Here is a 57671-nt window from a genome sequence, read left to right on the forward strand (position 1 = left end):
GAACAGGTCCATGGTCGCGTGCAGGCACCCGGGCTGCTCGGAAGCCACCTGAGTCTCGCGGGTCAGTTCCGTCGCGTTCAGCGGCCGCGCCTCCGGGGTGAAGAAGCGGAACGCGTCGAAGTGCGTGCAGGCGATGGGGTGCGCCTCGACCACGGCGTCCGTGCCCTCGCGCCCCAGTCGCAGTGGCAACGTGTGGCGGCGTTCGGGGTCGCCTGACTTGTAAACCATTGCCCACTCGTGCAGCCCAAAGCACCCCACATGCAGCGGCCGCTCGGCGGTGCGCTTCATGAGGTTCTCGACGAAGTCGACGGTGGTGCCACGCTTCGCCATGAAGGCCGCTGCGTCAAAAGTGGTCTCGAGAACCCCCGCGGCCGATGCCTGGGTTCGGTACCACTTCCAGCCCGCCTGGGCATCGGCGTCCCGGAGGACGATGCCGGGGCCGGGGTGCCAGCGCCGCAACTGGGAGGGCTTGGTCGAGTTGTATTCGTAGAGAAAGTCCTCGACGGCGTGGGACTCGCCGGCGTCGCGACGCTCGCGGTGGCCCGCGGTAGCGGCGTCGACCCGGGCGTGAAACAAGTCTTGCACCGGCGCCCACTCGGACCGGGACAGGACGCGCGGCGCATCGGACGCGACCGTGGCATCGGCGATGGCGGGGGAAGACATGCGCCTATTGTCTCGTGGCGCGCTGGCGATCTGGTCCTTCGGAGTTGTTGCCGACTACCGCATTTGCCGCGGCCATCGACGCGACCGACAGGAGTTTCTCTAGGGGCCCCTGGCCCACGAGCCACCGCCACAGCGACGCAAACAGGATTGCGCTCAGACACAGGACCGCATACGCCACGTTGGTCGCCTCGTAGACGACCTCGTCGCCCACAGCGGCGATCACGATGAGGTGTGCGACGTACAGCGTCAGCGCCATAGAGCCGGCGGCAATCAGCGGCCAGACCGCAGGCCGTGCGGCCTGGGCCGCCCACAGGCACACGGCTATGACCAGGCAGGCCGAGGCGAGGTTACCTGCCATCTCGAGCGGCGAGTAGCTGTGCGCCTCGGTGGACAGCCACAGGGAGTCATCGGTCCTCACCGCGCCACCCGCAACCACCTCGACCATCTTGACAATCAGCAGGCCGGCCACGCCCACGACACCGAGCAGGACCTGCGTGCGCCGGGCCGTCAGCGTCAGGCGGCCAATGGCCATTCCCGCAAGGATGTAGCCCATCCAGCTGATGGCGGGGTAGGTCTCGAACCACAGCTTGCCCACCACGGGAAGGTCATACAGGCCAACATTGCCGGCTCCGGTGGCTACCGTTCTGACAGCCAGCTGCCCCAGCACAAAGCACACCGCCGCCCCCACCCAGAGCCACCACACCTGCCATCTGAAGGCAATCACCGACAGCAGGAACATCACGCCCAGGTTGGTCAGAATCACGATCACGGGCGTGCCCAGCTCGGACAACACCAACCCGAGCACCATGAGGATGATTCCGCGTACGGCGACGCGCCAGCGCGTGTGGGTCACGGCTGACGCGGGGGCCAGGTCTCCCGTCACTCCGGCCTTGCGAGTGAGCATCAGGGAGATGGACACGCCGGCCAAGATGGCGAAGAGGGCAGACGGGCGGCCATGCGTGACTGTCAGCCACGCCCACCCATTCTCGCTTTGGTGGTCACCCACATGAGCGCCAAACATTCCAAGGATTGCGAGGGCGCGCGCGACGTCAAGTCCCTCGATGCGAGCTGGCCGTGGCATGACGACATCGTATGCGTGCGTGGTGCCCCACGCCGCGCCTCGTCCGACCGGTTACGCTGGGAGGCATGCGCATCGCCAGATTCACGACCGGAGAAGAACCCCGCTACGCCATGGTGGACGGTGATCCGGGCGCCGAGGAATTGGTAGTCCTCACCGGTGACCCCATGTACACGCCGGGCACAGTCACGGGGGAGCGGATCCCGCTCACCGACGACATTCGCCTGTTGGCGCCCGTGATTCCCCGCTCAAAGATTGTGTGCCTGGGCAAGAACTACGCGGCTCATGCCAAGGAGATCCCCGCCCGCGGCCCCGCCTCCGACGTGCCGATCCTGTTCCTCAAGCCCAACACCGCGGTGATTGGGCCGGACGACCCCATCGTGCTGCCCTCGTACAGCCAGGACGTGCAGATGGAGGCCGAGCTCGCGATCGTCATCGGCCGCGTCGCCAAAGAGGTCTCCGTAGAGAACGCCGAGCAGTACATTTACGGCTACACCTGCGCTAACGACGTCACCGCACGTGACCTGCAGCGCCAGGAAGACCAGTGGTTCCGTGCCAAGGCCTTCGACACCTCGCTGCCCTTGGGTCCGTGGATCGAGACCGACCTGGCGCACGACGACGTCGAGATCGCCTCGCGACTGAACGGCAACGTCTGCCAGAGCGGCAATTCGCGGGACATGATTCTCGACGTTGCGGGCGCCGTCTCCATGATCAGCGAGATCGTCACGCTGCTGCCCGGCGACATTATCCTGACCGGCACACCCTCCGGCGTGACCACGATGAACCACGGCGACGTGGTGGAGATCGAGATCGAGGACATCGGCGTGCTTCGTAACCCGGTCCTGCGCCGAAGTTAGTTCCCGGGCACCCCCCCCGCCAGACCCGCACAAGCGCCCCCCGCCGGCGCTTCCCAATGCCACTGTAGAAAGTCATAGAAGATAGCCATGAGCAACGTTCGAGTCCGATTTTGCCCGTCTCCCACCGGCGTCCCGCACGTCGGCCTCATCCGCACGGCGCTGTTTAACTGGGCTTACGCGCGCCACACAGGCGGCGACTTTGTGTTCCGCATTGAGGACACCGATGCCTCGCGCGACTCGCAGGAAAGCTACGAGCAGCTCCTCGACGCGCTGCGCTGGCTTGGGCTGAACTGGGACGAGGGCCCCGAGGTGGGCGGGGAGTACGGCCCCTACCGCCAGAGCGAGCGCCGCGATCTGCACATGGATGTCGCGCGCCAGTTGCTTGAGGGCGGCTACGCGTATGAGGCGTTCTCTACCGCGGAGGAGGTCGACGCTCGCCATGAGGCCGCCGGCACCCACAAGGCACTGGGCTACGACGGCTTTGACCGCGACCTGACCGAGGAGCAGAAGGCAGCGTACCGTGCGGAAGGTCGCGTGCCGGTCATCCGTATGCGCATGCCCGAGGAGGACATCACCTTCACGGACCTCATCCGCGGCGAGGTCACGTTCCCCGCCGGCTCCATCCCTGACTACGTCATTGTGCGCGGCACCGGCGACCCGCTGTACACGCTGGTCAACCCGGTGGACGATGCGCTCATGAAGATCACTCACGTGCTGCGCGGCGAGGATCTCCTCAGCTCAACCCCGCGTCAGATTGTTCTCTACCGCGCGATGGTCGAGCTCGGCATCGCTGACCTGGTCCCAGACTTCGCTCACATGCCCATGGTCACTGGCGAAGGCAATAAGAAGCTGTCCAAGCGCGCCCCTGAGTCCAACCTGTTCCTGCACCGCGAGCGCGGCTTCCTGCCCGAAGGCCTGCTGAACTACCTGTCGCTCTTGGGCTGGAGCATTGGCCCCGACCGTGACGTTTTCTCAGTGAAGGAGCTCATCGAGGCGTTCGACATCGCGGACGTGAACCCCAACCCGTCGCGGTTCGACCTGAAGAAGGCAGAGGCCATCAACGCGGAGCACATGCGACTGCTGCCCGTGAACGACTTTGTGGAACGTGTGGTGCCATACCTGCACGCCGAGGGCTTGGTGTCCTCGCCTGACGCCCACGCACTCACTCCGCACGAGGAGTCCACCCTTGCGGTCGCCGCGCCCCTTGGACAGACGCGTATGCGGCTGCTGGGGGAGGCGCCCGGCATGCTCGGCTTCCTCTTCATCGCGGACGATGCTGTGGTGGTCGAGGACGCTGCCCGCGCTAAGCTGCCGGAGAACTCGGCAGCCATCCTGGACCGCGCAATCGCGGAACTGGAGGCGCTCGCGGACTTCACCCCGGAGGCACAGCAGACGGCACTGACCGCGGCGTTGATTGACGAGATGGAGATCAAGCCACGACTCGCGTACGGGCCGCTGCGGGTTGCGATCACGGGCCGGCTCGTCTCGCCGCCGTTGTTCGAGTCCATGGAGATTCTTGGCCAGGAACAGTCGCTGACTCGGCTGCGCTCCCTGCGCGCGGCGCTGTAACGGAACTTGGTGGACGCCGGGTCGAACGACGCTGGTACTCCAGTGAGCCAAGCAGCAATCAATGCGGTGCTGTTTGACGTCGACGACACGCTCGTGGACACCAAGGGCGCGTTCCGGCACGCGCTCACGACGGTCGCGGCCGAGTACCTTGCGGCCGATGCGGAGCTTGCCGACGTCGCGGTCTTTTGGCGCGCGGACAGGCACGGGCATTACCGCGCCCACACCCGTGGCGAGATGGACCACCGCGAGCAGCGTATGAGGCGCGCGAACGACCTTCACGCGGAGTTCGGCGGGGTGCTCATGGGCGACGACGCGTACGACGCGTGGGACGTGGTTTTCGAGCAGGGCTTTCAGGATGGCTGGCGCGCATTCGACGACGCGCATGCATGCCTGGACGCGCTCGAGGAGGCCGGTATCCCGTACGGAGCGCTCAGCAACGCGCGCTTTGACTACCAGAACCTCAAGCTCGCGGCCGTGGGTCTGGAGCGCGTGCCCATGCTGGTGGGAGTCGACACCCTGGGCTTCGGCAAGCCGGATCCACGAGTGTTTGCGCTCGCGGCCGAGCGGCTTGGATCAGCGCCCGCCCAGACTGCCTACATCGGTGACGAGCTCGACATCGACGCCATTGCGGCCACGCGTGCCGGGCTCAGTGGCTATTGGCTAGACCGTTCTAGGGGGGCCGATGCCGGGACTGGCGAGGGCGGCAGCACGGACGATTCGGTGGTGACACAGGACGGATTGACGGTGCCACGGGTGGCAACTTTGCGCGAGTTTTCGGCGAGTATTGGCCCTCACTAGGCCACAGCATCGGCGCCGGTTTTGGATGGGGCGCAGAACAGGCTAAAGTAGTGCCTCGGTCCAGCCTTCGGGTGAGGCCATTGGGGTATGGTGTAATTGGCAGCACGAGTGATTCTGGTTCATTTAGTCTAGGTTCGAGTCCTGGTACCCCAGCCATCAAGACGGCCCGCTTCGGTGGGTCTTTTTGCTGGCCCGACGATTGGCGCGATGTGCCAGCCGTAGGGTAAAGTTTGTTTTCGCATTCACCGCGTAGTTGCGTGAATCGCTAGGGCCCCGTTGTGTAGCGGCCTAGCACGCCGCCCTCTCACGGCGGTAGCGCGGGTTCGAATCCCGTCGGGGCTACCAAAATTCTCCTCACCGCAGTAGCGGTGGGGAGTTTTTTTATTTCCCGGGTGTCCTGTCGCGGTTACGCGAGGTCGTCCAGTGTCGCGAGGCGCGACTTCCACAGCGTCACCAGTTCGCGCGGAGGGACTCCGCACGCAGGGTCCTCCGCATTGACGCGCGAGCGACGGGCAGCGACCGCATCGTAGACGCGGTCGCGCCAGGAACGAGGGACGATGCGCGCAAGAGTTGCCGCTCGCCACGGCCAGCCTAGGCCGCGCAGAATCGCGATGACCGCGTCGGACTTGGTGAGCACGTGGCCCGCGTTGCCTGGCACAGCACCCCCATCATTGCCAGCGGCGTTGTCTGGAGAGGAGCCGCTATCCCACAGGACAGTCGTCGAGGCCCCAATGTCCGCTGGCAGCCCGGCGCGCCGAATGGTCTCGCGGCCCACCTCGCCCGCAGAGCCCGCGAGCAGGAAGGCTCCACCGCGGTCGTGCCGGACCAGCCACGAGACAAATCCATTGCACAGCCCACATTCACCGTCAAAGACCACAATTCGTGCCATGCCTCAAGTCTAGGGTCGCGCAGCTAGTTCGCTAATGCCTGGTATTTCGCTAGGGTCGAAGTGATTCCAGCAACACCGAGGGGGAGTGCTATGCGCATGAAGCGTGAACGATCCAGTCCAGATGCCGATCGCTGCGTGGAACCCTCGAGCGCAGCACGGGAGAGGGTTGGCATTGTCGGGGCGATGGGCGTGGCGGTCGCGATCGTCTTGGCGGGGTGCGCGCCGACTGCGTCTGGGCCAGACCTCGCCCTCAGCCATACGGTAGGCGGCGAGGCGTCCGCTGGGGACTCGACGCCGCCTGTCGAGGCATCGACTGTGCGTCCCGAACCCCCCGCGAGCGAGCCGCCGGTTCCACACGCATCGGTCGACGCCCCACGGGCAATGGAGGTGGGCGACTGCCTCAACAAGGTGGCCGTAGATGAGCTGGGGTTGCCCATTCCTCAGTACATTGATTGCGATCAGCCCCACATGTTCGAGGTGACGGCGGTCGTTGACGCCGTGAGTGAGGTGTCGGCATTCAATTTCGAAGCGATTGATGACGCCCGCAAGGCACATTGCCGCAATGAGTACGAGTCGTACACCGGCCGGGACTCGCGCGACATGGGCAATGCCTTCGGTTGGGACCAGCTCTCTGAGCGGGCCTGGGATGCCGGTGAGACCAGTTATTCCTGCTATGCCACCGCGCCTGGGTTCGGGGACCTGACGGGCTCCGTCGCGTCGTAGCAGCGCGTATCCCACCTTGCCGTAACGTTTCGAAGGGATGTCCCTTTTGGGCGCATTGCGACGCGGTGAGACATGCGTCACATCGCTCTCATGGAATCTTTACGTCCTGGTGAACGCTCACTATTGTGGGTTTCGCGGGAACTGAGGGGTTCTCGCCAATCCGCGCGATCCACTGAGGCGAACACCGTCCGGGGACGTGCCAACGAAACCCACGCCAGTGACGGCAGACCTTTGTCTCCGACTTTGTTATGCGTGCCAACTTATAGATTGAGGAACTCTTATGACTACGCCCAACGACTCCGTTTCCCAGGCTCTCGCGATTGACGGCTGCCTCGCCGCAGCGCTGGTGGACTACGACTCCGGCATGACCCTCGCCACGGCAGGCGCTGGCATTGACTTGGAGCTCGCCGCAGCAGGTAACACCGAGGTGGTTCGTGCCAAGATGCGCGTGATGGACTCGCTCGGCCTTGACGACAAGATCGAGGACATCCTCATCACGCTTGGCAAGCAGTTCCACCTGATCCGCCTTGTCAGTTCCGTGTCGGGTCAGGGGCTCTTCTTCTACGTCGTCCTCGACAAGACGCGCGCGAATCTCGCGATGGCGCGTCGCCAGCTGCAGACCGTCGAGCAGTCGATTCAGATTTAGGTTGAACGGGTGGCCCGCCCGCGTGTGGGCCACCCGACCACACCATGGAACCTCAGACCTTCAAAGTAGTCGTCGCCGGGCCGTTCGCGTCCGGGAAGACGACGTTTATTGCCTCGGCTGCCGATGGCGACATCATCGGTAGCGAGAACGCGATATCGGACTCCACCAAGGCTCTCAAGCAGACCACGACGACAGCGATGGATCACGCCACAATTGAACTCGCTGGCTCCGGCGATCACGTGGGGCTCTTCGGCACTCCCGGTCAAGAGCGGTTCAGTTTCATGTGGCCCGTACTCGCGCAGGGGATGCATGGCTACCTCATTTTGATTGACGCTAGCCGGCTGCAGGCTCGGGCACAGTCGCGCAGCATTGTGCGCGCATTCGCTTCCTTCGCCCCACAGGCGCCCATGCTCATCGCAGCTAATCGGTGGGACCCGGAGGCGCTGCCACGCGCTGAGCTCGCGGAGTTCATCGGCATTGACCCCTCATTAATAGTGAGTTGCGATCCTCGAGACAAGGACCAATGCCACGAGACGGTGGAGAACCTACTTCGTTCGATTCGGGTGGGGGAGTCGGCATGATCATTCCTAAGCAGGGTCTGCTTGCCTCAGCCCGACTCCGGCGCGCAGTGCCAGGGGTGCACCGTGTTTTGATTGCGCGCACCGAGGGTCTTCCGGTCTACGACGATGTGCCGTTGGCGCAACGCGACGCGGGTGCGGCGATGACCGCCACGTTGGTAGGACTCGCAAACAGTGTTGCGATGACCCTCACCGCCAGTTCTTTGCGTTCAGCCGTGGTGAACACCGAATCCGACAGCCTCCTCGTAGTGCCGATTGACGCCGGGCACTTAATTGCTGCGCTCGCAAGTCAAGGTACGGACCTGACCCTCCTGACGCGTGAGGCTGAGCTCGTGGCTCAGCAACTTGGTGGTCGCTGGCGTCAGGCGGCGGTGGGCGCATGATTACCCGTGACACGGTGGCACCTATCGCGCAGGAGTTGCGGGAATTGCCAGGTGTGACTCGAGTGCTCCTCGCAGGGCGAGACGGCGTGCCCTTTTACGATGATCTACCCCTCGCTGCCCGAGACCATGCCGCAGCTGCCACCGCATCCGCGTTGGGTGTGGGCGCCCTCATCTGTGATGGGGTGAAGCTCGGTGCGATGGAGGGTGGAGCGGTCTTTGGCAGTCATGGAGTGCTTGTCTACCGTCCACTTGAGTGCAGTTATGTACTGGCAGTGATCGCTAGGAGCACTGTCGATCTTGCTGATCTGTACCGAAGAATGCGCAAAGAAGCGCGAATTCTGGATCAGGCCGCGCTCAAGGAGTGACTTCCTCGCGGGGCCAGGTAAATGCTGGGGATTCGCGGAGGTTTGCCGCACGACAGAAAATTTCTAGCGACATCCCTCCGCTCGTGCTGGTCCCGCTCGCGGTCGAGGAGGAGTTTTGCCTCTTCTGGCCCATGAATCTGAGCGTGAATGCTGCCAGCGCGGTGGCCCGCGGGGAATCGATGTGCAAGCTTCCTTTGCGGGTATCGGTGGGTGACCTCTCGCGTTTCGTGCCGAGGCGTTACGAGCGCTTCACTCTGCGAGTGCGCTACAGCGGCCGCTAGTTTGTGGCTTTCGTAAGGCGACCCTGCGCCAGCACAAATGCGACTCCGCCGCTGGCCATCACCAGCGAGATGAGGAGGGCGATCCACATGCTGGGGCCCTCCTCCTCGATCAGTGCGCCGGAGGTCTCCGTTCCCCCAGCATCGGTGCCAGCGGCGGCCGTCGCCGCCCCGGCATCGGCTCCTTGGTCCGCGGCGAACGATGCCACCCAACTAAGCGCCGAGTTCCAATTGATAGTGATCTCATTGGTCGCGAACGATCCGATGTCGTCCACGTAGCAGAACTGCGGCGCACAACCAGTGGAGAACAACCCCGATGCGATGGGGTCCCAGGTGCCCTGGCTGGCGTTGGGGCCACCCGCGACAGAGCCATGGGGTGGGTGCGGGAGCTCGGGGTTCAGTTGGTTTGCAAACCAGCGCGAGTGTTGATTCTGTGCGTACTCGGTGCCGTAGCCGGTCACGTAGGACACATTCAGGGCGTTACGGCCCAAGAGATAGTCAAGGCTTTCGAGTGCGCCGTCGCGGTACTTCCCGTCGCCGCTGAGGTCGTACGCGGTGCCCAACACCACGATGTTGTTGAGGATCTGGCTATTGGAGCCCCACACATACTGATTGGCGGGCAACACCTGACCGAATGGCTGCCGATCCTGCTCAGCGAGCATGCCATCGGCGCCCGCCAGAACTGAGGCGACCACGGCATCGTGCCCCGGAAGTTCGCTGGGGACGGTGGCCAGATCCATGCGAGCGAGCGCGGCGACGCTACCCCAGCTAAAGCCCCCCGTGGAGAAGACGTTGCGCTCGTTCAGTGGGGACTCGATCACGTAGTCCTGGTATTCCTGTTCGCCGGTGGTGAGGTAGAGCTCCGCCGCGGCCCAGTAGAACTCGTCGGAGACGTCCTGGTCTGGATACGCGCCGCCCCCATTGTTGCCGTCGGTGGCGGGAGCAAACATGTCCGGGTGGGCGAGGGCGGCTGCCCAGGCGGTCCGAGCCGATTCAAGTAGCTGGCCGGCGTAGTCCGGGTTGATCGGCTCGAACAGGCGCGCGCCCTGAGCCGCAGTTGCGGCGAGGTTCAAGGTGGCTGCCGTTGAGGGGCGGTGGAGGTAACGGGTCTGCGGATCGTCGACCGGGAGCATCGGCAGACCTGTCCAGCCGTAGTCGTGCATCTTGTGATGCGCCATGCCGGCCAGCTCCTGACCCTGCGGCACCATCATCGACATCATGAAGTCGAGTTCCCACTTAGCCTCGTCGAGCACATCAGGGATGCCGTTGGCGGATTCGGGAATAGTGAGGGAACCATCGCCCAGGGCGCCCTGCTGGGCCGATGGTGCGGTGAGGCTGCGTTCGTAGGTCGACAGCAGTTGCGCGGTGGCGATGCCGCCGTTGACGACGTACTTTCCATGGTCGCCGGCGTCGTACCAGCCACCCACGACGTCGAGGGTGTAGTCGCACGTCCAGGGCTCGCCGTAGATTGGTTTGGGGTTGTCGCCGCCAGTGTTGTCGTCGGCGGGTTGGCACGCCACAGCGTTGTCGCCCTGATTGGTCTCGGTGCCGCCGGCGGTGCTCACGTGGCCAGGCGCGCGGGCGTACTCCTCGCCCACGAGGGCAGGATCGATGTCAGTGCCCGAACGCGCGAGGTAGAAGTACTGCAACGAGTCCTTGCGGAGTTGGGCGTAAGCCTCGGTGCCGATGGTGAACTCGTAGGACGTGGCTCCGTCAGCGCTAAGGGTGTAGGTGCCTGGCGTGGTGACGTCCGAGAAGTCGATGGTCTGCGTGGCAAGCAGCGTGGACGGATCCGCATTCGCCGGGGTGGCGGTTCCCGATGCCACGGTTTCGGTTTCATTGTCCAGCGTCCAGTCGACGGGGGAGGCCTGGTCGGTGACAATCGTGGCGTGCTTGGGGCCGTCCGGGAGGTAGCCCACCTGGTTGACGCGCACGCGAGGTCCGGTTTCCGGGGCATAGGGAGGCAGTACCTTGCCCGCCACGAGCACAACGTTGTCGATGCAGAAGGTCCACGCCTGCGACGCACCTCCAAACTGGAACGCCATCTGGCGATCCTCGAAATCCTGGTCGAGCGCGAATCCCACGTCGTAGTGCTGCGTGTCTGCGCCCGCCTGCACTGTCTTATCCAAGACGGTCGCATACGTCTCCGGGTCTTGCATCAGCGCGCGCACGCCCACCGGTTGACCGTCGGCAGTGTCCGCGCTGATGTCGAAGGACAGCACATAGTCGTCCATGGGCAAGGTAAACCCGTCCTGGCCCACGATGGCGTCCCAGGGATTCACGGTGGCGCCGGGAACGTCGACGCAGAGCGCTCCCGAGGCGGTATCGATTGATTCGATCAGGTTCTCGGTTGACCACCAGCTAGTGTCGCCGTCGTCGAAGGTGCCGTTGACAACAAACAAGGCGTCGTCCTCGGCGGCCGATGCTGGGGTGGCACCGAGCAGGGGAGCGGACCACGCGAGCAGTCCGGTCAGCACCAGTGCCGCTGTGCGGGTGGGCGCCGCCCAGCCGTATGGGCCGCGGTGGTGCAGTGTCGTCTTTGGCACGTGGTCCTCCATCAAACTTCCCCCGCCGGGTTGCCCCGGACGCGCTTCTTCGCACGTCTTGGCACCCTACACGAAACGTTTCGTTTTTCTCCAGGCCCGTCGTTGATCGAGCTGTTTCTGTGACCTGACTGTGATTCGCTGGCGCGAAGACCTGTGATCTACATGCGTGGCGGCGCAGGTCGGCGTGTGCCGGCCTGCGCCGCTCTAGTGACAGGGGCATCGGCCGCGATGCATGTAGTGGCCGACGCCTACTTCATTACAGAGGCGCCCTTTTCTACCTTCTGGTCCTTCGTGTTCTTGCCGTCGCTCTTGCCGTCGCTCTTGCCGACGGTGGAACACGGCTCCCCGTTGAGCCAGAACTGCACGGGCTGAGCGTCTGCCAGTGTGTGAGTTGACGTGAGGAAGCCGATTGTCGTCTTGGCGCCCGGCTTGATCTTGGCGTTCCACGACAGGCTGGATGCCGTCACGGTGGCCCCAGATTGCGAGTAGTTCGCGCTCCAGGCCTGTGACGTAACCTCGTCGTCGCCCGGGTACGCCCAGGTGAGATCCCAGCCCTCAATCAAGGCGGATCCGGTGTTCTTGATCCACACCTGGTTGTTGGTCGCCCCGGGCCAGGTGCCGTGGGTGATGTACTGGACTTCGCAATGAGCCACCGCGGCGGCCGCGCCTTCCGTTTGATCCGCGAGGAACGATGCCACCCAGCTCAACGCCGAGTTCCAGTTCACCGTGATCTCGTTGGTTGCCCACGACTGAATCTCGTCGACATAGCAGAACTGCGGAGCGCAATCCTGATTCGGATACAAGGCTGCGAACGTGGGGTCCCAGGTGCCGACGTCGGCGTTAGGGCCACCCGAGACCGAGCCGGACGGCGGGTGCGGAAGGCTGGGGCTCAGTTGCGCGGAGAACCACCGTGAGTGCTGATTTTCCGAGTACACGTCGCCGTAGCCGGTGATGTACGAATTGTTGAGCGCGTTGCGACCCAGCAGATAGTCGGCACTCTCCACCGCCGCGTCACGGTACTTTGCCGCACCGCTAAGGTCGTACGCGGTGCCGAGCACCACCAAGTTGTTGAGCACCTGGCTGTTGGATCCCCAGACAAACTGATCCGCGCCGAGTGCCTGCCCGAAGGGCTGTGCCTGCTGAACCGAGCGAATGGCGTCGGCGCCGTCCAGGACCGACTCAACTATGGCGTGGTGCCCCGGTAGTGAGTTCGGCACAGTTGCCAGGTCCATGCGTCCTAGCGCTGCGACAGAGCCCCAGTTAAATCCGCCGGTGTCGAATACGTTGGCGGTGTGCAGCGGTGATGCGAGCACATAGTCCTTGAACTCCTTGGCGCCAGTAGTGATGTACAACTCTGCCGCCGCCCAGTAGAACTCGTCGGTGACGTCGTCGTCGTCGTACGCGCCGCCGCCATTGTTGCCATCGGAGACAGGGGCGTAGATGTCCGGGTGAGCCAGTGCGGCCGACCAGGCGGTCCTGGCCGAGTCCAGCAACTGCTGCGAGTAGTTCGCGTCGTAGGGGGCGAACAGTCGAGCGCCCTGCGCGGCGGTGGCGGCGAGGTTGAGCGTTGCCGCGGTAGACGGACGGTGCAGGTATCGAGTCTGAGCATCGTTCGCCGGCAGGAGCGGGAGCCCGGTCCAGCCATAGTCGTGAACCTTGTGGTGCACCATGCCGGCCAGGTCCTCGCCTTGGGGGACCATCATCGACATCATGAAGTCGAGTTCCCACTTGGCCTCGTCCAGCACGTCCGGCACGCCGTTGTCGGTTTCCGGAATGGCAAGAGTGCTGTCGCCCAGTGCGGAGGCATCGGCCGAGGGCGCATTCTTGGTGCGCTCAAACGTTGCGAGCAGTTGCGCGGTGGCGATGCCGCCATTGACCACATACTTGCCGTGGTCGCCGGCGTCGTACCACCCTCCCACGACGTCGAGCGTGTAGTCGCAGGTCCACGGCACGCCGTAGATTGCGGCAGAGTCTTCGGCCGGCTGGCACGCGACATTGTCGTCTCCTTGATTAGTGTCGCCGCCACCCGCTGTGCTTACATGCCCGGCGGCGCGTGCGTAATCCTCGCCCACAATGTCGCCGTCGATCTCGGTGCCTGAACGTGCCAAGTAGAAGTAGTTCAGGGAGTCCGTGCGGAGCGTGTTGTAGGCGTCAGTGCCGATCTCGAATGCGTACGACGTGTCGCCATCCGCCGTCAGGGTGTACGTGCCAGGGGCGGTGACCGACGAGAAGTCGATGGTGTGAACATTGAGGCCAGACGATGCGTCCAGGCCTTGAGGTGCGCTATCACCTGAGGCGACCACCGCATCGGCCGCGCTGTGAACTTCCCACGCCGCGGGATCGGTCGAATCGGTCACCAACGTTGCGCGCTTGGGGGCATCGGTGATGTAGCCCACCTGGTTGACGCGCACCCGTGGTCCTGTGTCGGGCTCGTACTGCGGAAGCGCCGCGCCCCCTAGCACTGACACATTGTCGACGCAGAAGGTCCAGTCCTCGGTGGAGGTGCCGATTTGGAAGGCGACCTGCACGCCGGTGGTCTCCTCGTCGAGCGAGAAGCCCACCTGGTTGGACTCGAGCGAATCCCCCGGGGTGGTGTTGGCCTCGGCGTAGACGTCGTAAGGGGCCGCGGCCATGCCAACGATGGCGCGAACGGGCTTGCCTCCGGACACGTCGTACGAGAACACGTAGTCCCCCGCGGGGAGGGTGAGATCGTTGAGGCCCACAATGCGGCTCCACGGATCCCCGCCGCCGACCTGGCCGGTCACGGGGGTGCACAGCGCGCCGTCAACGATCGTGCCAGCGTCGGCCGGGGTGAACCAGGAGCCCAGCCCGGTGTCAAAGCCCCCGTCGGGAACAAACTCCGCGCCTGCCATCGCCACGGAGATGTTGTCGGCGCAGAAGGTCCAGTCCTCCGCGGCTCCTCCTACTTGGAAGGCGACTTGAGGATCGATCGCTGCGTCAGCCAGGGAGAAACCCACGTCGTAATGGGTCATGTCTTCAGAGTGCGCAGGCAGCGATTCTGCGTAGGTGGCATACGCGCCGCCATTTTGGGCGACGATCGCGCGGATAGGACCCTCGCCGGACACATCGAAACTGAAGACGTAGTCGCCAGCGGGCAGGTCGAGGTCATTCTGGCCGAAGCCGACGTCGTAGACATTGGTGGTACCGCCGGGAACGGTGCCGCAGAATTGCCCGCCTTCGAAGCTGGTAGATCCGCCTACAAATCCGTAGGAGAACCACGCGTCGGTGTTGGCGCCCTCGAGATCTCCGTTAATGACGTCAGCGTTGGCGGCAGTGGCGCCGCTGGCTAGTAGGATCGCGGCCGCGCCGATGGCGGCCATAGTGGTGCGTGTTGACTTCTTTGTAAACACTGGGATTCCTCTTCTAATGGAGTCATGCCCCTCAGCATGTGGGCATCCTTACCCACGCGTGGAAACGTAGCACGAAACGATTCGACTCGCGATGGCAACGTTCACTTTTTCTACCGACTGGTAGGGGAATTTCTGGTCCGGAGAGGGTCTGGCCGGCAGTAGTGGAGCGGAATCGGACCAATGGGGCGCCGAGGTGGGTGAGGAAGTGGTGGGGCGGGGGATCGAGGCCGCGGGGTATGCGGGGGCCGTGGCGGTGGGCTAGTGCTCGGTACGGCGAAGGACGTCGCTGAGTTGGCGCGCCGCGTCCATGACGGACTCCGCGTGCTCGCCTGCTGGATGTGCGGTGAGGCGCTCGATCGGTCCGGATATTGAGACGGCAGCGATCACTGTGCCGGCCGTTCCCCACACCGGCGCGGACACTGAGCTGACTCCGGTCTCGCGCTCGCCGGCGGATTCGGCGTAGCCGTATGCTCGCACGTGGTCCAAGTCCTTGGCGGTGAAGCGCGCGCCTGCGAGGCCGCGGTGCATGCGAGTGGGTTCCTGCCAGGCGAGCAGCACCTGCGCTGCGGAGCCTGCGGTCATGGTCATGGTGGTGCCCACCGGGATCGAGTCGCGAAGTCCCACGGGGCGGTCAGCGGCCGCGATGCAGATGCGCTGATCGCCGTGGGGGCGATACAACTGCGCGGACTCACCTGTGCGGTCGCGCAGCACCGTCAGCACCGGCTGCGCGGCGCTGACCAGACGGTCCTCGCCCACGGACGCGGCGAGCTGCGCGAACCGACTACCCAGGACAAACGCTCCGTTGGAGTCGCGGCCCACCAGGTGGTGGTGTTCCAGGGCCAACGCCAGGCGGTGCACGGTGGGGCGTGCCAGGTGAGTGGTCGCCACTAGCTCCGCCAAGGTCGACGGCCCCTGCTCCAGCGCGCCGAGTATTGCGGCCGCCTTGTCAATGACGCCAACTCCGCTATGATTGTCCATAGAGCGATACTAGCGTCTCGTATTGTGAGATGTCTAGGTCAAGGAAGAATATCGCTACACGGATCTGACACCCCCGTAGGGTGCCGACACTGGAGGAAAAATGGGAACCACACTGGCTGAAAAGCTGTGGGAGAGCCACCTGGTGCGTAAGGGCACCGACGGCGCCCCCGACCTGATCTACATCGACCTGCACATGTGCCACGAGGTCACGAGTGCACAGGCGTTCGAAGGCCTCCGCATCGCCGGTCGCACCGTGCGCCGCCCGGACCTCACCATTGCGACCGAGGACCACAACACCCCCACACTGGACATCGACCAGCCGATCGCTGACGAGACCAGCCGCATCCAGATTCAGACCCTGCGCGACAACGCCAAGGAGTTCGGTGTCCGCATTCACTCGCTGGGTGACGCCGATCAGGGCGTTGTTCACGTGGTGGGCCCGCAGCTCGGCCTGACCATGCCCGGCATGACCGTGGTCTGCGGCGACTCGCACACCTCAACTCACGGCGCCTTCGGCGCGCTCGCGTTCGGCATCGGTACCTCCGAGGTCGAGCACGTGCTCGCGACGCAGACGCTTCCGCTCGCACCCTTCAAGACCATGGCGATCAACGTCGATGGAGACCTGCCCGAGGGCACCACGGCCAAGGACATCATCCTGGCCGTCATTACCAAGATCGGCACCGGCGGGGGACAGGGCTATGTGCTCGAGTACCGTGGCGCCGCGATCCGTGCGCTCTCGCAGGAGGCGCGCATGACGGTATGCAACATGTCGATCGAGGCGGGCGCCCGCGCCGGCCTCATCGCCCCCGACGAGACCACGTTTGAATACGTCAAGGGACGTCCTCACGCCCCTGAGGGTGCCGACTGGGACGCAGCCGTCGCAGACTGGAAGCAGCTCGTCACCGACGAGGACGCGACCTTCGACGCCGAGGTCAATCTCAACGCCGCCGACCTGGAGCCGTTCATCACCTGGGGTACCAACCCCGGTCAGGGTGCTCCGTTGAGCGCCTCGGTGCCCGACCCCGAGGACTTCGCCGACGCCGACCAGCGCGAGGCCGCCGCGAACGCCCTCAAGTACATGGGGCTCACGCCCGGCACCCCGTTCCGAGAGGTCGCCATTGACACGGTCTTTCTTGGCTCGTGCACCAACGGCCGCATCGAGGACCTGCGCGCAGCCGCAGACATCATCGCGGGCCGCGAGAAGGCGCCGAACACACGCTTCCTTGTCGTCCCCGGGTCGGCCCGCGTTCGTCTCCAGGCAGAGGCCGAGGGTCTCGACAAGGTGTTCCTGGACTTCGGCGCAGAATGGCGCAATGCCGGTTGCTCCATGTGCCTCGGAATGAACCCCGACCAGCTCGCCCCGCAGGAGCGCAGCGCCTCCACCTCGAACCGCAACTTCGAGGGTCGCCAGGGCAAGGGTGGGCGCACGCACCTCGTGTCCCCGCTCGTTGCCGCCGCTACCGCGGTCCGTGGCACGCTATCCAGCCCCGCCGACCTCGAGCCCGCCGCAGCGCTGGCGTAAGGGAGATACTCATGGAAAAGTTCACCACCCACACCGGCATCGGCGTTCCGCTGCGTCGCTCCAACGTCGACACGGACCAGATCATCCCGGCCGTGTACCTCAAGCGCGTCACGCGCACCGGCTTCGAGGACGCGCTCTTCGCCGCTTGGCGCGGAGACGAAAACTTCATCCTCAACCAGCCCGCGTACAAGGCCGGATCGGTCCTCGTGGCCGGCCCTGACTTTGGCACGGGTTCGTCGCGTGAGCACGCCGTTTGGGCGCTCAAGGACTACGGCTTCAAGGTCGTTATTGCGAGCCGCTTTGCCGACATCTTCCGCGGTAACTCCGGCAAGCAGGGTCTGCTCGCCGCGATCGTCGAGCAGAGCGACATCGAACTGCTGTGGAAGGCCCTCGAGGCCGAGCCCGGCAAGGAACTGACCGTGTCGCTCGAGGACCGCACCGTGTCCTGTGGTGACATCACTGTCCAGTTCGAGATCGACGACTACGTGCGCTGGCGCCTGATGGAGGGCCTGGACGACATCGGCCTGAGCCTCCAGCACGAGGAGGACATCACCGCGTTCGAGAAGACGCGCGCCGCCTGGCGTCCCAAGACGTTGCCGGAGAAGACTGAGCCTAAGCAGGAGATCGTCGCCGCTCGCCCGGTCAAGTAGCCCGCAAGATTGAAACACAGAAGCCGCCGTCCCTATTGGGGCGGCGGCTTCTGGCATGCTCGGGGGCATGAAGACGCCCAACACCGTCACTCCGACCGATGCCGTGCCGGGCCTGTCGCCTGGCCAGGGGCACGATGATGTGGCCGGCTCGTCATCGGTCCTGCCGCCGATGCCGCGGCTGGGTTGGGATGGCCAGTCGGCCGCCCGACTGCTCGCCGCCGCGATGGTCTGCGGTGCTGCGATTCTGCTCTTCGCAGTGCATGTTCGGCCATGGGGCTACATCCCGCTCATTCTTGGCTTGGCGCTGGCCTTCGCAGTTGACCGCCGCCTAGCCCGTGACCTGGGGCTCATCGCGCTCGCGCAGGTGATCATTTCCACGATCTCGCTGCACGCGGACCTTTCGGACGCCGGCATGGCGCGTTTCACTGTGGTGTTGTCGTTGGCCGTGCTGGTGCCGTGGGCAATCTCGCGCTTCGTCTTCGGCGACCGCAGCATCGTCTTCCCCGTGGGAACCGGCAAACGTTGGACGCGACCGCAGTGGCTGTACCTCGGCATTGTCGTCGTGTTCGGGTATTTAGTCTTGCCGCTCTACTTCATTGGCTCGGGTGCGTATCAGAACTGGCCGGACCTAGGCGGGAGCGGGGACATTGGCCGACTGTTCGTTGGCGTGAATGCAGTGGGATTGTGGGACGAGTTGTTCTTCATCTGCGTGGTATTCGCTCTGCTGCGTTCTCACTTCCCCATGTGGGTCGCAAACGTGCTGCAGTCGCTGGTGTTCGTGTCGTTCCTGTGGGAGTTGGGATACCGCGAATGGGGGCCACTCCTGACGATTCCGTTCGCGTTGGTGCAGGGGTGGATCTTCTCCTGGACCAAGTCGCTGCCGTACGTGGTCACGGTGCACTTGCTGTTTGATGCGGTGGTATTCGCGGTGCTAGTGCATGCTCATCATCCCGAGTTGTTCGACATCTTTGTGACCGCACCAGCGGTAGGTGCGTAGCTCCGCCGCTCGACCGGAGAAATGCAAGCGGCCCGCGCCTCCTTCGAGGCACGGGCCGCTCGCTCGTGATCAGCTGACGGGGGCGGTGTTGCCGTCCTCGTAGTACTCGGTCACGTTCGTTCCTCCCACCAGGGGCGTCACGTGGTCGAGGCCCACGAACTCGCCGTTGGAGTCCTGCCACAGCGCCGGGTCAAGCAGCGTGAGCTTCTCCTGATCCCAGGTAGTCCAGTCGTCGAGCAGTAGCCCGCCGGTGTCGCCCGAGTTCGGGTTGATGGTCCAGAAGGTGTGACTGATCTTCTTCTCCGAGATCAGATTGCGGAGGTATACCAGCCAGTCGTCTTGGCGCTGGTCCTCTCCCACTCGGCCACCCCACTCGCCAATGAGCAGCGGGTACTGGTCGTTGTCGTGCAGGTAGAGCCAATTGGGGCCCCACACGTCCTCCGTCAGGCTTTCTTGCGAGAACCCGCCCTTGAACCATTCCTGCTCAAATACAAGCGGCCCGTAGTCGTGTGGCGAGTAGACCAATTGATTCTGGTGGGAGCCGAGGTCGAGGTCGTGATCGGCCACGCCGCGAAGGTTACCTCCCCACCAGTTGGTGTAATAGTCGTCCTCGTTTGTTGAATTCCACGACGCGCCATCCTTCGGGTACGTCTCAATTCCCTCGACCAGGATCAATGCATTCGGGTTGATGGCGAGAATCTTGTTGCCTGCCGTCTCCGCGACGTGCTTCCAATTGTCGGGATCGGTTGAGCCATCCCACTTGGCACGCGGCGTGGCCTTATACGTCCCATGCGGTTCGTTTTCCAGGTCGTAACCGATGATCGTGTCGTCGTTCTTGTAGCGGTCGGCGACCCACTCCCAGGTGTCGTAGAAATCGGCAGTGGTGATTGATCCCGCGTACCACATCGGCTCGAAGTGGCCCGAGTTGTCCGCCTTTGCCGAGTGAACGTCAAGGATGACCTTGACCCCCGCTTCCTTGGAGGCGTCAAGGAAAGCGTCGAACACTCCTAGTGTCGTCAGGCCCTCCAACTCTGGATTGGCGTAGGTGTTCACGCCAGACGGGACTGCGGCCTGGCCGTTCTTCCACTCCATCAAGAGCTCGGTAGAGATCGGAACACGCAAGACGTTGAAGCCATGCGCGCTGATTTGGTCGATCGTGTCGTAGAGATTGACCGACCATAGGCCGTGGAACACGCGTTCCGTGGTGTTGAATCCGAACCAATTCGCGCCGGTCAACCACACCGGATTGCCTTGCGCGTCGAGGATGGTGTTGCCATCAATGTGCAACCAGTCGTCGTTGCCGGCGCCAGGGTCACCCGGATCGGGTGTGACGCTTGGCTCAGGCGTGGGACTCGGATCGGGCGTCACGCTCGGATCGGGCGTGGGACTCGGATCGGGCGTCACGCTCGGATCGGGAGACGGGTCTGGGTTGGTGACTGATCCGTTGCACGCGATCGCTCCGCTGGAAGGTATGGTTCCGGAACCTTGGAACCCCCACTCCGCTGATTGACCGCTCGCTAGCGTCGAATTCCATCCCACGTCTGACGCGGCGGCCTCACCCGTCGCCCCTATCGCAAGTGTTGAGTTCCAAGCATTGACAACAGTCGAACTGCCGAGTCCGACCGCAACCGTCCAACCGTCGACGCCCCCCGCGCCCCCGGTTACCTTGACAGATCCCTGGTAGCCCCCAGGCCAGGAATTTGCAATGACTAGTTCGGCACTACATGACTCTGCCGCAGAGGCACTCGTGGCCACCAGTGTGGCGCCTGCGAGCAAAACTGCGGTTGTTGCAGTTGCTGCTACAACCCGGGCACGCTTGCTGCCTCGAGATAAATGCTGTTGATCGTTGTGGTGTTGCATTGAGATCTTTCCTCCGGCTTCGTTGGCGGAACGGGAGTGAGGGGCACTCCCGTAGCCGACACTAGCCCGACTCGAAACGTTTCGCCACAGATAAGTTGTGGCCGTGGTCTCCGGGAGTCGGCGCTAAGGCCGGACTCACGCGGAGATTCAGGGACGGGCACGCCACCATTGAGATCGGTACGCGGACGCTCGCCGGGGGAGGGCTACGGGGTGGCGTGACCAGGGCGGCTACATAGGGGAAGATAGTCACATGAGCGACTCCATTCGAATTCACGGCGGCAAGCCGCTCGAGGGTGAGATCTCCGTACGTGGCGCCAAGAACTTCGTCTCCAAGGCGATGGTTGCAGCGCTACTCGGCTCGACTCCTTCGATGCTGCGCAACGTTCCCGACATCCGCGACGTAGGGGTGGTGTCTGGGCTGCTTCGCCTCCACGGCGTCGACCTCGAGTACGACGTCGAGGCTGGCACCGTGTCGATGGACACCACTAGCCTGAACCCCGCCGAGGCAATTGACATCGCTGCGCATGCGGGCTCCTCGCGCATCCCCATCCTGCTGTGCGGCCCGCTACTTCACCGGCTGGGAGAGGCCGTCATCCCCGATCTCGGAGGCTGCCTCATTGGCGACCGCCCCATCGACTTCCACCTGGAGATTCTGAAGAAGTTCGGTGCCACCGTGGAGGAGTCAGGAGACGGCCTCCACCTGACTGCGCCCCACGGGCTCAAGGGCATCCGACACGAGTTGTCCTATCCCTCCGTGGGTGCCACAGAGCAGTTGCTCCTCACTGCCGTCATGGCGGAGGGCATCACGCTACTTGAGAACGCCGCGGTCGAACCGGAGATCAAGGACCTGATCGACACTCTGCAGAAGATGGGCGCGATCATCTCGGTCGACACCGACCGCACCATTCAGATTGAGGGCGTCAAGGAGATGCGCGGATACGACCACACTGCACTGTGTGATCGCATCGAGGTAGCCTCGTGGGCGAGCGCAGCTCTTGCGACCAAGGGCAACATTCTGGTTCACGGTGCACAGCAGCGGTCCATGGGCACGTTCCTGAACGTCTTCCGCAAGGTAGGTGGCGAATTCGACGTCGTCGAGGGTGGCATCCGGTTCTACCACCCCGGTGGCGAACTGCACTCAATCGCGCTACAGACGGACGTGCACCCCGGGTTTATGACTGATTGGCAGCAGCCGCTGGTGGTCGCGCTGACCCAGGCGACGGGCCTCAGCATTGTTCACGAGACGGTGTATGAGCAGCGTTTTGGGTTCACCAAGGCCCTCAACGCGATGGGCGCGCAGGTGCAACTGTTCAATGAGTGCTTGGGGGATCGCACGTGCCGTTTTGGCCAGCGCAACTTTAAACACTCCGCTGTGATCTCCGGCCCTACGCCTCTCACCGGTGCTGACATTGTGGTGCCCGACCTGCGTGGCGGCTTCTCCCATCTCATCGCAGCCCTTGCCGCAACGGGCACGTCCAACGTGTCCGGCATCGGCATCATCGACCGTGGTTATGAGAACTTCCGCGCCAAGCTGGTGGCGCTCGGCGCCAGCATCGAGTAGCCGCGGATGGCGACCGGAATCACCCGGTGCTACCGCGCGGTGGCGTGCGTGCTGCGCCCCATCGTGTCCGCAATGACTCGCAAGGACTGGCACGGCAAGGAGAATTTGCCGCGAGACACTGGCTTCATCGCGGTGTCTAACCACGTGTCTTACGCGGACCCCATTACGTTCGCGCACTTCCTTTACAACAACGGCCATCCGCCAAGGTTTCTCGCCAAGTCGAGCCTCTTCGACATTCCCATTGCCGGCAGACTCCTACGCAACCTTGACCAGATACCTGTGTATCGCGGAACCAAGCGCGCTCGAGATGCCCTCGACATGGGCGCCACGGTGCTCGATCGGGGCGACATGATCGCGGTTTTCCCCGAGGGCACACTCACCAAGGACCCTCAGATGTGGCCCATGGTGGCCCGCACGGGAGCTGCACGAATGGCGCTTGAGCAGAACGTGCCGGTGATTCCGGTGGCGCAGTGGGGTGCCGACAAGCTACTGAGCCCGTACTCCAAGACGCTCAAGCCGTTCCCGCGCAAGACAATCACCGTGATTGCGGGTCCACCTGTCGACCTCGACGAATTCCGTGGCCAGCCCATCGACTCGGTTTTGCTGCGCGCGGCGACTAACAAGATCATGGCGACACTCACCTCTATGCTTGAGGACATTCGCGGCGAGAGTGCTCCCGCCGAGCCATTCAACATGCGAGACAGGAAGCGAGATCAATGACCAAGGCTGCTGTTCTGGGTGCGGGCGCGTGGGGAACCACCTTCGCGGCGGTGTTGGCCGATGCCGGCACCGAGGTCTCGCTGTGGGGCCGTGACGCCGCAGTAGTCTCCGGAATCAATGTTGACCGCCGCCACGAGCGCGCGTTGCAGGGACTTGAGCTGCCGCCGGGCATCGAGGCTACAACGGTCATGGACGACGCCCTCGCCGGTGCGGACATTGTTGCCGTGGCGCTGCCGTCGCAGCACGTGCGTGCCATCCTCGCGGGCCACGAAACGGCGTTGCCGGAAAGTGCCATCGTGACCTCTTTGATGAAGGGAATCGAACTCGGCACGCACGAGCGCATGAGTGAGGTTTTGGCTGACGTCTGGTCCTTGCCCAACGAGCGCCTGACCGTAGTTTCTGGACCCAACCTGGCGCGCGAGATCGCCGCCAAGCAGCCCACGGCCACCGTGGTCGCCGGTTACGACGCCGACGCTGCCATTCTGTTGTCGGAAGCCACCGCATCGTCGTACTTCCGTCCGTATACGAATACCGATGTCGTGGGCGTTGAGCTCTGCGGCGCGTATAAGAACATCATCGCCGTTGCCGTGGGTGTGGCTGCGGGGCTTGGCTTTGGACACAACACCACCGCCACCGTTATTACCCGGGGTCTCGCGGAGATTACGCGCTTGGGCCTGGCGCTTGGTGCAACCCCCGAGACGTTCTCTGGGCTGGCTGGGATGGGCGACCTCATCGCTACCTGCGCGTCGCCGCTGTCGCGCAACCACACCCTCGGCGCGCACATCGGTCGCGGCGCAAGCCTCGACAATGCCATCGCCCTGACCGGCGGTACGGCGGAGGGCGTGAAGACCTCGCTGTCAGTTCGCGAACTCGCGGCGACAGTGAATGTTGACATCCCCATATGCGACGCCGTCGTCGCCATGCTTCACGAAGGCAAGCCCAAGGAATCCGTGCTGCAGGCGCTGCTCGCGCGGCCCCGCAAGGCAGAGGGCGTCTAGGCCCATGACCAAGCCCACTGTCGCAGTCGCGTTTGGCGGTCGCTCATCAGAGCACGGAGTCTCGTGCGTGACCGCCGGGGGGGTACTCGGTGCCATAGATCGTGAGAAGTGGAACGTGGTTGCCCTTGGCATTACGTCCGAAGGTCGCTGGACAGTCGCGAGTGACGACCCCGGTGCGTGGGCCATCGTGGACGGAGCGCTGCCGACTGTTGCAGACGACGGGGAGACGGTGTTGCTCCCAGTGAGCGCGGGAAATCGGTCCTGGCGCGTAGAGGGACACGATGGGAGCATCCGCCACCTTGCGGACATTGACGTGGTGTTCCCCGTGTTGCACGGGCCCTTCGGGGAGGACGGAACGCTCCAGGGGGCACTCGAACTTCTTGATATCCGGTACGTCGGGGCGGGGGTGCTCGCCTCCGCCGTCGGCATGGACAAGCAGTTCATGAAGACCGCGTTCAAGGATGCGGGCTTGCCAGTTACGCCGGACGTGGTGCTCTACCCGGGGGAACACCCCGAGGGCCATATCGCAGACATCGAGGCGCTTGGTCTGCCGCTGTTCGTGAAGCCTGCTCGTGCAGGTTCCTCGATGGGGATCTCTCGTGTCGACGACCTCGCCGAACTCGAAGCGGCGGTTGCTGAGGCTGTGACACATGACCCCAAGGTATTGATCGAGCGCGGGGTGAGCGGACGCGAGATCGAGACCGCAGTGCTCGCCACCGAGACCGAAGTCAGGGTTTCGCCGGCAGGGGAGATCGTCACCGGCGGCGACTACGACTTCTACGACTTCGAGGCAAAGTACTTGGACGACGGCGATGTGAGGCTGCTGTGTCCCACCACGCTGCCGGCCGGGGTCGCCGATGTTGTGGCTGACTACGCGCGTCGTGCCTTCCGGGCGGTGGGAGCTGAGGGGCTTGCACGCGTGGACGTCTTTGTGAGCGAGGATGGGGTCGTCACCGTCAATGAGATCAACACGATGCCGGGGTTCACGCCGTCGAGCATGTACCCGCGTATGTGGGCGTCGGCAGGAGTCGAGTATCCCGAACTGGTACAAGTCCTGCTCGAGACGGCGCTCGAACGCCGCATCGGGCTCCGTTAAACACTCGCGGCGAGCGTCACCGGACCGCTAAAAAACCGCGGCTGCGGCAGACGTACATTTTGGGACCGCCACGGGGTGAGTGGGTGTGTCCGTGAGTCAGCGGCACTCGAGGCCGTTGGTCGGTGCCAGCGCGGCTGCGTCGGACACCTCCGCCAGGACGTCGGCCACTGCAGCATCGGCCCGGACCTTGGGCACGCGCATCTCGAGCGCGGGGGAGTGCCCGAAGGTGACTGCGAGCCAGTCATCACCGTCCTCCTCGATGAGCCAACCCATCGTCACTGACGGCGTCTTGACTTCGGTGCAGGACTCGGACGTGGGGCCGGGCGGCTCCACGCCGCAGCGCGCGACGATCGGGTAGTCGTCACCCCACGAGCTCGTCGCCTGAGATGACGTCGCGTGGACGTCGAGTCCGCCGAGCGTGTCCGGGACAGACAGCATCACGTCCGCGCAGTCGGGGTCCGCCGCGTAGAGCGCCGGAGCAACGATCAGCGGCTGGGTGCATCCGGCAAGTGCGATGGCGGACAGGACGGCCAAGGCGGCGAATCGAGCGCGAAGCATGACTCAAGCCTACGGCCGCCGCGAGTGTGGCTGGCACGCCCCGCCTCTACCGGTAGCGTCAGAGCGTGATCACCGTGCGCCAGCTTGTCTCAGACCTGCCGCACAAGCGCGCCTTTGCGCTGGCGTGGCCCGCGATCCTGTCCAATATTTCCGTGCCGCTCGTGGGCCTCGTGGACACTGCGATGCTGGGTCACTTCTCCGACGAGCTCAACCTGGGCGCAGTCGCCCTCGGCGCCACGGTGCTGGGTGCCGTGTTCTGGCTCATGTCATTCCTGCGTACCGGCACCACGTCGCTCGTCGGCAGGGCGCTGGGGGCGGGCCGCACTGATGCGGCGCTGACTCACGCTCAGCGCGCCGCCTTGCTCGCGATGGTCATGGGCGCCGTGGTGCTGCTGATTCAGGCGCCGCTGGTGCCGTGGATCATGGACTTCCTGACCCCAGACGGCGCCATCAGTTCCGTCGCGTCTCAGTACACGTCTATCCGCCTCGCGTCGGCGCCCGCGGTGCTGCTCACGCTAGTCGTGACTGGGTGGTTCATCGGCGCGGGGGATACCAAGCGTCCCCTCGCCACCGTGGCCGTGGTGGCCACCATCAACATCACGCTCGACGCCACCTTTGTAGCGGGTCTGGGCTGGGGCGCCCAAGGCGCGGCGGCCGCAACGGTGATTGCCGAGTGGGCCGGGCTCGCCGTGGCGCTGTGGCTGTGGCGGCGGATGGCCGGCCCGGCACTGCGCGCGGGCGTCACCAAACTGCGCGGTCGTGGGCTGCGCCGCGGCTGGACGGCCCTCATGGGCATGAACCGCGACATCTTCCTGCGCACGCTGATCCTCTACGCAGTGATCACCTTCGTCACCGCGTACGGCTCGCACATTTCCCCCACGGTGCTGGCCGCGAACGCAATCCTTATGCAGCTGATGTACCTGGCGTCCTACGGACAGGATGGGTATGCGGCGGCAGCCGAGTCGATGGCCGCGCGCGAGATTGGGGAGGGGGACGTCCCCGGACTGCATCGCGCCGTCGCGGCCGCCACGCTGCCCGCGTTCGCCATTGGGGGGGTGTTCACGCTCGCTTACTTGCTCGCGGGGCCGGCGTTTATTGCGGTGCTCACCTCGCTTCCCGACGTCACCGATGCCGCGCTCGCGGCGCTGCCCTGGGTGGCAGTCCTGCCGCTTGCCTCCGCGGGGGCGTACCTCTTCGACGGTGTCTTCCTTGGTAGCGGCAAAGTGGGATGGATGGTGCTGGGTATGGCTGTCTCTGCGGCGATCTTCGCGCTTGCCTGGTGGCTCGGTTCGACCACCGATGACCCGAATGGCAACCTGTGGCGCGCCTTCGCGATCTTCAACTTTGCCCGCGGCGCTACGTTGGGACTCGCGTATTGGCGCCAGAGTGTGGCCGGCACCTGGCTGACGGGTACACGCGCCCATTAGTTTGACCCATGAGAACGACAATCGCCCGTAGGCTCGTACCCATGACAGATATCGGTCCCAGCATCACCATCGGCGAGATCGACGAGGATGCCCTCATCGCACTCTTCACACCCCGGCTGCCACGCTCCGACGCCGAGATTCTAGGCCCGGGCGACGACGCGGCGGTGCTGTCCGTGGATGGAGACCTGGTGGTTTCTACGGACGTGCTGATCGAGAACCGGCACTTTCGCACCGAGTGGTCCACCGGCGCCGACGTGGGCTGGCGAGCGGCGATGCAGAACCTCGCGGACATCGACGCGATGGGCGCGGTCCCGACCGCGTTACAGGTGACCCTCGCGGCCCCCGCGCACACGCTCGTGCAATGGGTGCTTGACTTTGCCGACGGGCTGCGCGCGGCATGCGAGCCGCATGGCGTGGGCGTCGTGGGTGGCGACCTCAGCGGCGCGAGCGAGATCTGCATCTCCGTGACCGCAATGGGCGAGACTCATGGCACGGAGCCCATCACTCGCGCCGATGCCGTGGACGGGCAGATCGTCGCAGTCGCCGGGCCGCTAGGCGGGGCCAGGGCGGGGCTCGAGCAGCTTACGCGCGGCGAACGCGTCGATGAGGAAAGCATCGGCCTGTTCCTGCGGCCCCACCCGCGCATCGGCGCCGGTCTCGAGGCCGCGCTGCACGGTGCCACCGCCATGATGGATTTGTCCGACGGGCTGGTGCGCGACGCTCATCGCATCGCACGAGCCTCCGAGGTCGGAATCGATATTGAGTCAGCCTTGCTGCCCGTGCACGACGGCGCCCGCAAGGTTGCGGTCGCGCTCCAGTTGGATCCGCGCCCGTGGGCGCTGGCCGGGGGAGAGGACCACCACATGCTGGCCGTCTTCCAGCGCGAATCCGCGGTGCCCGAGGGGTGGACCGTCATCGGCGTGACCTCGGACGCGTTCAGCGGCGTGCGTGTGGACGGCGAGGAGCCCACGGTGCGCGGCTGGGACCACTTTGGTGGCTAGCGCAGTAGTCCTGCTGCACGGCTGGCCCGGACTACCGTCAGACTACGATGGCGTCCGCGAGGCCCTTGGAGACGTGCGTGTGGTGGTTCCCGACCTGCTGGGGTTCGGTCACGGCTACGACGGACCATTCGCGGAGGGCGATGCGACTGCGGACGCCCACGCCCGGCGTGTGCTGGCCCAGCTCGACGACGACGGGGTGCGCGCGGGCGCGGTAATTGGCGGATACGACATCGGCAGCCGCATCGCACAGGCCGCGCTACGTCTCGATCCCCTGCGGTTCTCCGGCGCGGTTCTTACCCCCGGGTACCCCGGCATCGGCGACCGCGCCGGCGCCCCCGAACTCGCGGCCACCTTTTGGTATCAGCACTTCCTGCGCGACCCCATCGCCACGCGGCTGATTGACGGAAATCGTGATGCAGTGCACGACTACCTCGGTCATATCTGGGAGATATGGAGTAGTCCCGGCTCCTTGAGCGTGGCCCCAAATGAGAGACGACTAGTCGACGCCTACGCCCGTCCAGGTGCGTTCGCGGCGAGTGTCCAGTGGTACCGCGCGAATCGCGGGTACGCGGGCGACTATGCCGCTATCCAGACGCCGACCACGATGCTGTGGCCCACGGCGGACCCGCTGTTTCCCCTTGAGTGGGCTGATCGGGTAGGGGAGTACTTCACGAACGCGACCGTACTTCCCGTGGAGGGCGTGGGGCACTTCGTGCCAATCGAGGCGTCACGAGAGTTCGCCAACGCCATCCGAGAGTTCGCATGCGATGAGATGCGGCGAGCGCCTCAGCCTCGCAAGCATCGGCCGCGAGGGCATGAAAAAAGCGGACGCTCCCAAGTGGAACGTCCGCCTTCCGCGGAGAGACCGCGTTAGATGTTGCGGGTCACCTTGCCGGCCTTGAGGCACGACGTGCACACGTTGAGGCGCTTAGGGGTACCGGAAACAATCGCGCGGACGCGCTGGATGTTCGGGTTCCAGCGACGCGAGGTGCGGCGGTGAGAGTGCGAAATAGAGTTACCGAAGGACGGCTTCTTGCCGCAGACTTCGCAGTTGGCAGCCACGATAGATCTCCTAAAATAATGCGCGATTCACTAGTGAAATGTCGCGCCACGATGTTCTGCCCGGTACTCGGGCAACCGCACAAGAGTATCTGACGAATGCCCTTCACGCCAAACCTGACATGACATTGCCTCGTAAATGCGCGCCAAGTCGGTGTGTCGTGCCACCATTGTGCTCAACAAGTCCGCGTTGCGCGGACCGGATCGAGCGTAAAAGTCGACGACGGAGGGTGAACGCGTGAGCGAAACCGCGAACCTGCGCCACTGGCTTGAGTCGGGTGCCAAGGCTATCAAGGGTGCACGCACCAAGCTTGACGCCATCAACGTTTTTCCCGTGCCGGACTCCGACACGGGCACCAACATGTACCTCACCCTGCAAGAGGGCAACCGGGCGGTGTCGAGGCTGCCTGCCACGGCCTCTCACCGCGAGGTAGTCGCAGCATTCGTGCGCGGTGCGCTGATGGGCGCACGCGGCAACTCAGGGGTGATTGTCAGCCAGTATCTCAGCGCCTTCCTCACTGGGCTCGACGAGCGCGGCGGCCTGGACAAGGTAGGAGCGCAAGGTATTGCCGAGGCGCTAGACGAGGCTGCCGATGCCGCCTATGGCGCTGTACTCGACCCAGTCGAGGGCACCATCTTGTCTGTCGCACGCGCGGCGGCGAAGGGGGCGGCGGACACTTTGCCCTCGGAGCCCGACCGCTCCACGGCCATCGTCGCGGCTGTGCTGGCTGCCCGAACTGCTCTCGCGCAGACTCATGAGGATCTTCCAAGCGCCAAGGCCGCCGGTGTGGTCGACGCGGGCGCGGCCGGCCTTGTGCTGCAGCTGGAATCCCTCGCCGAGAACATTGCCGGTGCCGACGCCCTTGACGCGCTCGACGAGGTCGACTGGGAGATCCGCGGTGGGCGCGAGCGCATCGGCAAGGACCAACTCGCGCACACCGGCCATGCGGCGGGTGGTGCATACGAGGTCATGTTTGTGGTCGCGCATGACACGGGGGCCGGTGCCACGCTGCGCGATCAGCTTGGCAAGATTGGTGACTCCGTGGCGGTCACCGGATCACACGGGCTCTGGCAGGCACACGTACACACCGATGCCCCGCACCTCGCGGTCGAGGTGGCGCACGCGCACAAGTCGCACCAGATGCTCGTGAGGAATGTCGCGCTCAGCCACATTGGGGACCGGGCCTCCACCGGAGTAGTGGCGCTCACCACGTGCCCCGGGCTCGCCGAGCCGCTCGCCGATGCGGGCGCCGTGGTCCTGGTGGTGCCGGATCCCGCCGCACTCAAGCCCCGTGCGTTGGTCCGCGCCGTCAAGGACGCCTCGGGTCGCGCCGCCGTGGTCGCGGCGGGCCATCCCGCGCTGCGCGCCGCCGCGCTCAAGCTCGCCGACAAGCGCAGCAAGCCCGCGCTGACCGTGCTGCGGTGTACGCACGAGGCGCAGGTAGTGGCTGCCGTCGCCGCGAGCGCCCTCATCACCCCCGGCCAGGACATTGGCGAGCAAATGGCCGATGCCGTGGCAGCGACTTCGGTCGGTTCCAGCACAGGAGATTCGCTCGACGACGACGTGGACCGATTGTTGAGTCGCTCGACTGAGGTGGTGACGCTTGTGCTCGCAGATGGCATCAACCCCGGCGTCGCGGATGCAGTTCGCCTGTCGGCTCGCACTACTGCGCCTGAGGCGGACATTAATGTCTACCTGGGGGGCCACGCGGAGCCCGCGGTGCTGATCGGCGTCGAGAACCCGCCTGCCCACTAGCGATGAGCGCAGCGTCATTGGGTTCGGAAGCGACGGCGTCCGCAGGGTCTGACGTAGGCGCCGGGGCCGCTCGGCAGAATCTTGAGCGCCAACGCGAGCCACTGACCAAGGTGCTTGGTGCACGGACCGCGAAGCAATTGGGCAAGTTGTCGCTCGAGACAGTGGAGGACCTGCTCCGCCACTACCCTCGCCGCTACGGCGACCCCGGCCAGCTCACCGACATCTCGCAACTCAAGGTGGGCGAGCACGTCACCGTGATGGCGCAGGTGAGGACCGCGACTATCCGCACCATGCGCTCCCGCGGTGGTGCGATGCTTCAGGCCACCGTGACCGACGGGACCCACGCTCTGCAGCTCACGTTCTTTGCCAAGCGTGCTGGCGTGCTACGCATGCACGAGGACAAGCTTCGCCCGGGCCGCACCGGATTGTTCACGGGCACCGTAGGGGAGTATCGCGGTAGCCGGCAGCTCACGCATCCCGACTACCTGATCGTGGGGGTGGACGCCGCTGACGAGGATGAGGCGGTGCTCGAGGCCTCCCGGCCCATCCCGTTCTATCCGGCCGCCGCGAGCGTGCCGACGTGGCGCATCGGCCGCTCTGTTCGTACCGTGCTCGACCCGCTGCCTGACGACTATTTTGTCGACCCCATCCCGGAGTTCCTGCTGGATCGGCATGGTCATCTCCCGCTGGTCCCGAGTCTGCGGGATGTACACGTCCCGGACGACTCCGCTGCCTGGAAGCGTGGTCTCGCGCGATTTGTGTACGAGGAGGCGCTGATTCTCCAGTCGGCCCTCGCTCGCCGGCGAGCCGCCCACGAGGCGCTCACTTCGGTGGCGCGCCCACGACGGGATGACGCGATGGCGTCGGCGTTCGATGCACGCCTGCCGTTTCCTCTCACCCAGGGGCAGAGGGACGTGGGCGAGCAGATCGCCACCGATCTCGAGCGGGACACCCCCATGATGCGGCTCCTGCAGGGTGACGTGGGTGCGGGAAAGACCGTCGTGGCGCTGCGAGCGATGCTGCAGGTGGTGGACGCGGGCGGCCAGGCGGCGTTGCTGGCGCCCACGGAGGTACTCGCCGCTCAGCACTTGGTGACGCTACGCGCGCTGATGGGTCCGCTCGCCGAGGGTGGGATGCTGACTGGCGCGGATGATGCCACGCGTGTCACGTTGCTGACCGGCTCGCAGGGTTCCAAGGCGCGGCGTGCCGCCCTGGCCGAGGCGGCATCCGGAGCTGCGGGCATTGTGGTGGGAACCCACGCGCTGCTCAGCGAGACCGTGCAGTTCGCGGATCTTGGGCTGGTGGTGGTGGACGAGCAACACCGGTTTGGCGTCGAGCAGCGGGACGAGTTGCGCGCCCGCGGGGACCGCCCGCCGCACATGCTCGTGATGACGGCGACGCCGATTCCCCGCACAGTCGCCATGACGGTTTTTGGGGACCTCGAGACGTCGGTGTTGGCGGAGAAGCCGGCGGGTCGCGCTCAGATCGCGACGCACGTCGTGCCAGCGGACAACCAGGCGTGGCTGACGCGCGCGTGGGGCCGCATCCGCGAGGAGGTGGACGCCGGGCGCCGAGCGTACGTGGTGTGCGCGCGGATCGAGGGTGACGCCGCGACGGAGGGCGATGGCGACGCCGACGTAGACCCGGACCTTGATGGTGCTGACGACCAACTCCTGGCCGCCGACGGCGGGATCGACCTGGGTGCCGCGAAGCCGGTGGCCGCTCCCAAGGCCCCGCTCGCGTCGGTGAGCGATACCGCCGCGATGCTTGGCGCCCGCCCAGAGCTCGCCGGCATTGGCATTGGCGTCATGCATGGCCGGCTGTCCGCGGACGCTAAGGCTGAGGCGATGGACCGGTTCGCGTCCGGAGCGACTCCCGTGCTGGTGTCGACGACGGTGATTGAGGTGGGAGTGGACGTCCCGCAGGCCACCGTCATGGTGGTGCTGGACGCGGACAATTTTGGTATTTCGCAGTTGCACCAGTTGCGCGGGCGTGTGGGGCGCGCCGGACACGCCTCCCTGTGCCTGCTGATCTCGCGTGCCGACGAGGGGACCGTCGCCCACGAGCGCCTTCAGGCGCTCGCGGCCACCACGGACGGGTTCGCGCTCGCTGAAACTGACTTGGAGCTTAGGCGGGAGGGCGACGTGCTGGGGGCGGCGCAGTCCGGCGGGCGCAACTCGTTGCGCTTGCTGCGGGTGGTGCGAGACGCCAAGGTGATCGATGCCGCTCGCGTCGATGCTCGCGAGCTCGTGAACGACGATCCCGACTTCACCCAGCATCCGGCATTGGCGCAGGCAATCGAGTCCTGGCTTGAGCCCGCGCGCGAGGACTACCTGGAACGGTCCTGAGGCTCGCGCGCTCTAGGCTTGGGGCATGACGCGCATCATCGCAGGCACCTTTGGCGGCCGCCGCATTGCAGTGCCCCCCAAGGGCACCCGGCCCACGTCGGACCGCGTGCGCGAGGCACTCTTCAGCCGCCTCGACCACTCCAACGTGCTGCGCGGCGCCCACGTGCTCGACCTATTCGCCGGTTCGGGAGGGCTGGGACTCGAGGCGCTCAGCCGTGGAGCCGCGGAGGCCACGTTCGTCGAGGCAAGTAGCAGCGCCGCGCGCGTTCTGCAGGCCAACATCCGCGAGCTGGGGGTGGGGACAAGTGCGACGCTCGTGCGCGAGCGCGTGCAGCCGTATCTGCAGCGCGGCGGTCCCTCCGCTAAGGCCGACTTGGTCTTCGCGGACCCGCCCTACGACATCCCTCGCGGCGAGATGGCCGACATGCTTGCGGCGCTCGAGCCAGCCCTGGCATCGGCCGCCGTGGTTGTGGTCGAGTGGTCCACCCGCGCCCCGCTGCCCGACTGGCCCCACTTTCTCGTGCCCGTGGCGCGCAAGGAGTACGGCGAGACGGTGCTGCACTATGCCGAATTTGAGCCGCCTGCGACATCCGGTGAACGGGCCGAACCAGATGAGCCCGCGGAGCACCGCACTTACTAGGCCACTCACGACAGCGTGCGGTAGCGTCGAGACATGACAATCGCCGTATTTCCTGGCACGTTCGACCCCATCACGCTGGGTCACGTCGACATCGCCGTGCGTGCGCGCAAACTGTTTGACGAGGTGATCATCGGCGTCGCGCACAACTCATCCAAGTCGCCGCTACTGGACGCGGCTGCGAGGCTCGACATCGCATCGGCCGTGGTCGCACCCATAGACGGCGTGCGGGTGGAGATCGTGGACGGTCTGCTCGCCCAGTTCTGTGAGGAGCGCGGCGTGGATGTCATCGTCAAGGGTCTGCGCGGGGGAGCGGACTACGACGCCGAACTGCCGATGGCACTCATGAACCGCTCGCTTACCGGAATCGAGAGCATCTTCATTGTGGGCGACAGTTCGCTCAGCCACGTAGCATCGTCGCTGGTTCGTGACGTTGCCAGGCATGGCGGGGACATCTCGGGATACGTTCCCGACGGTGTGGTACCGGTGGTTGCCCAGGCGCTCTTGCCCCTATAGCGGCACATTGGCTGCCGCGACACGGCACAGAGGTTGAGCAACTGCCCATCTTCCCGTAAAGTAAGTCGCTGGTCCTGCCTGTCATGGCGGGCCAAGGTCCACGAGGACTAAGGATTAGTGGGAGGCGCGTGTGACACACTCGCACCGCCCTGCCACCTCGCCGTTGACATTCTCCTTGCGGGATATGTCGCGGCGCCCAGGTGCGCAGCGGTTGGAAAATCTCACCTTCCCGGCCCCCGTGGTGCTTGGCACCGATGTGATCGGGGTGCCGGTCGGTGGCGACGTGGAGCTCGAGTTGAGTTTCGAGTCGGTATCGGACGGCATTTGGGTTTCTGGTTCCGTCAAGGCGCAAGCCGAGGGGGAATGCGTACGTTGCTTGGATAAGGTTCGACTTGACGTCGATGCCCCGGTCCAGGGAATGTTCATGTTCCCCGACTCGCAGCGCGAGGCGGACGAGGATGAGTCAGAGGATGTGTTCGAGTTCGACGGCGAGACCATCGAACTCGAGGAAGTAGTGCGGGATGCGGTGGCGACAAGCCTGCCGTACACCCCGCTGTGTTCGCCGGATTGCCCCGGATTGTGCGACCAATGTGGCGCGCGACTCGCGGATGATCCGGATCACGAACACGAGGTGATCGACCCGCGGTGGTCGGCACTGCAAAATTTGCGAGACAATGAGGGCTGAACCAATACTGGTTTGACCGATACACGGGGATTTTTCCCAAGACAGAGATGAGTTAATCGTGGCAGTTCCGAAGCGCAAGATGTCGCGCAGCAACACCCGTGCGCGCCGTTCGCAGTGGAAGACCACCCCGTCGAACACCGCAACGTGCCCCTCGTGCAAGGCTCTCAAGCTGACGCACGTCGCATGCCCCTCGTGTGGCGCCTACAACGGCCGCCAGTACGCCGAGGCGCTGCGCACCGAGCACGAAGGCTAAAGGTTGCGCCGTGAGGCGCAGGGTGAGTCAATGAGTATCCCAGGGCAGGCTGCGGCCGATGCTTTGGTGAAGCGGTTGGGTGTATCAATCGACCCCGATTTGCTCGTTTTGGCGTTGACGCATCGTTCTTTCGCTTACGAGGCCGGCGGACTGCCCACTAACGAACGCCTGGAGTTTCTGGGCGACTCGGTACTGGGCATCGTTGTTACCAACAAGCTTTACCGCTCGCATCCCGATCTTCCCGAGGGCGACCTCGCGAAGATGCGGGCCGCGAGCGTGTCGCAGAAGGCTCTGTCGGTGGTCGCCCGCGAGGTTGGCCTGGGCCCGTGCATCCTGCTGGGCAAAGGCGAACGGGCCACCGGCGGCGCGGACAAGGACTCGATCCTCTGCGACGGCCTCGAGGCAATCTTCGGAGCCATCTACTTGACGCACGGCATTGAGGTCGCTACCGACGCAATCTTGCGCATGGTGGGACCCACGCTCGACGCCGCCGCGAACTCAGGCGTCGCGCTCGACTGGAAGACGTCGCTCCAGGAGGCCAGCGCCGAGCGCGGCCTGGGTAGCCCCGTCTACGAGGTCGTGGGCAGTGGCCCCGACCACGAACGAAGCTTCATCGCCACGGTACTGATTGCCGGCGAGGCGCGCGGCACCGGCAGGGGCAGTGCCAAGAAGCACGCCGAACAGGATGCCGCAGCAGCCGCATACGCCGCGCTCATTGCGGCCGATGCTGCCGCCTCCGCCTCCGCCTCCGCCTCCGCGCCCGCGGCCGATGCTGCGGCCGGCGACGTTCCACCCTCACCCGCGCAGTAACGAGGCAGGCTGACTGTGCCCGAGCTTCCCGAAGTCGAGACTGTTCGGGCTGGACTTGAGGCGCTGATCGTTGGCGCGGTGATCGCGGACGTCGACATTCGTCGCGACTCTTGCGTGCGGCTGCTCCCCGGTGGATCCGACGAGTTCCGTGCGGCGGTGATGGGGCAGCGCATCGACGAGGCCGCGCGCCGTGGCAAGTTCATGTGGCTCACACTGGTGCCGGCGGACGCACAGCGGCCCGGCGGTAGGTCGACGTTGCCGCCTCGGGAGGCGCTTTCCGTTCACTTGGGCATGTCCGGACAGTTCCGGGTGCACGAGGGTTTCTGGGCGGACGCACCCGAGCCACACTCGCACTGCCGTGCGCGGCTCTCGCTGCGGCGCGACGACGGCACTCAGCTGACGGCGGACTTCCTCGATCAGCGGACGTTCGGCTACCTGCACGTGGAGCCCCTAGTTCCAGCTCCTGGCACCGACCTCGACGCCGCCGGATCCCACGGGGCAAGCTCTGCCGGGACAGTGCCGGCCGGGGCGGGAACAGATTGGCCGCTGTTGCCGGCATCGGTGGCGCATATCGGCCGCGACGCGCTGGACCCGCACCTGGATGCCGCGGCCGCACTGAAGCGGTGGCGACGTGGGTCGCGAGGAGTCAAGCAGGTGCTGCTCGACCAGACGCTGGTCAGTGGTATCGGCAACATATACGCGGACGAGGCGCTGTGGGCCGCGCGAGTCCACCCGGAGTGGCCGGCCCACGCGATGACGCGAGCCAAAAGTCAGGAACTGCTGAAGGCGGCTCGTCATGTGATGGCCAGCGCCCTCGCTCAGGGCGGCACTAGCTTTGATGCCCTGTATGTCAACGTCAACGGCGAGTCCGGATACTTCTCGCGCTCCCTCGAGGCGTACGGGCGCGTAGGCGAGCCGTGTAGCCGGTGCGGCACGACGCTGCGCCGCCAAAGCATCGGCGGCAGAGCGACCCACTGGTGCCCACGATGTCAACGTCGGCCCGCCCGCCGCTGAGCGCGGTAGCATCGAGCCATGGCTGACGTTACTGTGATGGTCCTGGACGACCACGAGGTTGTACGCCGCGGAATTTGCGACATCCTGGAGCGTGCGGACGGCATCGAAGTCGTGGCCGAGGCCGCGACCGTAGCTCAAGCCATCAGGCGTGCTGATGCCGTCAAGCCGCAGGTCATCCTGTCAGACCTGCGCCTTCCCGATGGCACCGGGCTCGACGTCGTCGAGCACGTGCGCATGTCACTGCCGGACACCCACATCGTGGTGCTCACGAGCTACGACGACGATGGTGCTAAGGCCGCCGCTCGCGCCGCTGGTGTCGATGTGTTCCTTGCCAAGACGGCATCGTCCGCACAAATGCTTCAGGCGGTGCGCGACGCTGCGTCGGGACGCGAGCACGGCCAGCACATCTCAGTTCATGAGGACGCCGACGTTGCGTCGTTGACTCCCATGGAGAGGCGCGTGCTTGACAAGGTGGGGGAGGGGCACTCCAACCGCGAGATTGCTGAGGCCCTCGGTGTCGCAGAAAAGACCGTCAAGAATCACGTTACTGCCGTCCTTGCCAAGATGGGACTGCAGCGTCGGACTCAGGTAGTCGCGTGGGCGACGGCCAAGCGCAGCCAGGCTTTCGACGGCTAGCAAAACGCCCCCAGTCAGGCGAGGTCCGCGAGAGTTGTCGCGCGCGTAAGCGGCCCAGATGCCGCCTCGTGAGAGTGCCGTGAGCCCTCCCGTGGCAGGCATCAAGCCGCAGGCCGCCATGGTCGCGGATTGTTACGTCGGCATTCGTCATAAGTCGCTCGTGACGGCGTGTTGCCGGTTACGATATCGTTTTCCACGGCATCACTTGGCGGACGACAGATAGCAATGTTTACCTGGTGCGATGCCGATTTTCTCGCAATAGGTTCGCGGTCACATATCACGGGAATCACTTTTGCGCTTGAGTTCACAATCTGAAGCATAACGATATTTGGTTTGTGTTGACACAAAACATATCTATACGTAGCGTGACGGCCAATGACTTGGCACGAGTTGTGCCCAAGTCATATCCGATGCAGTTGACGCGGTGCCGCAATGATGCGGCACTCGAGAGGAAGATCTTCCGTGTACAAAGTCGTACAACGTCCTAGTCTCCGGTTAACATCCGGCCTTCTCAGCGGAGCACTCGTGCTCCCTCTCGCTGTACTCGCTACAGCACCCGCACAGGCAGCGACCATTCCCGCGTCCGGCCTCGACGCTGCGGCGCTTGAGTTCGGTGCAGTGGCGCCGCTCGCCGTAGGTGAAGAGGAGTCAGAGTTCAAGGCTCTGGTCTTTTCCAAGACTGCTGGTTACACGCATACGTCGATTCCCACGGCGATTGCGGCGATCGAGCAGATGGGGGAGGACGAGGGGTTTGAGGTGGACTCCACCGATGACGCCGGCGCCTTCACTGCCGAAAACCTCGAACAGTACGACGTTGTGGTCTGGGTATCGACCACAGGGGACGTGCTCGACGCAACTCAGCAGGAAGCGTTCGAAGGCTACATTCAGGGCGGTGGCGGTTACGCGGGAATCCACGCAGCGTCCGACACCGAGTACGACTGGCCCTGGTACGGCGACCTGGTAGGCGCTTACTTCAAGGGGCACCCTGCACAGCAGAACGCCGATGTCATCGTTGAGGACCACGCTCACCCGTCCACGGAACACCTCCCCGAGGTTTGGACACGTTTTGATGAGTGGTATTCCTTCCAGGACAACCCCCGCAGCGACGTGCATGTGTTGGCGTCGGTGGACGAGTCCTCGTACACCGGCGGCACGATGGGTGACGACCACCCCATCGCGTGGTGCCACAACTACGATGGTGGCCGATCCTGGTACACGGGCGGCGGGCACACCGATGCCTCGTACAGCGATCCTGCGTTCGCGACCCATTTGCTGCAGGGTATTCGTACCGCTGCTGGCGTGGAGAAGGCGGGCTGCAACGTCACCCAGAGCGACAGCTACGAGCTCGTCACGCTGGACGGCGACACCGGAAACCCGATGTCCCTCAACGTGGCCGACGACGGCACGGTCTTCTACCTCGAGCGCAGGGGCACGGTGCGTCGCATTGACGCAGACACTCAGCAGCGTACTGACGCACTGGCACTCTCCGTGGCGCTGAGCGGTGAGGACGGCTTGCTCGGCATGGTCCTCGACCCCGAGTTCGAGACCAACAACTGGGCGTATATCTACTACGCGCCGTTGACGCCAACGGCGGAGGATGGGCCTCACAACCGCATCTCGCGGTTCACCTATGATCCCGCAACGGGGACCTTCGATGCGGAGTCGGAGATCGCCATGCTGAAGATCACGACTCAGCGTGACGAGTGCTGCCACGCTGGTGGAGACATGGTCTTCGACCTCGACGGAAACCTCATTCTCGCCACGGGGGACAACACCAACCCCTTTAGCTCGAGCGGCTATGCGCCGATCGACGAGCGGGCCGGACGTTCCGCCTGGGACGCGCAGGGTACCTCAGGTAACACCAACGACCTGCGTGGAAAGATCGTTCGCATCACCCCGCAGGCGGACGGTTCGTACACGATCCCCGCAGGCAACCTGTTCGACGAGAGCGATGACGCAGACGACAAGACGCGGCCCGAGGTGTACGCCATGGGCTTCCGCAATCCATTCCGTATTGGATTGGACCCGTACTCAGGTAGCGTGCTCGTGGCCGACTATGGCCCCGACGCCGGGAACCGCAATGCAAACCGCGGCCCGGCAGCTACCACCGAGTGGAACATCGTGTCCGAGGCTGGCAACTACGGCTGGCCCTTCTGCACTGGGATTACCTGCTACAACGACTTTAACTTTGAGAATAATCAGTCGGGCGCGGTGTTCAACCCTGCGGCCATCACCAACGACAGCCCCAACAACACTGGGTTGACGACTCTTCCCCCGGTCATCACTCCCGAGTACTACGGCGAGAAGAACCGCAGCGATAACCCGTGGCCCCAGGTAGGCAACGGCTCCGGCTACACCGGCGCACCCATGGGCGGTCCCGTGTACCAGTATGACGAGGAGCTCGATGTCGACACCAAGTTCCCCGAGTACTGGGACGGTAAGGCGTTCTTTGGTGACTGGAACACCGGCGAGGCGTTCTCGATCCAGATGAACCGTGAAGGCGCGCAGCCTGGAACCGAGATCATGAAGATGGTTCCGATGCTGCCAGGTGTCATCGGCGACGAGTCTGGCTTCAACAGGGTCATGGACGCGGAGTGGGGTCCCGACGGCTCGCTCTACGTGATCGACTGGGGCTCCGGCTTCGGTGGTAACAACGGCAACTCAGGTGTCTTCCGCATCGACTACGTCGAGGGAAACCCGTCACCGATTGCTCGCGCAGCCGCTGACGTCACGCACACCGCAGACGAGTCGCTCGAGGTCAATTTCTCCTCGGAGGGTACGCGTCACCCCGCAGCGCTTCCGCTCGATTTTGAGTGGGACTTCGGTGATGGATCCGCAACCTCGAGTGAACTGAACCCGACTCACACCTACAACGGTGTGGGCGAGTACACCGCTCAGCTGACGGTGACCGACCCCGATGGCCGTTTTGCCATCGCGACCGTGAACCTAGTGGTTGGCAACGCGCTCCCCACAGTGAGCATCGTCTTCCCCGAACAGGGTGGATTCTTCTCCTGGGGTGACGAGGTCTCCTACAAGGTAATCGTGGACGACCCCGACGCCTCCGGAGCAATCGACTGTGCAAATGTGCAGGTGCTTCCGGCGCTGGGTCACGACTCGCACCAGCACCCGATGAGCGAGCTCAATGGTTGCGAGGGCAAGATTCCCACGCAGCGTGACAGCGGACACGGTCTGACGGCCAACATTTTCTGGGTCGTGGACGTGCGCTACACGGATGACGGCGGCGCCGCCGACGTCCCGCTGACGGCATACGGCACCAACGTTCTCAACTCGAAGCACTTCGAAGCCGAGTACTTCGACGAGACTGGCGGAGACTCTGAGGGCGTGCGCACCGAGAACACTGGCGACGAGGGCGGCGGACTGAACCTGTCGTACGTCGGCGCCGGCGACTGGTGGTCATACGAGCCCGTTAACTTCAAGGGCATCACCGGCATCGAGATGCGTGGAGCATCGCCGAACAAGCCGGGAACCATTACGATGCGCTGGAATGCGCCCGATGGCGACGTTCTAGGGACCTTCAACTACACCAACACCGGTGGATGGCAGAAGTACCAGGACTTCGGCACCGAGCTGACTGACCTGCCGACCGAAACCGGAACGCTCTACTTCGTCAACTCCGGCGGAGAGGTCAACATCAACTACTTCGAATGGACCGGGGTAGGTGTCGACAGCAATCAGCTGCCCGTCATCGACCTGGACGTTCCAGTCGTGTCCGGTGACGCGCCGCTGACGGTGGATGCCACCGCGACGGCAACTGACCCCGAAGGTACCGACGTCACGCTGACGTGGAACCAGGGCACTGGCGCAGGGTTCGTTGCAGGAGATGCCACCGAGCAGTTCGTGTACGACACCCCCGGCCAGTACCTGCTCCAGGTGCGTGCCACCGACGAGGAAGGCGCATACGGTGAGGAAGAGGTCACGATCAACGTGGACCAGGCAGGCGGAAACACGGGCACGCACATGTGCTTCAGTGGCCGCTCGGATGACTTCCTCGGCGAAAACCTTGATACCGAGCGGTGGGACGGCATCGTGCGCCCCACGCAGGACGCCCGCATCGAGGACGGCAGCCTGATCATTCCGGCAACCAAGACCGACCTCTACAAGACCGCGAATAACGTCGAGAACATCGTCTTGCAGGATCTTCCTGCTGGAGCATGGACCGCCACCACAAAGGTGACGTTCCCCGCCAGGAGCAAGTACCAGCAGGCGGGTCTCGTGATCTACGGTGATGACGACAACTACGCCAAGATGGTGCTGCAGGCACGCCAGACAGACTCGGCTGCCGACCGCATCTTCCAGTTCGTGAGGGAAGAGGCAGGTGCCCCTAACGAGGTCACTGCGTCTAACTCTGCGAACCTAGGTGCGGAGTTCCCTGACACGTACTACGTACGGTTTACAAGCGACGGGACCAGCCTTAACGCGTGGTACTCGGCGGACGGCGTGGACTTCACGATGATGTCCGAGACCAAGCTGCTTGCGGGTATGGACAACCCCCGCATCGGCGTGGCCGCTTGGGCCAACTCTGCGGCTCCCGCCACCCTGGTGGAAGCCGAGTTCGACTGGTTCCACATCACTCCCGATGACACCGCATCCGCGGTGGGGGGCCCGGATGACGAGTTCGATGGCTCTGCCCTCAACAAGTGCATCTGGACTGTTGTGAACGAGGACACCGACGGCTACCGAGTGGCCGACGGTGAACTGCAGATCGACACCACCCCGTTCGACATCTACGAGGCCGCAGCGGGCGACGTGACCAACTTCGTCGTCCAGGACGTCGAGGGTGACGAGTGGGTAGTCGAGACCAAGGTCGATGCCTCAGGGCTCGACCGTCGTTACCAGCAGGGAGGCCTGATTGTCCGTGCAGATGACGACAACTACGTGAAGTTGGACATCCTGGCCACCAACACTGCTGGTTCCACTCTCAACCGCAACATCGAGATGCGCAGCGAAATTGGCGGTGCGGTGCAACAGCCGCAGCCCACTGTCAACGGTTTCGTTGGCGACATCGTTTCGCTTCGCCTCGAGCGAAGCGGCAACGACTTCACTGGCTACTACAGCGTCGACGGCGAAACGTGGACTCAGGTTGGGTCCGCCGCAATCACGAACGCGGCGGCAGCTGCGGGCGAGGTCGGCCTGTACGCCCTGGGCAACCCCGCTCAGGGATCGCAGGTCAACACCGCACACTTCGATTACTTCCGGGTGATTGAGGACATTGTGGTTGAGCCTCTCGAGGTCACTGCGACTGTGAGCCCCGAGAACGCTTCGGGTGCTAATGGTTGGTACAACGGTGAGGTCACGGTGGAGATTGATGTCACCGGTGGTGGCGAGAGCAGCGTCTACCGTGAGTTCCTGTTCGAGGGTGAGCACGTGTGGGCGGAGTACACCGCGCCCATCGTGGTGAGCGAGGACGGTGAGCACACCATCTACTTCAAGGCGTCGAGCCCTGAGGCGGATGAGGTTGAGGGTGAGGTGTCGTTCAAGATCGACGCCACCAAGCCTTCGGTGACCGGTGCTGTTGCTGACCTGGAAGCTGATCCTCGCTTGTTTGAGGTGACGGCTACCGACGCTGGCAGTGGCGTGGAACTGACCGAGTACCGGATCGATGCTGGAGCATGGACTGAGTACACCGAGGGCATTGAGCTCACGGATGCTGCGCAGACCATCGAGTTCCGTGCGACGGACGCGGCGGGCAATCCCTCCGCAGTCGGTAGTACGGCAGTGCCAGCAGTGGAGGTTGAGGTCGAGGACCCCGCTCCGTCGCTGACTAAGGTTGCGCCTACGTCAGGCACGACCGCTGGTGGAACCACGGTGACCTTGACGGGCACCGACTTCACCGGGGCAACCTCAGTCAAGTTCGATGGGAAGGCGGGCAGCTCACTGTCCGTCGTGTCCTCGACCAAGATCACGGTCAAGACGCCGGCCCACGCGGCTGGAACAGTCAACGTGGTCGTCACCACTCCGGCCGGCTCTTCTTCGGCCAAGTCCTTCACCTACGTAGCTCCGGCGGCGCCCAAGACGTTTGCTGACGTCACCGCTTCGACGAAGTTCTACAAGGAGATCATGTGGCTCGCCAACGAAGGCGTCTCGACGGGATGGGACACTCCTGCAGGTAAGGAGTATCGCCCCCTCTTGAGCGTCGAACGCAACGCGATGGTGGCGTTCATGTACCGCTATGCAGGTTCGCCTGCGGTGACTCTGCCTGCGAAGTCTCCCTTCGCCGACATCACTCCAACCACAAAGTTCTACAAGGAGATGGTGTGGGCCTCTCAGGAGGGAATCTCCACGGGGTGGCTCGAAAAGAACGGAACCAAAACGTTCCGTCCCTACGAAGCAATCACTCGCAATGCAATGGCGGCGTTCCTCTACCGCATGGCAGACAAGCCTGCGCATACCAGCCCTGCGTTGTCGCCTTTCGTGGACATGACTCCTACCAGCAAGTTCTACAAGGAGATCACGTGGTTGGCTAGCACCGGCGTCAGCACTGGATGGGGCGTCAGTGGGGGTAAGGAGTTCCGACCGGAGAGCCTTACCAACCGTGACGCAATGGCGGCGTTCCTCTACCGCTTCGATAATCTAGACAACTAGTCGGACATTCGAGGGGCCTCGACATCTTGACGGTGTCGGGGCCCCTCGAACACTCTCTCGCTCAGCAACGAGGTAGCAGCTTAAGAAAGGCAGCAGCATGACGCTTTCTCTATTACCAAGCGGTAGCCAAATGCGCTACCGCCGCATCGTGACGGACACTGGACATGCCAGTGCCGTCGGCACCCGTCGGATCCGTCCCGTTGTGTCGGCGCTGTTTGTCATGGTGATGGCCCTGACAGGTGGGTTGCTGTCGGCCACCAGTGCCGCAGCTCACGGCGGGCCATATGAGTTGGAGATCACTAGCGATGCCGCGGGGGGAATCGCGGTGTCCGCAACGTACGTCGAGGACGGTCACGTTGTGAGCGAGATCATGGATCCGGTTGCTGAGGCCACGTCTAGCGACGGTAGGAACGCTGGGCCCGTCGAGTTGATCTCGTCCTCTGAGGGCGTGGGCCGTTGGGTGTCGGAGGAACCATTCCTTGAGGACGGTGACTGGACAGTGACCGTGACCACGACGCTTCCCGAGGAGGCCTCGGCCACCGTTGAATTCACCGTTGCCCCCCTGGACGCGCCAGTAGAGCCGGCGCCGATCATGACCGAAGGTGAGACTGTCGGTGATTCGACGACGGATACCGAGTCCGCAGGGGAGGAATCGTCCTCCGTTTCAGGCTGGCTAGTTGTCGGGATAGTCGCCGGACTGATCGTGGTCGCGGGAGTCGTCGTGGCCCTGGTCAAGCGACGTAGCAGGAACGGCTCTTAAGCCCTGGCGTTCGGTTCGATGCGGACGATCCAGGTCGCAACGGTACCGGGATTCGCCGCTCCCGGGTCGCGAGGTACTAGTGAGAATGTGCCATTGCGTCGGATTGCGCGGTTCGCAAGGTTTGATGTTCCCGAGTGACGAATGGTTGCGCCCTGAGTGCCCCGCCCATCGTCGCCAACTTGGATCTCAAGGCGGTCCTCGCGGATCTTGACGTCGACCCATGCGGCGCTGGCGTTCGCGTGTCGTGCCACGTTGGACAGCAGTTCACGCATGACAGCCACAGCATCGTCCGCGAGCGACCGGTCAACTTCACTGGCCGCCGCCACCTCGTCCCAAGAAGCGTCGACGCGGGGCGCGAATCCCAGCGTCTCGCGCGCGAGCGTGATCTCGCGCTCGAGGCGAGTCGTTAACGTCTCCTCGCCGCGCCCGCCAGCCAGCGAGCTCATGACGCCGCGTACTTCAAATTGTGCCCGGCGCACGTGCTCCAACGTGGAGTTGAGGCGCTTGGCTGCAGCGTCATCGACGTCAGCCGCAATTCCCTCGAGCTGAATCGACGTCGCGAAAAGTTCTTGCGAGACAAAGTCGTGGAGGTCGTCTGCGATGCGTTGACGCTCGTCACTTAACCCCGCGACATGCTTCAGGTGGGTGATTTCCGCGAGCCCCAGTGCGACGGCGGCGTCGGTGGCAAAACGTTGCGCCGTGTCTAGCTCTGACGCAACGAACTCCTCGTTACCCCGCTCGCGCCACAACATCAGCAATCCTACTGTCGCGCCTCCCGCGCGCAGGGGCGCATACATCGCCGGGCCGAAGTCACGAATCGCCGCCAGCACATGGGTGCCTGGAGGGATTGATGAGACCAGCCCGACTCCGCTGTGGACTGCTTGCATCGCGGGACCGTTCTCGGGCAGGCTGAGTCCTAACAGTGCATGCGCGCGGGGACCGCCGGTAAACTCCAACACCCATTGGCCGGCGACCCCCGGCAATGCCAGCGCCGAGTGGGTGGCACGAGCGAGGGAGGATGCCGAGTCGAGGAGCATCGTGAAGATTGACTCGTCCTCGGGGTCCGACAGCAGCGACGTCACGATGGAGTTCGATGCCTCGAGCCACGCCTGGCGTTCCACTGTCTGACGGTAGAGCGCCGCGTTGTCGATAGCTACCGATGCTGCCGCAGCCAGGGCGAGGACGATGCGCCCGTCCGCCGCGTCAAAGCCGCCGTCTTTGTTTGCGAGGTACAGGTATCCAAAGGTTGTGTCGCGCACACGCAAACGTGTGCCCAAAAACGCTCCGAGTGGAGGATGTCCCGTGGGAAGTCCGAGAAAAGCGGGGTGTGTTGTAATTTCTTCGATGACGAGGACATCGTCTTGCGGGATCTCGTGAAGCACGCCGATTCCGCTCGGAGCGCGACCGATGGCGTCCCACACGGAGTTATCCATGCCGACGTACTGAAACCCGATGCTGAGGTCATGGGCGTCGAGCTGATTGATGGCCGCGTATTGGGCGCCGGTCAGTTTCACGGAAACGTCGAGCATTTCCGCCAGGACTTCCGCGAGGTCGTGCTTAGCGTTTAGCCCCACGATGGCGTGAGTCAGCGCGTCGAGGGAGGTGCTGTTGACGTCATTCATCGAGATCAATCACTTGGTCCGCGCGGTCAAGGAGGCTCACGTCGTGCGTCACGATGACCACCGAGCGCCCGCACTTTCGCATCGTATCCAAGACGGCCCGTAGCGCGTCGCGCCCAGCGGCGTCCAGGTGCTCGCCTGGTTCGTCGATGAGATGGATAGGGGCAGGAGTCACCAGCACGCGTGCGAGCAGCAGTCGCCGTCGCTCACCGCCGGATATGGAGCCCCCACCGGAGCCTAGTACCGTATCGAGGCCGGCAGGGAGGCCGGCCACCCACGCTGTCAGGCCGACGGTGTCGAGAGCCTCCGTCGCATCGTCGACCGTCACGTCGCCACGCGCCACGCGTAAATTCTCGAGCACCGAGGTGCCGAACACGTGAGCGTCCTCGGCCGTCATCGCTACGGTGCGCCCTGTGGTCTCCTCGCCGACGGATGCGCCGTCAAGGGTCACAGTGCCAGCCACGGGCTCAAGCGCACCCGCAATGGTGAGCAGCATGGTGGTCTTGCCGACTCCAGAGCGGCCGATCAGACCCAGGCTGGTGCCGGGCTCCACGCGAACGCTCACCGGACGTGTGGGTATCGAGGCCTCGCCCTCTTCGGAGGCGAGCCAACCCGCGCGTAGAGCGGAGATCTCAAGCACCGGGGGGACCAGGACTGGCGCGGGCGCAGGGGCAGCGGTGGTGGTAGTCGCCGCGGTCCTGGAGGTTCTGGTCGTGGCCGTCGTGGCCGTCGAGGCATCGGCCGACTGGCCCGTCATGGCCCGTACGCGTCGCGCGGCGAACCTCGACCGGAAGTACTGGCTCATCGCGGTCGGAATAGCGCCGACTGCCTCGAACGCGGCGAGCGGGGTGAGCGCCACGACGGCCGCTCCGGGACCGCTGAGGTTTCCGGCGGTGGCGGCGGTGATACCGATTCCTACCGCGAGCACCAATGCCGCTCCTGACGCAAGGGACTGCAGCCCTGCGGCCCAGGCCGAAGGGCCGGCGGCGGCATCGGCGGCAGCTTCAGCCTCGCGGTTTGCGGCCCGGAGTTCGTCGCGTACGGCTCCCGTCGTGTCCCACACGAGGTGCTCTGAGGCCGCATCGAGCGAGGAGTGAACGGCGGCCGAGACTTCTGCTTGGGCAGCGCCCCCGCGCTCGGCTGCGATGCGTGACGCTCGTGCAGTAAGTAATCCCGGGAGCAGTGCCGCAAGTGCGAGGCACAGCGCGAGAGCCGCCGCAGCTAGGAGCGAGAAATACCCCACAATTGCCACGGCAAGTGCGGAGACGGTGAGTGCGACCCAGGTCGGGATGATGGCGCGCACCACTGCGTCACCGATCGCGTCCAGGTCGGCGCCTAGGCGCGCGAGGATGTCGCCACGGCGCAGGCCCAGAATGGTGCGCGACCCCGATGCCGCGAGCGACGCGTAGGTTCGCTCCCGCAGGGTCACGACCCCACGCAGGGCGGCGTCGTGGCTGGCGAGTCGCTCCAGGTAACGGAACAAGCCACGGCTGATGCCAAAGAAGCGGACGATGACTGCGGCGAGCGCGATGTCGGCCGGCGAGGGCATCTCAGCCGCCTTCGCGATGAGCCAGGCCGCCACCGCCGCGAGTCCCACGGCCGAGCCGAGCGCCATTGTCCCAGCGGAGACGGCCTTGATGACCTGCCAGCGGCGCAGTCCCGTGTCGCGGATGGACTCCTTAAGGTCGCTCACAGGGCACCCCCAGCCGTGTTCTCGGTGGCTTCATCGTGGGGGTGGTCCTCAGAATCGCGCCGCGCGTCGAGCACATCCACGACCACATCGGCGGCCTCAATCATCTCCGCCTCATGTGTGGCGACGACCACGGTCGCGCCGGACCGGGCGGCGGTACGGATCTGCTCAATGACTTCCGCGCGTGATACTGAGTCGAGGTGCGCTGTGGGCTCGTCGAGCACAAGTACGGGGCGATCGGAGGCGAAGGCACGCTCGAGTGCCCTGCGCTGGCGCTGTCCAAGGCTCAGGGTGCGCCCCGCGGGTCCCAGGTCTGGCCGCTGGGGCACCCAGCCGCACTGCGCGCTCCAAGTAGCGCGCTCCACGGTCACCGTGGCGTCCGCGAGAAGGTGCGGGTCTTCTCCGGGTGCAGTCGCGTGAATGGTGCCTGAGTCTGGAGCCAGGAGGCCCACCATCGCCATCAAGGCGGTGGACTTGCCCTCGCCGTTGCTGCCGCGCAGCACGGTGACCGTCCCTGGCGCCGCCTCAAAGCTCAGGTCGGAGGGAGCCCATCGGCGACCATCTGGAGTCGCCACCGCGAGGCCGCGTACGTGCAGGGTCCTGCCGCGCAGGGACGGAGCGACTCCCCCTGACTCGGTCTGTGTTCCTGGCGCGCGCTCATCCAGGATGGAGAACGCGGCGTCAGCAGCGGCGAGGCCATCGGCGGAGGCGTGGAAGTGCGTACCTACGTTGCGGACCGGCAGATATACCTCGGGGGCCAGTACCAGGACTGCGAGCGCGGTCTCAATGCCAATGTCGCCCGCCACCAGACGGAATCCCATCGTGACGGCTACCAATGCGACGGCAAGGGTGGTGAGCAACTCGAGCACCATGCCGGACAGGAAGGCAATACGTAGCGAGCTCATCGTCGCAGCGCGATACGCATCGCCGAGTTCGCGGACCCGGGCGGCAGGGCCCCGCTCGCGTCCCAGCGCGCGCAGCGTGGGCAACCCCTCGATCAGGTCCAAGGTGCGGGTCGCAAGACGGTCCATGCTCGCTAAGTGCCGCGCCGAGCGCTCGCGGGTGAGCAGGCCCACCAGAATCATGAAGACTGGGACCAGTGGCAGTGTCACCGCGATGATCACCGCGGACAACCAGTCCAGGCCGAGCACCACGATCAGCATGAGCGGTGTCACGGTCGCCGCCAGCATGAGCTGAGGCAGATAGCGCACAAAGTAGGGGAGGAGGTTCTCCAACCCGCGAGTCACCACCGTGGTCACAGACGCGCCCTCACCACTGGCGACCCAGCGTGGACCCAGCGTTGCAGCGTGATCCACCACTTGGGTGCGGATGTCACTGATGACACGCACCCCGGCCCGGTGTGCGAGGCGTTCCTGGAGCCACGTCACGGCGGCACGTGCCGCTACCACTGCGACCAGCCAAGCCAAGCCCGTCGCGAGCGCACGCGTGCCCTCCGGGACGAGCCGCCCCCACCATCCCAGGCCGTCCTCAGCGAGGGGCGCTGGGGCTAGTACCGGGGACAACAGGCGCGCGAGCAATAATGCCTGCGCGAGGATCAACAGCGCGGTCACCGCACCGAGCGCCGCCGTGGTGATGACGTAACGGCGCGCAGGTCCGATCCGGCCTACCAGGCGCGGATCGAAAGGACGCATTCGGCCCTAGTCCTTGGAGAAGGTGAGCTCGTTGTGCTCGGGGATGTGCTTGACGGAGATGCGCTTGCGGAACACCCAGTACGTCCAGCCCTGGTAGAGCAGGATGACGGGAAGCAGGAAGCATGCGACCCAGGTCATGACCGTGAGCGTGTAGTCGGTTGATGAGGCGTTGTCGACTGTGAGCGAGTTTGCCGCATCGTTGCTCGCGGGCATGACGTCGGGGAACATTGAGCCAAAGATCAGCACGACGGCACCGGCGATTGCGACAGCGTTGGCGGTGAAGGCCTTGCCGAATCGACCCTGAAGCGAGAACCACCAGGCGAGCGCCAGGCCCGCTGCAGCGATTGCCAGCGGGACCCAGGTCCAGACCACCTCGGAGTACGCGAGCTGTGCCCAGATGGCCCAAACGGCGGCCACCACAAGCGAGATCGGCGCGAAGCGCTTGGCTAGTGCCTCGGCTCGCTCGCGCACAATCCCGTCGGTCTTAAGTGCGAGGAAGATCGAGCCGTGCGTGAGGAACAGCAGCAGAGTGACCGCACCGCCCAGAAGTGCGAACGGGCTGAGCAGCGTAAAGAGGTTTCCGATGAATTCGTGGTCCTCGTCGAGCGGCACACCGCGCACCAAGTTGGCGAAGGCGACGCCCCACAGGATGGACGGCACCCACGCAGTGATGATGATCGCGCGGTCCCAATTCTTGCGCCACGTGGGGTCGTTGATCTTGGCGCGGTACTCGATCGCTACGGCACGCACGATGAGCGCCACAAGGATGAGCAGCAGCGGCAGGTAGAAGCCGCTGAACATGGTCGCGTACCACTCGGGGAAGGCGGCGAATGTGGCGCCGCCAGCGGTGAGCAGCCACACCTCATTGCCATCCCACACGGGTCCGATGGTGTTGAGGGCCACGCGCCGCTCGGTGTTGGTCTTGCCGACCACGGGCATGAGCATGCCCACGCCAAAGTCGAACCCCTCGAGGACGAGGTAGCCGGTCCACAAGACGGCGATGAGGATGAACCAGACGGTAGCGAGTTCCATGTCGTTTTCTCCTTAACCTTCCGGGGCCAGCTCAGTACGCGAACGACATAGGCTTGCCGGCCTCGTCGTCGGTGTCGTCGGGTGGGGGAGCGATCACGGGAGCGCCTTCGCTCGTGTATCGCTTCTGGAGTCGGAACCAGAAAACGCCGAGTACGCCATAGACCACGGTGAAGGTGATCATCGAAGTCAGTACCTCGCCGGCACTTACCGACGCGGAATTCCCAAACATGGTCATCATCAAGATCTGATCAGACCCAGTGGGATTGGGGGCGACCACGAACGGTTGTCTCCCCATCTCAGTGAAGATCCACCCAAACGCGGAGGCGAAGAACGGCATCGGGATCGACACCAACGCGAGGCGCTTGAACCACAGCGCGTCAGAAACCCGCTTCTTCCTGGTGACCCAGAGGATGGCCAAGGCCAGTGCCGCGGAGAAGGCAGCGAGGCCAATCATCAGTCGGAACGACCAATACGTGACGAGCAGATTGGGTCGGTACTCGATGGTCTCGCCATCGGCGGTCGTCGCACCGTACCGCTCGGAGTAGATTTCCTGAAGCTGGTTAATTCCGGTCACGGGAGCGTCCCAGTCGCCGGTCGCAAGATAGGACGTCAGCCCGGGAATTTCGAGCACGTGCTTGACGGACTCGGGGTCGTTGCCGGCAAGGTTGCCGATCGCGAACAGCGAGAACGCGGCTGGTTGCTCCGTGTTCATTAACCCCTCGGCGGCGGCCATCTTGATGGGTTGTTGCTTGAACATGAGTTTGGCCTGGAGGTCGCCGGTGACGAGAAGTCCCACACCAGCGATCAGCATGACGACTGCGCCAAAGCGAGCGGCAGTGCGGTACATGCGCGCATCGGTGTTCTCTGGCCCGTCGCCTTTGGCGCGGACGGACTTCACCATCCACCACACGCCGATGCCCGCGACGAATGTGCCCGCGACGAGGAAGGCGGTGGCGATCACGTGCGGGAACGCCACGAGCGTGGTGTTGTTAGTGAGGACGGCCCAGATATCGGTCATCTCGGCGCGACCGGTCTCCTCGTTGTAGATGGCACCCACGGGGTGCTGCATCCACGAGTTCGCCGCGAGGATGAAATAGGCGGAGAGCAGGGAGCCAATGGAGAATGCCCAGACGGTCGCCAGGTGCACCTTCTTGGACAAGCGATCCCACCCAAAGATCCACAGCCCTAGGAAGGTAGATTCAAGGAAGAACGCCGCGAGGGCTTCCATCGCCAGCGGCGCACCAAACACATCGCCGACAAAGCGCGAATAGTTCGACCAGTTCATTCCGAACTGGAACTCCTGCACGATGCCGGTCGCCACACCTAGGGCAAAGTTAATCAGCAGCAGCTTGCCGTAAAACTTGGTCAAGCGCAGCCACTTCTCGTTCCCGGTACGCACCCATGCGGTCTGCATGATCGCGACGAGTGTTGATAGCCCAATCGTCAGCGGCACCAGCATGAAGTGATAAACCGTCGTGATGCCGAACTGCCATCGGGCTAGATCAAGGGCTTCCACAGATATGTCCTTTCGCGAAATATCGCGGGTGATGCTTGGGCCGTCAACAACTCGAGGGAGCCGCCTGGCGGGCTCGAGAGTGCTGCTATTAACCTACACGCGAAATTGCCTGCTCGCGCCGTCCATACGTCACCATGACGACGCGCCCTAGTAGGGCATCCACCAGCACAATCCTCACTTTCCCGGAGGCGTGTGTCACAATGGTCAACAGGTCAGCACCCAGCCACACCGGGAGCGAACCGCGCGACATTTGCAGTGACTGAAGAGCAGCCAGTCCCGCCATGGTCCCGCCGGCTACAGCCACTAGCGGAGACACCGGGGATAGGCGCTTAAGGGATCGACTACAAATGCTCGCCGCGACCTGAAGACTTCTGTGGGCACGGACCGTGACCCATGACCGACAACGATGTCGAGACGATGTGTGGGTCGTCTCGATCTGAGGTACCCGCTTTGAGCGAGGACAACAACACCCCAGCAGCACCCGCCAACGCCCTGGTTTTCCAGGCACCCGAGCCCGCGAAGCCACGACGTGCTTCCGCGCCGGCCGGACCCCCCGCATCGTCCGCGGACAAGCCCGCGGCCTCAAAGCCAAAGACAGGCGCCGATGCTGCGGACAAGGCTCCCAAGAGTCCAAGCAGTAACGACGGAGACGGCGCACCCAAGAAGCGGGCATCGGGCGGCAGGTCCGGCGCCAAGAAGTCTGGTGGCAATAAGAAGTCCGACGACGCCCCCAAGGGCGACGGCGGTTCCGCAGAAGGCTCGAACGACAAGTCCGGCGCCGATGCTTCCGCTAGCGAAAAGTCAGGCGGCAGGTCCAAGCAGTCCTCCGTAGACGGCGCCCGTGGCGACAATTCGAACGATGACAACTCACGTGGGGACAACTCGGACTCACGAGACGGCGGTTCCGACGGCGACGATGGTTCGCCCCGCCGCCGCCGCCGCGGAGGACGCGGACGTGGCAAGAAGCGCACCGATGGTGACAACGGTGGCGACGGCTCGAACGACGGCTCCGGCGACAACGGCGGCAACGACAACGGCGGTAACAACGAACGCAACTCCGAAAGCGCATCGGACGACGGCGGCAACGGTGGAAACCGTGGCGGCCGCGGCAACGATGGCGACAACGACAACGGTGGCGACGACTCGGGTGAGGGCGGCTCACGCAAGCGTCGCCGCTCACGCAGTGGACGGGGTTCACGTTCCGGAGGTGGCTCAGGCGGCGGTTCCGGCTCAGGAGCGAGTGACGACCAGCTCCAGGGGTCCACTCGCCTGCAGGCCAAGCGCCAGCGCCGACGTGACAGCCGCGACGGCCAGCGCCGTCGCCCAGTAATTTCCGAGGCAGAGTTCCTCGCTCGCCGCGAATCTGTCAAGCGCTCCATGGTGGTGCGCGAGAAGGATAGCCGTGTGCAGATTGCCGTGATGGAGGACGACGTGCTCGTGGAGCACTACGTGTCCCACCAGGCTCAGCAGGCCATGGCCGGCAACGTCTACCTCGGTCGCGTTCAGAACGTTCTCCCCGGCATGGAAGCTGCCTTCATCGACGTGGGCCGCGGACGCAATGCCGTGCTCTACGCGGGTGAGGTCAACTGGGACGCCGCTGGCATGGAGGGCAAGCCCCGCCGCATCGAGCTCGCGCTCAAGCCAGGCGACACAGTCATGGTGCAGGTCACCAAGGATCCCATCGGACACAAGGGTGCCCGCGTCACGAGTCAGATTTCGCTGGCCGGCCGCTTCCTGGTCTACGTGCCCGGTGGGGGAGTGACCGGCATCAGCCGCAAGCTTCCCGATACCGAGCGTGCCCGCCTCAAGAAACTGTTACGCGAGGTCATTCCGGCCGACGCGGGCGTCATTGTCCGCACCGCGGCCGAGGGTGCTGCTGAAGAGGAACTCCGTGCAGACGTCGAGCGCCTCAAGCGTCAGTGGGAGTCCATCGAGAAGGAAGCCAAGACTGGCAAGGCACCACAGTTGCTGCGTGGCGAGCCTGACATGGCCATCCGCGTGGTGCGCGACATCTTTAACGAGGACTTCGACTCGCTCACCATCCAGGGTGACGACACTTGGAACTCGCTGAGCGCCTACGTGGGCTCGGTTGCGCCGGACCTCATGGAACGCCTGCACAAATTCGTGGGCGACAAGGACGTGTTCTCCGAGTCTCGCATCGACGAGCAGCTCTCCAAGGGTATGGACCGTAAGGTCTGGCTCCCGTCGGGTGGTTCGCTCGTGATTGACCGCACCGAGGCCATGACAGTAGTTGACGTCAATACCGGCAAGTTCGTGGGTAAGGGCGGCACGCTCGAAGAGACCATGACGCTGAACAACCTTGAGGCAGCCGAAGAGATCGTTCGCCAGCTCCGGCTGCGCGACATCGGCGGCATCATCGTGGTCGACTTCGTGGACATGCTCCTCGAGGCCAACCGCGACCGGGTGCTGCGCCGTCTGATCGAGTGCCTGGGGCGCGACCGCACCAAGCACCAGGTGGCCGAGGTTACCTCGCTGGGTCTGGTCCAGATGACTCGCAAGCGTGTGGGACAGGGTCTTGTCGAGGCATTCTCTGAGACGTGTGAGTGCTGCAAGGGACGCGGGTTCCTTGTGCAGGGCGAGCCGGTCCCCGAGGCCAGCGAGAAGCAGCCCGAACGCAGCGGCCGTCGTGGTCGAGGCGGTAACAATTCTGGTAGCAACGGTGGAAACAACTCCGGTAGCGGCTCCACCGGTGGCAAGCGTGGCGATGGCAACCAGTCGTCGCACGACGACGAGCCGCACGGTGAGACCCATGCCCTCGATGACCGCGAGGACGCGCGTGCGGCTGTCAAGGCCACACTCGCATCCATCGCGGCGGCCGCGGAGAAGGCACACCACCACGAGGACGAGCCTGCAGCCACAGGTGAAAAGCTTGCCGAGGACGTGACGGTGGACCTCGTCCTTCCTGAGTCCAAGGACGCCAAGACTGAAGCGGAACCGGCCCCTCAGGCCAGTGTGGACACCGCATCGGCCGACGCAGCAGCACCCGAGACCAACGACTCTGCGGCGCCCGCCGTCGAGTCTTCACCCGAAGCGGACGAATCGGCCACCAAGGAGTAGCGCGCTGCATGCCTGTCGCGTTTGACCGGGGGGCATGCGAGGCGGTATCTTTGACAGTCGGCGCGCGAGCGTCCAACCCTGCCTGCGCCCTCACTGGGAACAGCGGAGCGGCAGCGGTAGGGAAACAAGAGACAGACTTAGAGGAATAGATCATGGTTTACGCGATTGTTAAGGCTGGTGGCCGCCAGGAGAAGGTTTCCGTTGGCACCGTTGTGGTAATGAACCGCATCAAGTCAAGCCAGGGCGACAAGGTTGAGCTTCCCGCTCTCCTGCTCGTCGACGGCGAAGACGTTACCTCGGACGCAAAGTCCCTGGCGAAGATCAAGGTCACTGCTGAGGTCGTTCGCGACGAGCGTGGACCGAAGATCGACATCCTGAAGTACAAGAACAAGACCGGCTACCGCAAGCGCATCGGCCACCGTCAGGAGCTCACGCGCCTGAAGGTCACGGGCATTAAGTAAAGGCGAGGAATAACTCATGGCACACAAAAAGGGCGCGAGTTCCTCGCGCAACGGTCGTGACTCGAACGCTCAGTACCTGGGCGTCAAGCGCTTCGGCGGCGAGGTCGTGAATGCAGGCGAGATCATCCTTCGCCAGCGTGGCACGCACCACCACCCCGGACACAACGTTGGTCGCGGCAAGGACGACACCCTGTTCGCCCTGTCGGCAGGCTCGGTTGCGTTCACGAACCGTCGTGGCCGCAAGGTCGTAGACGTGGTGGCTGCGGTCTAACCACCAGCACTCATTTTTCTCACGTCAGGGGCGCGCCGGATGGCAGCGCCCCTGACGTGTATCTAGGCTAGAAAGCACGCTGCACGGTCAACATTGAGACCGCGTGGGTGTAAAACTGCGCAGGCGTTTCAATACGCCGCGATTGAGAGGCGACACATGGCATCGTTCGTGGACCGGGTGGTACTTCACGCCACCGGCGGTAACGGTGGCCACGGCGTGGCTTCCGTGCACCGTGAAAAGTTCAAGCCACTCGGTGGACCCGATGGCGGCAACGGCGGTAAGGGTGGATCGGTAATCCTGCGCGTCAGCGCCCAGATGACCACACTGCTCGACTACCACCACTCACCTCATCGCATCGCCGACAACGGTAAGCAGGGCGCAGGCGACAATCGCAATGGCGCCACCGCCGATGACTTGATCCTGCCGGTGCCTAACGGCACCATCGTCAAGTCTCACACGGGCGAGTTCCTTGAGGACCTCGTGGGCGAAGGCGCCGAGTTCGTGATCGCCGCCGGAGGTCGCGGTGGGCTTGGAAACGCCGCGCTCGCCTCATCCAAGCGCAAGGCTCCAGGATTTGCACTGATGGGAGAGCCCGGTGCCGAGGCATCGGTCATCCTTGAGCTCAAGTCCATCGCTGATGTCGCGCTCGTGGGTTTCCCCAGTGCGGGCAAGTCGTCGCTGATCGCTGCCATGTCCAAGGTGCGACCCAAGATCGCGGATTACCCCTTCACCACGTTGGTGCCAAATCTCGGCGTTGTCCAAGCGGGTAGCGCGCGCTACACGATCGCAGATGTCCCCGGACTGATCGAGGGTGCCTCAGAGGGCAAGGGGTTGGGTCACGCCTTCCTGCGCCACATCGAGCGCTGCTCGGTGATTGCCCACGTGCTCGACACTGCGACACTTGAGAGCGACCGCGATCCGCTGCGCGACCTCGACATCATTGCCGCGGAACTTGCGGCGTACAGCGGTGATGAGGCCATCTCCGGAGTACCGCTGGCCGAACGTCCGCAGATCATCATTCTGAACAAGATCGATATCCCGGACGGCCGGGAGCTCGCCGCGATGGTTCGTGAGGACCTCGAGAAGCGCGGAATGCCCATCTTTGAGGTGAGCGCGGTGAGCCACGAGGGACTACGGGAACTCGGTTTCGCCTTGGCCAAGAT

General features: G+C 64.4%; 49 protein-coding genes, 2 tRNA genes and 1 pseudogene (2 of these 52 only partly in view). 36 read left to right on the forward strand and 16 right to left on the reverse strand.

The features are described 5' to 3' along the window. Nucleotides 1-663 carry the 5' portion of a hypothetical protein gene (locus AOP77_RS07280; RefSeq protein WP_062211706.1) on the reverse strand. It extends 258 nt beyond the left edge of the window, so only the first 663 of its 921 coding nucleotides appear in the window; it begins with the start codon at nucleotides 661-663; the stop codon falls past the left edge of the window. A 4-nt stretch (nucleotides 664-667) separates the two neighbouring features. Next, the gene (locus tag AOP77_RS07285) at nucleotides 668-1744 is read right to left on the reverse strand and encodes a heparan-alpha-glucosaminide N-acetyltransferase domain-containing protein (RefSeq protein WP_062211709.1); all 1077 of its coding nucleotides are present in this window, start codon (nucleotides 1742-1744) and stop codon (nucleotides 668-670) included. A 65-nt stretch (nucleotides 1745-1809) separates the two neighbouring features. Here AOP77_RS07285 and AOP77_RS07290 point away from each other — a divergent pair, with 65 nt between their 5' ends. The 5 genes from AOP77_RS07290 to AOP77_RS07310 all read left to right on the forward strand — a co-directional run bounded on the left by AOP77_RS07290 (nucleotide 1810) and on the right by AOP77_RS07310 (nucleotide 5310). Continuing rightward, on the forward strand, nucleotides 1810-2598 hold the full coding sequence (locus AOP77_RS07290; protein ID WP_062211711.1) for a fumarylacetoacetate hydrolase family protein: 789 nt from the start codon (nucleotides 1810-1812) through the stop codon (nucleotides 2596-2598). An 87-nt stretch (nucleotides 2599-2685) separates the two neighbouring features. Then, on the forward strand, nucleotides 2686-4167 hold the full coding sequence (gene gltX, locus AOP77_RS07295) for a glutamate--tRNA ligase (protein WP_062211714.1): 1482 nt from the start codon (nucleotides 2686-2688) through the stop codon (nucleotides 4165-4167). A 42-nt stretch (nucleotides 4168-4209) separates the two neighbouring features. Beyond that, nucleotides 4210-4965: an HAD family hydrolase gene (locus AOP77_RS07300; protein ID WP_236685777.1), complete on the forward strand. Its 756-nt coding sequence runs from the start codon at nucleotides 4210-4212 to the stop codon at nucleotides 4963-4965. Between the two features lie 81 nt (nucleotides 4966-5046). Next, nucleotides 5047-5121: transfer RNA gene (locus tag AOP77_RS07305), tRNA-Gln, on the forward strand. Nucleotides 5122-5234: 113 nt separating this feature from the next. Further along, a tRNA-Glu gene (locus AOP77_RS07310) sits at nucleotides 5235-5310 on the forward strand. 61 nt (nucleotides 5311-5371) lie between these two features. Here the strand turns inward: AOP77_RS07310 and AOP77_RS07315 are convergent. Beyond that, nucleotides 5372-5854: a thiol-disulfide oxidoreductase DCC family protein gene (locus AOP77_RS07315; protein ID WP_062211720.1), complete on the reverse strand. Its 483-nt coding sequence runs from the start codon at nucleotides 5852-5854 to the stop codon at nucleotides 5372-5374. Between the two features lie 96 nt (nucleotides 5855-5950). On the opposite strand from AOP77_RS07315, the gene AOP77_RS07320 reads away from it, so the two are divergent. The 5 genes from AOP77_RS07320 to AOP77_RS07340 all read left to right on the forward strand — a co-directional run bounded on the left by AOP77_RS07320 (nucleotide 5951) and on the right by AOP77_RS07340 (nucleotide 8549). Continuing rightward, nucleotides 5951-6577 carry a septum formation family protein gene (locus AOP77_RS07320; RefSeq protein ID WP_236685778.1) on the forward strand — a complete coding sequence of 209 codons (627 nt, stop codon included), beginning with the start codon at nucleotides 5951-5953 and terminating at the stop codon, nucleotides 6575-6577. A 280-nt stretch (nucleotides 6578-6857) separates the two neighbouring features. Beyond that, on the forward strand, nucleotides 6858-7223 hold the full coding sequence (locus AOP77_RS07325) for a hypothetical protein (RefSeq protein WP_062211726.1): 366 nt from the start codon (nucleotides 6858-6860) through the stop codon (nucleotides 7221-7223). Between the two features lie 44 nt (nucleotides 7224-7267). Continuing rightward, nucleotides 7268-7804 (forward strand): GTP-binding protein, encoded by a 537-nt coding sequence (locus AOP77_RS07330; RefSeq protein WP_062211729.1) that lies wholly within the window; start codon nucleotides 7268-7270, stop codon nucleotides 7802-7804. Continuing rightward, nucleotides 7801-8184, forward strand: coding sequence for a roadblock/LC7 domain-containing protein (locus tag AOP77_RS07335; RefSeq protein ID WP_062211732.1), 384 nt, complete (start codon nucleotides 7801-7803; stop codon nucleotides 8182-8184). The genes AOP77_RS07330 and AOP77_RS07335 overlap by 4 nt, the downstream gene beginning before the upstream one ends. Beyond that, nucleotides 8181-8549: a hypothetical protein gene (locus AOP77_RS07340; protein WP_062211734.1), complete on the forward strand. Its 369-nt coding sequence runs from the start codon at nucleotides 8181-8183 to the stop codon at nucleotides 8547-8549. Before AOP77_RS07335 ends, AOP77_RS07340 begins: the two co-directional genes overlap by 4 nt. Before the next feature lie 277 nt (nucleotides 8550-8826). On the opposite strand, the gene AOP77_RS07350 is transcribed toward AOP77_RS07340, so the two are convergent. The 3 genes from AOP77_RS07350 to AOP77_RS07360 all read right to left on the reverse strand — a co-directional run bounded on the left by AOP77_RS07350 (nucleotide 8827) and on the right by AOP77_RS07360 (nucleotide 15722). Next, entirely contained in the window at nucleotides 8827-11373 is a 2547-nt protein-coding gene (locus tag AOP77_RS07350; protein WP_236685779.1) for a glycoside hydrolase family 9 protein, read from the reverse strand. 248 nt (nucleotides 11374-11621) lie between these two features. Then, nucleotides 11622-14744, reverse strand: coding sequence for a glycoside hydrolase family 9 protein (locus tag AOP77_RS07355; RefSeq protein WP_152649820.1), 3123 nt, complete (start codon nucleotides 14742-14744; stop codon nucleotides 11622-11624). 258 nt (nucleotides 14745-15002) lie between these two features. Then, nucleotides 15003-15722: an IclR family transcriptional regulator gene (locus AOP77_RS07360; protein ID WP_062211738.1), complete on the reverse strand. Its 720-nt coding sequence runs from the start codon at nucleotides 15720-15722 to the stop codon at nucleotides 15003-15005. 100 nt (nucleotides 15723-15822) lie between these two features. Here AOP77_RS07360 and leuC point away from each other — a divergent pair, with 100 nt between their 5' ends. The 3 genes from leuC (at nucleotide 15823) to AOP77_RS07375 (ending at nucleotide 18891) form a co-directional block, all read left to right on the forward strand. Next, nucleotides 15823-17244 (forward strand): 3-isopropylmalate dehydratase large subunit, encoded by a 1422-nt coding sequence (gene leuC / locus AOP77_RS07365; protein ID WP_061965099.1) that lies wholly within the window; start codon nucleotides 15823-15825, stop codon nucleotides 17242-17244. A gap of 11 nt (nucleotides 17245-17255) precedes the next feature. Next, nucleotides 17256-17894, forward strand: coding sequence for a 3-isopropylmalate dehydratase small subunit (gene leuD / locus AOP77_RS07370; protein ID WP_062211740.1), 639 nt, complete (start codon nucleotides 17256-17258; stop codon nucleotides 17892-17894). 169 nt (nucleotides 17895-18063) lie between these two features. Continuing rightward, nucleotides 18064-18891, forward strand: a complete 828-nt coding sequence (locus tag AOP77_RS07375) for a CPBP family intramembrane glutamic endopeptidase (protein ID WP_062212593.1) — start codon at nucleotides 18064-18066, stop codon at nucleotides 18889-18891. A 69-nt stretch (nucleotides 18892-18960) separates the two neighbouring features. Here the strand turns inward: AOP77_RS07375 and AOP77_RS07380 are convergent, their stop codons facing one another. Beyond that, the gene (locus AOP77_RS07380) at nucleotides 18961-20178 is read right to left on the reverse strand and encodes a glycoside hydrolase family 5 protein (RefSeq protein ID WP_439644703.1); all 1218 of its coding nucleotides are present in this window, start codon (nucleotides 20176-20178) and stop codon (nucleotides 18961-18963) included. Here AOP77_RS07380 and AOP77_RS12620 point away from each other — a divergent pair. Beyond that, the gene (locus AOP77_RS12620) at nucleotides 20173-20331 is read left to right on the forward strand and encodes a hypothetical protein (protein ID WP_369345408.1); all 159 of its coding nucleotides are present in this window, start codon (nucleotides 20173-20175) and stop codon (nucleotides 20329-20331) included. The two genes, AOP77_RS07380 and AOP77_RS12620, sit on opposite strands and share 6 nt — an antisense overlap. 12 nt (nucleotides 20332-20343) lie before the next feature. Here AOP77_RS12620 and AOP77_RS12625 read toward each other — a convergent pair. Further along, nucleotides 20344-20751 (reverse strand): annotated as a pseudogene (locus AOP77_RS12625) (cellulose binding domain-containing protein); the annotation flags it as partial. A 250-nt stretch (nucleotides 20752-21001) separates the two neighbouring features. Between AOP77_RS12625 and murA the strand changes: the two are divergent. The 4 genes from murA to AOP77_RS07400 are packed head-to-tail and all read left to right on the forward strand — an operon-like array spanning nucleotide 21002 to nucleotide 25126. Further along, nucleotides 21002-22312, forward strand: coding sequence for a UDP-N-acetylglucosamine 1-carboxyvinyltransferase (gene murA / locus AOP77_RS07385; protein WP_062211746.1), 1311 nt, complete (start codon nucleotides 21002-21004; stop codon nucleotides 22310-22312). Between the two features lie 6 nt (nucleotides 22313-22318). Further along, complete coding sequence (locus tag AOP77_RS07390) at nucleotides 22319-23032, forward strand: lysophospholipid acyltransferase family protein (protein ID WP_062211749.1); 714 nt, start codon at nucleotides 22319-22321, stop codon at nucleotides 23030-23032. Then, nucleotides 23029-24030 carry an NAD(P)H-dependent glycerol-3-phosphate dehydrogenase gene (locus AOP77_RS07395; protein WP_062211753.1) on the forward strand — a complete coding sequence of 334 codons (1002 nt, stop codon included), beginning with the start codon at nucleotides 23029-23031 and terminating at the stop codon, nucleotides 24028-24030. The genes AOP77_RS07390 and AOP77_RS07395 overlap by 4 nt, the downstream gene beginning before the upstream one ends. 4 nt (nucleotides 24031-24034) lie before the next feature. After that, on the forward strand, nucleotides 24035-25126 hold the full coding sequence (locus tag AOP77_RS07400) for a D-alanine--D-alanine ligase family protein (RefSeq protein WP_062211756.1): 1092 nt from the start codon (nucleotides 24035-24037) through the stop codon (nucleotides 25124-25126). 96 nt (nucleotides 25127-25222) lie between these two features. On the opposite strand, the gene AOP77_RS07405 is transcribed toward AOP77_RS07400, so the two are convergent. Continuing rightward, nucleotides 25223-25684 (reverse strand): DUF3515 family protein, encoded by a 462-nt coding sequence (locus tag AOP77_RS07405; RefSeq protein ID WP_062211758.1) that lies wholly within the window; start codon nucleotides 25682-25684, stop codon nucleotides 25223-25225. A 65-nt stretch (nucleotides 25685-25749) separates the two neighbouring features. Here AOP77_RS07405 and AOP77_RS07410 point away from each other — a divergent pair, with 65 nt between their 5' ends. Genes AOP77_RS07410 through AOP77_RS07420 form a run of 3 tightly spaced genes read left to right on the forward strand, consistent with a single transcriptional unit; the run spans nucleotide 25750 to nucleotide 28986 of the window. Next, nucleotides 25750-27111 (forward strand): MATE family efflux transporter, encoded by a 1362-nt coding sequence (locus AOP77_RS07410; RefSeq protein WP_062211761.1) that lies wholly within the window; start codon nucleotides 25750-25752, stop codon nucleotides 27109-27111. A 41-nt stretch (nucleotides 27112-27152) separates the two neighbouring features. Further along, a complete protein-coding gene (locus AOP77_RS07415) occupies nucleotides 27153-28112 on the forward strand; it encodes a thiamine-phosphate kinase (RefSeq protein ID WP_062211764.1) in 960 nt (319 codons plus the stop codon). Further along, nucleotides 28105-28986, forward strand: coding sequence for an alpha/beta fold hydrolase (locus tag AOP77_RS07420; protein WP_084622449.1), 882 nt, complete (start codon nucleotides 28105-28107; stop codon nucleotides 28984-28986). Before AOP77_RS07415 ends, AOP77_RS07420 begins: the two co-directional genes overlap by 8 nt. On the opposite strand, the gene rpmB is transcribed toward AOP77_RS07420, so the two are convergent. Beyond that, complete coding sequence (gene rpmB, locus AOP77_RS07425) at nucleotides 28983-29174, reverse strand: 50S ribosomal protein L28 (RefSeq protein ID WP_061965117.1); 192 nt, start codon at nucleotides 29172-29174, stop codon at nucleotides 28983-28985. The genes AOP77_RS07420 and rpmB overlap by 4 nt on opposite strands. A gap of 235 nt (nucleotides 29175-29409) precedes the next feature. Between rpmB and AOP77_RS07430 the strand changes: the two genes are divergently transcribed. The 11 genes from AOP77_RS07430 to AOP77_RS07480 all read left to right on the forward strand — a co-directional run bounded on the left by AOP77_RS07430 (nucleotide 29410) and on the right by AOP77_RS07480 (nucleotide 45189). After that, nucleotides 29410-30927 (forward strand): DAK2 domain-containing protein, encoded by a 1518-nt coding sequence (locus AOP77_RS07430; RefSeq protein WP_062211767.1) that lies wholly within the window; start codon nucleotides 29410-29412, stop codon nucleotides 30925-30927. Between the two features lie 2 nt (nucleotides 30928-30929). Then, nucleotides 30930-33275 (forward strand): ATP-dependent DNA helicase RecG, encoded by a 2346-nt coding sequence (locus AOP77_RS07435; RefSeq protein ID WP_084622450.1) that lies wholly within the window; start codon nucleotides 30930-30932, stop codon nucleotides 33273-33275. 25 nt (nucleotides 33276-33300) lie between these two features. Next, nucleotides 33301-33915, forward strand: coding sequence for a 16S rRNA (guanine(966)-N(2))-methyltransferase RsmD (gene rsmD, locus AOP77_RS07440; protein ID WP_062211770.1), 615 nt, complete (start codon nucleotides 33301-33303; stop codon nucleotides 33913-33915). A gap of 33 nt (nucleotides 33916-33948) precedes the next feature. Continuing rightward, nucleotides 33949-34428 carry a pantetheine-phosphate adenylyltransferase gene (coaD, locus tag AOP77_RS07445; protein ID WP_062211773.1) on the forward strand — a complete coding sequence of 160 codons (480 nt, stop codon included), beginning with the start codon at nucleotides 33949-33951 and terminating at the stop codon, nucleotides 34426-34428. 211 nt (nucleotides 34429-34639) lie between these two features. Continuing rightward, a complete protein-coding gene (locus AOP77_RS07450) occupies nucleotides 34640-35113 on the forward strand; it encodes a YceD family protein (RefSeq protein WP_236685781.1) in 474 nt (157 codons plus the stop codon). Nucleotides 35114-35171: 58 nt separating this feature from the next. Further along, nucleotides 35172-35366: a 50S ribosomal protein L32 gene (rpmF, locus tag AOP77_RS07455; protein WP_061965127.1), complete on the forward strand. Its 195-nt coding sequence runs from the start codon at nucleotides 35172-35174 to the stop codon at nucleotides 35364-35366. Between the two features lie 30 nt (nucleotides 35367-35396). Next, nucleotides 35397-36176, forward strand: a complete 780-nt coding sequence (gene rnc / locus AOP77_RS07460) for a ribonuclease III (protein WP_062211779.1) — start codon at nucleotides 35397-35399, stop codon at nucleotides 36174-36176. 15 nt (nucleotides 36177-36191) lie between these two features. Next, nucleotides 36192-37190, forward strand: a complete 999-nt coding sequence (mutM, locus tag AOP77_RS07465) for a bifunctional DNA-formamidopyrimidine glycosylase/DNA-(apurinic or apyrimidinic site) lyase (protein WP_062211782.1) — start codon at nucleotides 36192-36194, stop codon at nucleotides 37188-37190. An 18-nt stretch (nucleotides 37191-37208) separates the two neighbouring features. Continuing rightward, nucleotides 37209-37826 carry a response regulator gene (locus AOP77_RS07470; RefSeq protein ID WP_062211784.1) on the forward strand — a complete coding sequence of 206 codons (618 nt, stop codon included), beginning with the start codon at nucleotides 37209-37211 and terminating at the stop codon, nucleotides 37824-37826. 525 nt (nucleotides 37827-38351) lie between these two features. Further along, a complete protein-coding gene (locus AOP77_RS07475) occupies nucleotides 38352-44429 on the forward strand; it encodes a ThuA domain-containing protein (RefSeq protein ID WP_062211787.1) in 6078 nt (2025 codons plus the stop codon). A gap of 97 nt (nucleotides 44430-44526) precedes the next feature. Beyond that, entirely contained in the window at nucleotides 44527-45189 is a 663-nt protein-coding gene (locus tag AOP77_RS07480) for a hypothetical protein (RefSeq protein WP_152649821.1), read from the forward strand. On the opposite strand, the gene AOP77_RS07485 is transcribed toward AOP77_RS07480, so the two are convergent. The 6 genes from AOP77_RS07485 to AOP77_RS12265 all read right to left on the reverse strand — a co-directional run bounded on the left by AOP77_RS07485 (nucleotide 45186) and on the right by AOP77_RS12265 (nucleotide 53002). Next, nucleotides 45186-46811 (reverse strand): sensor histidine kinase, encoded by a 1626-nt coding sequence (locus AOP77_RS07485; RefSeq protein WP_062211792.1) that lies wholly within the window; start codon nucleotides 46809-46811, stop codon nucleotides 45186-45188. The two genes, AOP77_RS07480 and AOP77_RS07485, sit on opposite strands and share 4 nt — an antisense overlap. Continuing rightward, nucleotides 46804-48501, reverse strand: a complete 1698-nt coding sequence (gene cydC / locus AOP77_RS07490) for a thiol reductant ABC exporter subunit CydC (protein WP_062211795.1) — start codon at nucleotides 48499-48501, stop codon at nucleotides 46804-46806. Before cydC ends, AOP77_RS07485 begins: the two co-directional genes overlap by 8 nt. Then, the gene (locus AOP77_RS07495) at nucleotides 48498-50150 is read right to left on the reverse strand and encodes an ABC transporter ATP-binding protein/permease (protein ID WP_062211798.1); all 1653 of its coding nucleotides are present in this window, start codon (nucleotides 50148-50150) and stop codon (nucleotides 48498-48500) included. Before AOP77_RS07495 ends, cydC begins: the two co-directional genes overlap by 4 nt. Nucleotides 50151-50156: 6 nt before the next feature. Continuing rightward, the gene (gene cydB / locus AOP77_RS07500) at nucleotides 50157-51182 is read right to left on the reverse strand and encodes a cytochrome d ubiquinol oxidase subunit II (protein WP_062211801.1); all 1026 of its coding nucleotides are present in this window, start codon (nucleotides 51180-51182) and stop codon (nucleotides 50157-50159) included. 31 nt (nucleotides 51183-51213) lie between these two features. After that, nucleotides 51214-52698 carry a cytochrome ubiquinol oxidase subunit I gene (locus AOP77_RS07505; protein WP_062211804.1) on the reverse strand — a complete coding sequence of 495 codons (1485 nt, stop codon included), beginning with the start codon at nucleotides 52696-52698 and terminating at the stop codon, nucleotides 51214-51216. 88 nt (nucleotides 52699-52786) lie between these two features. Continuing rightward, a complete protein-coding gene (locus tag AOP77_RS12265; protein ID WP_152649822.1) occupies nucleotides 52787-53002 on the reverse strand; it encodes a hypothetical protein in 216 nt (71 codons plus the stop codon). An 89-nt stretch (nucleotides 53003-53091) separates the two neighbouring features. On the opposite strand from AOP77_RS12265, the gene AOP77_RS07510 reads away from it, so the two are divergent. From AOP77_RS07510 to obgE, 4 genes are all read left to right on the forward strand, one after another. Further along, nucleotides 53092-55776 carry an Rne/Rng family ribonuclease gene (locus tag AOP77_RS07510; protein ID WP_062211807.1) on the forward strand — a complete coding sequence of 895 codons (2685 nt, stop codon included), beginning with the start codon at nucleotides 53092-53094 and terminating at the stop codon, nucleotides 55774-55776. Between the two features lie 152 nt (nucleotides 55777-55928). Further along, nucleotides 55929-56237, forward strand: coding sequence for a 50S ribosomal protein L21 (gene rplU, locus AOP77_RS07515; RefSeq protein WP_062211810.1), 309 nt, complete (start codon nucleotides 55929-55931; stop codon nucleotides 56235-56237). Between the two features lie 16 nt (nucleotides 56238-56253). Continuing rightward, entirely contained in the window at nucleotides 56254-56508 is a 255-nt protein-coding gene (gene rpmA, locus AOP77_RS07520; RefSeq protein ID WP_061965150.1) for a 50S ribosomal protein L27, read from the forward strand. A gap of 156 nt (nucleotides 56509-56664) precedes the next feature. Next, nucleotides 56665-57671: the 5' portion of a GTPase ObgE gene (gene obgE, locus AOP77_RS07525; RefSeq protein ID WP_062211813.1), read on the forward strand. It continues 517 nt past the right edge of the window; the window shows 1007 of its 1524 coding nt (coding positions 1-1007); it begins with the start codon at nucleotides 56665-56667; its stop codon lies beyond the right edge, outside the window.

The organism is Demequina oxidasica (assembly GCF_000975115.1).
Lineage (GTDB): Bacteria > Actinomycetota > Actinomycetes > Actinomycetales > Demequinaceae > Demequina > Demequina oxidasica.

Bases quoted from the DNA above. Each gene is read 5' to 3' on its own strand.
- leuC (WP_061965099.1), top strand. From the start codon at position 15,823: ATGGGAACCACACTGGCTGAAAAGCTGTGGGAGAGCCACCTGGTGCGT.
- AOP77_RS07415 (WP_062211764.1), top strand. From the start codon at position 27,153: ATGACAGATATCGGTCCCAGCATCACCATCGGCGAGATCGACGAGGAT.
- coaD (WP_062211773.1), top strand. From the start codon at position 33,949: ATGACAATCGCCGTATTTCCTGGCACGTTCGACCCCATCACGCTGGGT.
- AOP77_RS07330 (WP_062211729.1), top strand. From the start codon at position 7,268: ATGGAACCTCAGACCTTCAAAGTAGTCGTCGCCGGGCCGTTCGCGTCC.
- AOP77_RS07340 (WP_062211734.1), top strand. From the start codon at position 8,181: ATGATTACCCGTGACACGGTGGCACCTATCGCGCAGGAGTTGCGGGAA.
- AOP77_RS07405 (WP_062211758.1), bottom strand. From the start codon at position 25,684: ATGCTTCGCGCTCGATTCGCCGCCTTGGCCGTCCTGTCCGCCATCGCA.
- AOP77_RS07325 (WP_062211726.1), top strand. From the start codon at position 6,858: ATGACTACGCCCAACGACTCCGTTTCCCAGGCTCTCGCGATTGACGGC.
- AOP77_RS07435 (WP_084622450.1), top strand. From the start codon at position 30,930: ATGAGCGCAGCGTCATTGGGTTCGGAAGCGACGGCGTCCGCAGGGTCT.
- rpmA (WP_061965150.1), top strand. From the start codon at position 56,254: ATGGCACACAAAAAGGGCGCGAGTTCCTCGCGCAACGGTCGTGACTCG.
- AOP77_RS07360 (WP_062211738.1), bottom strand. From the start codon at position 15,722: ATGGACAATCATAGCGGAGTTGGCGTCATTGACAAGGCGGCCGCAATA.
- murA (WP_062211746.1), top strand. From the start codon at position 21,002: ATGAGCGACTCCATTCGAATTCACGGCGGCAAGCCGCTCGAGGGTGAG.
- leuD (WP_062211740.1), top strand. From the start codon at position 17,256: ATGGAAAAGTTCACCACCCACACCGGCATCGGCGTTCCGCTGCGTCGC.
- AOP77_RS07315 (WP_062211720.1), bottom strand. From the start codon at position 5,854: ATGGCACGAATTGTGGTCTTTGACGGTGAATGTGGGCTGTGCAATGGA.
- rplU (WP_062211810.1), top strand. From the start codon at position 55,929: ATGGTTTACGCGATTGTTAAGGCTGGTGGCCGCCAGGAGAAGGTTTCC.
- AOP77_RS07510 (WP_062211807.1), top strand. From the start codon at position 53,092: ATGACCGACAACGATGTCGAGACGATGTGTGGGTCGTCTCGATCTGAG.
- AOP77_RS07290 (WP_062211711.1), top strand. From the start codon at position 1,810: ATGCGCATCGCCAGATTCACGACCGGAGAAGAACCCCGCTACGCCATG.
- AOP77_RS07375 (WP_062212593.1), top strand. From the start codon at position 18,064: ATGCCGCGGCTGGGTTGGGATGGCCAGTCGGCCGCCCGACTGCTCGCC.
- AOP77_RS07470 (WP_062211784.1), top strand. From the start codon at position 37,209: ATGGCTGACGTTACTGTGATGGTCCTGGACGACCACGAGGTTGTACGC.
- cydB (WP_062211801.1), bottom strand. From the start codon at position 51,182: ATGGAACTCGCTACCGTCTGGTTCATCCTCATCGCCGTCTTGTGGACC.
- AOP77_RS07485 (WP_062211792.1), bottom strand. From the start codon at position 46,811: ATGAATGACGTCAACAGCACCTCCCTCGACGCGCTGACTCACGCCATC.
- AOP77_RS07285 (WP_062211709.1), bottom strand. From the start codon at position 1,744: ATGCCACGGCCAGCTCGCATCGAGGGACTTGACGTCGCGCGCGCCCTC.
- rsmD (WP_062211770.1), top strand. From the start codon at position 33,301: ATGACGCGCATCATCGCAGGCACCTTTGGCGGCCGCCGCATTGCAGTG.
- AOP77_RS07395 (WP_062211753.1), top strand. From the start codon at position 23,029: ATGACCAAGGCTGCTGTTCTGGGTGCGGGCGCGTGGGGAACCACCTTC.
- AOP77_RS07400 (WP_062211756.1), top strand. From the start codon at position 24,035: ATGACCAAGCCCACTGTCGCAGTCGCGTTTGGCGGTCGCTCATCAGAG.
- AOP77_RS07320 (WP_236685778.1), top strand. From the start codon at position 5,951: ATGAAGCGTGAACGATCCAGTCCAGATGCCGATCGCTGCGTGGAACCC.
- AOP77_RS07390 (WP_062211749.1), top strand. From the start codon at position 22,319: ATGGCGACCGGAATCACCCGGTGCTACCGCGCGGTGGCGTGCGTGCTG.
- AOP77_RS07335 (WP_062211732.1), top strand. From the start codon at position 7,801: ATGATCATTCCTAAGCAGGGTCTGCTTGCCTCAGCCCGACTCCGGCGC.
- gltX (WP_062211714.1), top strand. From the start codon at position 2,686: ATGAGCAACGTTCGAGTCCGATTTTGCCCGTCTCCCACCGGCGTCCCG.
- AOP77_RS07495 (WP_062211798.1), bottom strand. From the start codon at position 50,150: ATGCGTCCTTTCGATCCGCGCCTGGTAGGCCGGATCGGACCTGCGCGC.
- AOP77_RS07480 (WP_152649821.1), top strand. From the start codon at position 44,527: ATGACGCTTTCTCTATTACCAAGCGGTAGCCAAATGCGCTACCGCCGC.
- rnc (WP_062211779.1), top strand. From the start codon at position 35,397: ATGAGTATCCCAGGGCAGGCTGCGGCCGATGCTTTGGTGAAGCGGTTG.